General features: G+C 68.2%; 53 protein-coding genes and 1 pseudogene (1 of these 54 running past the window's edge). 23 read left to right on the top strand and 31 right to left on the bottom strand.

Annotated features, from left to right (window positions below; all coding sequences use genetic code 11):
* The 3 genes in view from ispF to EVU97_RS10280 are tightly spaced (each overlapping or abutting the next) and all read right to left on the bottom strand, a layout consistent with a single transcriptional unit that may run on beyond the window.
* Positions 1–479: the 5' portion of a 2-C-methyl-D-erythritol 2,4-cyclodiphosphate synthase gene (gene ispF / locus EVU97_RS10290; RefSeq protein ID WP_129665568.1), read on the bottom strand. It extends 22 nt beyond the left edge of the window; the window shows 479 of its 501 coding nt (coding positions 1–479); it begins with the start codon at positions 477–479; its stop codon lies beyond the left edge, outside the window.
* Positions 476–1,243: a 2-C-methyl-D-erythritol 4-phosphate cytidylyltransferase gene (locus EVU97_RS10285; RefSeq protein ID WP_129665768.1), complete on the bottom strand. Its 768-nt coding sequence runs from the start codon at positions 1,241–1,243 to the stop codon at positions 476–478. Before EVU97_RS10285 ends, ispF begins: the two co-directional genes overlap by 4 nt.
* Complete coding sequence (locus tag EVU97_RS10280; protein ID WP_047312327.1) at positions 1,240–1,722, bottom strand: CarD family transcriptional regulator; 483 nt, start codon at positions 1,720–1,722, stop codon at positions 1,240–1,242. The genes EVU97_RS10285 and EVU97_RS10280 overlap by 4 nt, the downstream gene beginning before the upstream one ends.
* A gap of 223 nt (positions 1,723–1,945) precedes the next feature.
* Here EVU97_RS10280 and EVU97_RS10275 point away from each other — a divergent pair, with 223 nt between their 5' ends.
* Positions 1,946–2,500, top strand: a complete 555-nt coding sequence (locus EVU97_RS10275) for a hypothetical protein (protein WP_129665566.1) — start codon at positions 1,946–1,948, stop codon at positions 2,498–2,500.
* 89 nt (positions 2,501–2,589) lie between these two features.
* Here EVU97_RS10275 and EVU97_RS10270 read toward each other — a convergent pair whose 3' ends face one another.
* On the bottom strand, positions 2,590–3,270 hold the full coding sequence (locus EVU97_RS10270; protein WP_047312328.1) for a response regulator transcription factor: 681 nt from the start codon (positions 3,268–3,270) through the stop codon (positions 2,590–2,592).
* Positions 3,267–4,526, bottom strand: a complete 1,260-nt coding sequence (locus tag EVU97_RS10265) for a cell wall metabolism sensor histidine kinase WalK (protein WP_047312329.1) — start codon at positions 4,524–4,526, stop codon at positions 3,267–3,269. Before EVU97_RS10265 ends, EVU97_RS10270 begins: the two co-directional genes overlap by 4 nt.
* A 191-nt stretch (positions 4,527–4,717) precedes the next feature.
* On the opposite strand from EVU97_RS10265, the gene phoU reads away from it, so the two are divergent.
* Positions 4,718–5,380: a phosphate signaling complex protein PhoU gene (gene phoU, locus EVU97_RS10260; RefSeq protein ID WP_129665564.1), complete on the top strand. Its 663-nt coding sequence runs from the start codon at positions 4,718–4,720 to the stop codon at positions 5,378–5,380.
* A gap of 220 nt (positions 5,381–5,600) precedes the next feature.
* On the opposite strand, the gene EVU97_RS10255 is transcribed toward phoU, so the two are convergent.
* Genes EVU97_RS10255 through mshA form a run of 3 tightly spaced genes read right to left on the bottom strand, consistent with a single transcriptional unit; the run spans position 5,601 to position 8,204 of the window.
* The gene (locus tag EVU97_RS10255) at positions 5,601–6,347 is read right to left on the bottom strand and encodes a phosphoglyceromutase (RefSeq protein ID WP_129665562.1); all 747 of its coding nucleotides are present in this window, start codon (positions 6,345–6,347) and stop codon (positions 5,601–5,603) included.
* 38 nt (positions 6,348–6,385) lie between these two features.
* Positions 6,386–6,892 carry a YbjN domain-containing protein gene (locus EVU97_RS10250; protein ID WP_047312332.1) on the bottom strand — a complete coding sequence of 169 codons (507 nt, stop codon included), beginning with the start codon at positions 6,890–6,892 and terminating at the stop codon, positions 6,386–6,388.
* 28 nt (positions 6,893–6,920) lie between these two features.
* The gene (gene mshA / locus EVU97_RS10245) at positions 6,921–8,204 is read right to left on the bottom strand and encodes a D-inositol-3-phosphate glycosyltransferase (protein ID WP_129665766.1); all 1,284 of its coding nucleotides are present in this window, start codon (positions 8,202–8,204) and stop codon (positions 6,921–6,923) included.
* 104 nt (positions 8,205–8,308) lie between these two features.
* Here mshA and EVU97_RS10240 point away from each other — a divergent pair, with 104 nt between their 5' ends.
* The gene (locus EVU97_RS10240) at positions 8,309–9,118 is read left to right on the top strand and encodes a class I SAM-dependent methyltransferase (protein WP_129665560.1); all 810 of its coding nucleotides are present in this window, start codon (positions 8,309–8,311) and stop codon (positions 9,116–9,118) included.
* 12 nt (positions 9,119–9,130) lie between these two features.
* Here EVU97_RS10240 and manA read toward each other — a convergent pair whose 3' ends face one another.
* The 8 genes from manA to EVU97_RS10200 form a co-directional block, all read right to left on the bottom strand.
* On the bottom strand, positions 9,131–10,309 hold the full coding sequence (gene manA / locus EVU97_RS10235; protein ID WP_129665558.1) for a mannose-6-phosphate isomerase, class I: 1,179 nt from the start codon (positions 10,307–10,309) through the stop codon (positions 9,131–9,133).
* Positions 10,310–10,363: 54 nt separating this feature from the next.
* Positions 10,364–11,086 carry an alpha/beta fold hydrolase gene (locus EVU97_RS10230; RefSeq protein WP_240730202.1) on the bottom strand — a complete coding sequence of 241 codons (723 nt, stop codon included), beginning with the start codon at positions 11,084–11,086 and terminating at the stop codon, positions 10,364–10,366.
* Positions 11,087–11,167: 81 nt separating this feature from the next.
* On the bottom strand, positions 11,168–11,482 hold the full coding sequence (locus tag EVU97_RS10225) for a DUF2516 family protein (RefSeq protein WP_047312337.1): 315 nt from the start codon (positions 11,480–11,482) through the stop codon (positions 11,168–11,170).
* A 54-nt stretch (positions 11,483–11,536) separates the two neighbouring features.
* Positions 11,537–13,054 carry a DHA2 family efflux MFS transporter permease subunit gene (locus EVU97_RS10220; protein ID WP_129665556.1) on the bottom strand — a complete coding sequence of 506 codons (1,518 nt, stop codon included), beginning with the start codon at positions 13,052–13,054 and terminating at the stop codon, positions 11,537–11,539.
* A complete protein-coding gene (gene dtd / locus EVU97_RS10215) occupies positions 13,020–13,460 on the bottom strand; it encodes a D-aminoacyl-tRNA deacylase (protein ID WP_129665554.1) in 441 nt (146 codons plus the stop codon). Before dtd ends, EVU97_RS10220 begins: the two co-directional genes overlap by 35 nt.
* The gene (locus EVU97_RS10210; protein ID WP_129665552.1) at positions 13,457–14,485 is read right to left on the bottom strand and encodes an asparaginase; all 1,029 of its coding nucleotides are present in this window, start codon (positions 14,483–14,485) and stop codon (positions 13,457–13,459) included. Before EVU97_RS10210 ends, dtd begins: the two co-directional genes overlap by 4 nt.
* A gap of 140 nt (positions 14,486–14,625) precedes the next feature.
* Positions 14,626–15,636 carry a DUF2382 domain-containing protein gene (locus EVU97_RS10205; RefSeq protein WP_129665550.1) on the bottom strand — a complete coding sequence of 337 codons (1,011 nt, stop codon included), beginning with the start codon at positions 15,634–15,636 and terminating at the stop codon, positions 14,626–14,628.
* A gap of 341 nt (positions 15,637–15,977) precedes the next feature.
* Positions 15,978–17,057 carry a folate-binding protein YgfZ gene (locus EVU97_RS10200; protein WP_047312592.1) on the bottom strand — a complete coding sequence of 360 codons (1,080 nt, stop codon included), beginning with the start codon at positions 17,055–17,057 and terminating at the stop codon, positions 15,978–15,980.
* A gap of 58 nt (positions 17,058–17,115) precedes the next feature.
* On the opposite strand from EVU97_RS10200, the gene EVU97_RS10195 reads away from it, so the two are divergent.
* Positions 17,116–18,210, top strand: a complete 1,095-nt coding sequence (locus EVU97_RS10195) for an LCP family protein (RefSeq protein WP_129665548.1) — start codon at positions 17,116–17,118, stop codon at positions 18,208–18,210.
* A gap of 51 nt (positions 18,211–18,261) precedes the next feature.
* Positions 18,262–18,759, top strand: coding sequence for an FABP family protein (locus EVU97_RS10190; protein ID WP_129665546.1), 498 nt, complete (start codon positions 18,262–18,264; stop codon positions 18,757–18,759).
* Between the two features lie 60 nt (positions 18,760–18,819).
* Here EVU97_RS10190 and EVU97_RS10185 read toward each other — a convergent pair whose 3' ends face one another.
* Positions 18,820–19,578, bottom strand: coding sequence for a hypothetical protein (locus EVU97_RS10185; RefSeq protein ID WP_129665544.1), 759 nt, complete (start codon positions 19,576–19,578; stop codon positions 18,820–18,822).
* Between the two features lie 22 nt (positions 19,579–19,600).
* Positions 19,601–19,861 carry a MoaD/ThiS family protein gene (locus EVU97_RS10180; protein ID WP_047312344.1) on the bottom strand — a complete coding sequence of 87 codons (261 nt, stop codon included), beginning with the start codon at positions 19,859–19,861 and terminating at the stop codon, positions 19,601–19,603.
* 52 nt (positions 19,862–19,913) lie between these two features.
* Between EVU97_RS10180 and EVU97_RS10175 the strand changes: the two genes are divergently transcribed.
* The 9 genes from EVU97_RS10175 (at position 19,914) to EVU97_RS10135 (ending at position 30,095) form a co-directional block, all read left to right on the top strand.
* Positions 19,914–20,603 (top strand): response regulator transcription factor, encoded by a 690-nt coding sequence (locus EVU97_RS10175; RefSeq protein ID WP_129665542.1) that lies wholly within the window; start codon positions 19,914–19,916, stop codon positions 20,601–20,603.
* 9 nt (positions 20,604–20,612) lie between these two features.
* The gene (mshD, locus tag EVU97_RS10170) at positions 20,613–21,515 is read left to right on the top strand and encodes a mycothiol synthase (protein WP_129665540.1); all 903 of its coding nucleotides are present in this window, start codon (positions 20,613–20,615) and stop codon (positions 21,513–21,515) included.
* A 10-nt stretch (positions 21,516–21,525) separates the two neighbouring features.
* A complete protein-coding gene (locus tag EVU97_RS10165) occupies positions 21,526–23,919 on the top strand; it encodes an RNA degradosome polyphosphate kinase (RefSeq protein ID WP_129665538.1) in 2,394 nt (797 codons plus the stop codon).
* Positions 23,916–24,899, top strand: coding sequence for an NUDIX hydrolase (locus EVU97_RS10160; protein ID WP_240730201.1), 984 nt, complete (start codon positions 23,916–23,918; stop codon positions 24,897–24,899). The genes EVU97_RS10165 and EVU97_RS10160 overlap by 4 nt, the downstream gene beginning before the upstream one ends.
* A gap of 180 nt (positions 24,900–25,079) precedes the next feature.
* The gene (gene pstS / locus EVU97_RS10155; RefSeq protein ID WP_129665536.1) at positions 25,080–26,198 is read left to right on the top strand and encodes a phosphate ABC transporter substrate-binding protein PstS; all 1,119 of its coding nucleotides are present in this window, start codon (positions 25,080–25,082) and stop codon (positions 26,196–26,198) included.
* 137 nt (positions 26,199–26,335) lie between these two features.
* On the top strand, positions 26,336–27,367 hold the full coding sequence (gene pstC / locus EVU97_RS10150) for a phosphate ABC transporter permease subunit PstC (protein ID WP_129665534.1): 1,032 nt from the start codon (positions 26,336–26,338) through the stop codon (positions 27,365–27,367).
* The gene (pstA, locus tag EVU97_RS10145; protein WP_129665532.1) at positions 27,364–28,269 is read left to right on the top strand and encodes a phosphate ABC transporter permease PstA; all 906 of its coding nucleotides are present in this window, start codon (positions 27,364–27,366) and stop codon (positions 28,267–28,269) included. Before pstC ends, pstA begins: the two co-directional genes overlap by 4 nt.
* A 42-nt stretch (positions 28,270–28,311) precedes the next feature.
* Entirely contained in the window at positions 28,312–29,088 is a 777-nt protein-coding gene (pstB, locus tag EVU97_RS10140) for a phosphate ABC transporter ATP-binding protein PstB (RefSeq protein ID WP_129665530.1), read from the top strand.
* 755 nt (positions 29,089–29,843) lie between these two features.
* Positions 29,844–30,095: a hypothetical protein gene (locus EVU97_RS10135; protein WP_047312352.1), complete on the top strand. Its 252-nt coding sequence runs from the start codon at positions 29,844–29,846 to the stop codon at positions 30,093–30,095.
* Between the two features lie 332 nt (positions 30,096–30,427).
* Here the strand turns inward: EVU97_RS10135 and EVU97_RS10130 are convergent, their stop codons facing one another.
* The 6 genes from EVU97_RS10130 to EVU97_RS10105 all read right to left on the bottom strand — a co-directional run bounded on the left by EVU97_RS10130 (position 30,428) and on the right by EVU97_RS10105 (position 40,409).
* The gene (locus EVU97_RS10130) at positions 30,428–31,054 is read right to left on the bottom strand and encodes a hypothetical protein (RefSeq protein WP_129665528.1); all 627 of its coding nucleotides are present in this window, start codon (positions 31,052–31,054) and stop codon (positions 30,428–30,430) included.
* A gap of 30 nt (positions 31,055–31,084) precedes the next feature.
* A complete protein-coding gene (gene treZ / locus EVU97_RS10125) occupies positions 31,085–32,932 on the bottom strand; it encodes a malto-oligosyltrehalose trehalohydrolase (protein WP_240730200.1) in 1,848 nt (615 codons plus the stop codon).
* A complete protein-coding gene (treY, locus tag EVU97_RS10120) occupies positions 32,932–35,595 on the bottom strand; it encodes a malto-oligosyltrehalose synthase (RefSeq protein ID WP_240730199.1) in 2,664 nt (887 codons plus the stop codon). The genes treZ and treY overlap by 1 nt, the downstream gene beginning before the upstream one ends.
* Before the next feature lie 54 nt (positions 35,596–35,649).
* Positions 35,650–37,020 carry an amino acid permease gene (locus EVU97_RS10115; protein WP_129665526.1) on the bottom strand — a complete coding sequence of 457 codons (1,371 nt, stop codon included), beginning with the start codon at positions 37,018–37,020 and terminating at the stop codon, positions 35,650–35,652.
* A gap of 148 nt (positions 37,021–37,168) precedes the next feature.
* On the bottom strand, positions 37,169–39,889 hold the full coding sequence (locus tag EVU97_RS10110) for an RNA helicase (protein WP_129665524.1): 2,721 nt from the start codon (positions 39,887–39,889) through the stop codon (positions 37,169–37,171).
* Positions 39,890–39,893: 4 nt separating this feature from the next.
* Entirely contained in the window at positions 39,894–40,409 is a 516-nt protein-coding gene (locus tag EVU97_RS10105) for a hypothetical protein (protein ID WP_129665522.1), read from the bottom strand.
* Between the two features lie 92 nt (positions 40,410–40,501).
* On the opposite strand from EVU97_RS10105, the gene EVU97_RS15230 reads away from it, so the two are divergent.
* The 3 genes from EVU97_RS15230 (at position 40,502) to EVU97_RS10095 (ending at position 42,185) form a co-directional block, all read left to right on the top strand.
* Positions 40,502–40,690 carry a hypothetical protein gene (locus tag EVU97_RS15230; protein ID WP_240730198.1) on the top strand — a complete coding sequence of 63 codons (189 nt, stop codon included), beginning with the start codon at positions 40,502–40,504 and terminating at the stop codon, positions 40,688–40,690.
* On the top strand, positions 40,651–41,430 hold the full coding sequence (locus tag EVU97_RS10100) for an ornithine cyclodeaminase family protein (RefSeq protein WP_240730197.1): 780 nt from the start codon (positions 40,651–40,653) through the stop codon (positions 41,428–41,430). Before EVU97_RS15230 ends, EVU97_RS10100 begins: the two co-directional genes overlap by 40 nt.
* A 92-nt stretch (positions 41,431–41,522) precedes the next feature.
* A complete protein-coding gene (locus EVU97_RS10095; protein WP_129665520.1) occupies positions 41,523–42,185 on the top strand; it encodes a lytic transglycosylase domain-containing protein in 663 nt (220 codons plus the stop codon).
* A gap of 22 nt (positions 42,186–42,207) precedes the next feature.
* On the opposite strand, the gene EVU97_RS10090 is transcribed toward EVU97_RS10095, so the two are convergent.
* Together EVU97_RS10090 and EVU97_RS10085 are read right to left on the bottom strand one after the other, a co-directional pair.
* Positions 42,208–42,375 carry a helix-turn-helix domain-containing protein gene (locus EVU97_RS10090; protein WP_165357938.1) on the bottom strand — a complete coding sequence of 56 codons (168 nt, stop codon included), beginning with the start codon at positions 42,373–42,375 and terminating at the stop codon, positions 42,208–42,210.
* Positions 42,372–43,547: a PucR family transcriptional regulator ligand-binding domain-containing protein gene (locus tag EVU97_RS10085; RefSeq protein ID WP_129665516.1), complete on the bottom strand. Its 1,176-nt coding sequence runs from the start codon at positions 43,545–43,547 to the stop codon at positions 42,372–42,374. The genes EVU97_RS10090 and EVU97_RS10085 overlap by 4 nt, the downstream gene beginning before the upstream one ends.
* A 217-nt stretch (positions 43,548–43,764) precedes the next feature.
* On the opposite strand from EVU97_RS10085, the gene EVU97_RS10080 reads away from it, so the two are divergent.
* From EVU97_RS10080 to EVU97_RS10060, 5 genes and pseudogenes are all read left to right on the top strand, one after another.
* On the top strand, positions 43,765–45,321 hold the full coding sequence (locus EVU97_RS10080; protein ID WP_129665514.1) for an aldehyde dehydrogenase family protein: 1,557 nt from the start codon (positions 43,765–43,767) through the stop codon (positions 45,319–45,321).
* A complete protein-coding gene (locus EVU97_RS10075; protein WP_129665512.1) occupies positions 45,321–46,487 on the top strand; it encodes a CaiB/BaiF CoA-transferase family protein in 1,167 nt (388 codons plus the stop codon). Before EVU97_RS10080 ends, EVU97_RS10075 begins: the two co-directional genes overlap by 1 nt.
* A pseudogene (locus EVU97_RS10070) lies at positions 46,487–47,677 on the top strand (acyl-CoA dehydrogenase family protein). The gene EVU97_RS10075 and the pseudogene EVU97_RS10070 overlap by 1 nt, the downstream one beginning before the upstream one ends.
* Positions 47,678–47,829: 152 nt before the next feature.
* Positions 47,830–49,191, top strand: coding sequence for an NAD-dependent succinate-semialdehyde dehydrogenase (locus EVU97_RS10065; protein ID WP_129665510.1), 1,362 nt, complete (start codon positions 47,830–47,832; stop codon positions 49,189–49,191).
* 173 nt (positions 49,192–49,364) lie between these two features.
* The gene (locus EVU97_RS10060; protein WP_129665508.1) at positions 49,365–51,425 is read left to right on the top strand and encodes a heavy metal translocating P-type ATPase; all 2,061 of its coding nucleotides are present in this window, start codon (positions 49,365–49,367) and stop codon (positions 51,423–51,425) included.
* Positions 51,426–51,464: 39 nt separating this feature from the next.
* Here the strand turns inward: EVU97_RS10060 and EVU97_RS10055 are convergent, their stop codons facing one another.
* Positions 51,465–52,766, bottom strand: a complete 1,302-nt coding sequence (locus tag EVU97_RS10055) for a M1 family metallopeptidase (protein ID WP_165357937.1) — start codon at positions 52,764–52,766, stop codon at positions 51,465–51,467.
* A 433-nt stretch (positions 52,767–53,199) separates the two neighbouring features.
* Here EVU97_RS10055 and EVU97_RS10050 point away from each other — a divergent pair, with 433 nt between their 5' ends.
* On the top strand, positions 53,200–53,406 hold the full coding sequence (locus tag EVU97_RS10050; protein WP_240730196.1) for a helix-turn-helix domain-containing protein: 207 nt from the start codon (positions 53,200–53,202) through the stop codon (positions 53,404–53,406).
* 317 nt (positions 53,407–53,723) lie between these two features.
* On the opposite strand, the gene EVU97_RS10045 is transcribed toward EVU97_RS10050, so the two are convergent.
* From EVU97_RS10045 to EVU97_RS14980, 4 genes are all read right to left on the bottom strand, one after another.
* Positions 53,724–55,595, bottom strand: a complete 1,872-nt coding sequence (locus EVU97_RS10045) for a DEAD/DEAH box helicase (protein ID WP_129665504.1) — start codon at positions 55,593–55,595, stop codon at positions 53,724–53,726.
* Entirely contained in the window at positions 55,589–55,837 is a 249-nt protein-coding gene (locus tag EVU97_RS15440) for a DUF2188 domain-containing protein (protein ID WP_083669149.1), read from the bottom strand. The genes EVU97_RS10045 and EVU97_RS15440 overlap by 7 nt, the downstream gene beginning before the upstream one ends.
* 12 nt (positions 55,838–55,849) lie before the next feature.
* Positions 55,850–57,052, bottom strand: coding sequence for an XRE family transcriptional regulator (locus EVU97_RS10035; protein ID WP_165357936.1), 1,203 nt, complete (start codon positions 57,050–57,052; stop codon positions 55,850–55,852).
* Between the two features lie 2 nt (positions 57,053–57,054).
* Positions 57,055–57,671, bottom strand: a 617-nt coding sequence (locus EVU97_RS14980) for a hypothetical protein (RefSeq protein ID WP_165357935.1), incomplete at its 5' end; no start/stop codon positions are given.

Genomic DNA, 57,671 nt, shown 5'->3' with positions numbered 1-57,671 from the left:
GCCGTGGCGACGGCGGCGATGCCCTCGCCGCGGCCGGTGAGGCCGAGGCCGTCACTCGTCGTGCCGCTCACCGACACCGGGGCGCCGCCGATCGCGGCCGACAGAGCGACCTGCGCCTCGTCACGGCGCTTGCCGATCTTCGGACGGTTGCCGATGACCTGAACGGCCGCGTTGCCGATCTCGAAACCGGCCTCCCGCACGAGCCGAGCAGCCTCCTCGAGCAGCGTGACGCCCTTGGCGCCCGCCAGCTCGGGGCGGTCGACGCCGAAGTGCTGCCCGAGATCGCCGATGCCGGCTGCGCTGAAGAGCGCGTCGCACAGGGCGTGAGCGGCTACGTCACCGTCCGAATGACCCTCGATGCCACGCTCACCCGGCCAGCTGAGGCCCGCGAGCGAGAGCTCCCGCTCGTCGTCGGCCAACGGGTGGACGTCGACACCGATTCCGGTGCGCGGCAGGACGACGTGGGGCTGGCTGGTCATACGGGTTCGGCCTCCGAGCGGTCGGCGAGCAGGTGTTCGGCGACGACGATGTCGAGCGGTGTCGTCACTTTGAGGGCGAAGAGATCACCGTCGACGACGAGCACCTCTCCCCCGGCGCGTTCGATGAGGGCGGCGTCGTCGGTGGCGTCGAGCCCCGATTCGTGCGCGGCCACGAGCACCGAACGACGAAACCCCTGCGGGGTCTGGACGGCACGCAGATCGGCGCGCACCGGCGTCGAGACGACGCGTTCGAGCGCAGGAGCGTCCGCTGCTCCGCCTTCTGCGCTCCTGCCGTCGTCTTCACCGTCGTCCCCGGCGGTCTGCGTGGCCTCGACGACCTTGATCGTGTCGACGACCGGCACCACCGGAATGACGGCGTCAGCCCCGGCCGCCAGGGCCGCGAGCACGCGCTCGGTGAGCTCCACAGGGGCAAGGCAGCGCGCGGCGTCGTGGACGAGGACGATGTCGCACTCGCGATCGAGCGCCCGCAGGCCACAACGGACGGAGTCACTGCGTTCCGCGCCGCCGGCCACGATCTCAACGGGAACGTCGCCGTCCGCGAACTCGCTGAGGACGTCGGCGAATTCGTCTTCGTGCGAGGCCGGAACGACGACCACGACATGCGACACGCCGCCCGTCGCCACGAGGCGACGAACGGCGTGCGTCACGAGGGGTGTACCCCCCAAGGTCACGAGCGCTTTGGGCTTTCCGGCTCCCAGACGGGTGCCGAGGCCCGCAGCGACGAGAACTGCTCCGGCGTTCAGGACGCGAGCACCTCGTCGAGGGTGGCTTCCGCCTTGTCCTCGTTCGTGTGCTCGGCGAGGGCCAGCTCGGAGACGAGGATCTGACGGGCCTTGGCGAGCATGCGCTTCTCGCCGGCCGAAAGACCACGATCCTGGTCGCGGCGCCACAGGTCACGCACGACCTCGGCCACCTTGATGACATCGCCGGAAGCGAGCTTCTCGAGGTTGGCCTTGTACCGACGCGACCAGTTGGTGGGCTCTTCGGTGTGCTCTGCGCGCAGCACCTCGAACACCTTCTCGAGCCCCTCCTTGTCGACGACGTCCCGGACGCCGACGAGGTCGCAGTTCTCGGCGGGGACCTCGATGGTCAGGTCTCCCTGGGCTACGTTCAGCACGAGGTACTGCTTGTCCTCGCCCTTGATCTTGCGCACCTTGATCTCTTCGATCGTTGCTGCGCCATGGTGCGGGTAAACGACGGTCGCGCCGACTTTGAATTCCATGTGGTATTAGCCCCTTTCGCGGCCTCCAGGATACCACGCAGCCGCGCCATTCCGGGGCCTGCGAGGCGGCCGAACCGCACATAGCACACCGAAGCAAGCCCCCCGATCGACCGCCCGAACGGGCGAGGCGCGCGACACGCCGAACATTCGGAAAAGTTTCGTTTTGATCACCGGCACGAGGCCCGGCTCACCACGTCGCTCACGAGGCGATAGTCTTGCGTGCGTGACGCGACGAATTGTGACCTCCAAGCGCCGTAGCGCCGGCGTGATGCTCGCGGCCGTGACGGCCGGTGCCACGCTCACCGGCTGCGGTCAGCTCATCAACCCGTACACCACCGAGCTGCAGTACGACGCCGCCGACGGCGTCTCGGCACGCGTCGGCGACCTTCAGGCAGCTGACCTGCTCATCGTCAACGACGGCGAGGGTTCCGAGGGCAAGCTCTCCGGTCTCGTGTACAACGCGGGTTCGTCCGACAGCCAGCTCACCATCACGGTGAACGGCGCCGACACCCAGGTCACCATCCCGGCGAACTCCAGCGTCCGTCTCGACGGCAAGGCCGACGGCAACGACGACAAGAAGGTCTCGCCCGTCACCATCTCCTCCCTCGGCGACGCGAAGGTGGGTGACCAGATCTCGGCCACGCTCAAGACGTCCCCCGGTGGTTCCACGCAGGTCGCCATCCCGGTGCTGCTCGACCAGTACCCCTACGGTGACGCCAAGGTGGAGCACCCCGAGGCCGAAACGTCCGGCAACGAGTCGCACGGCTCCGGCCACTGACCCCCGCGTCACACCACGTTCAACGGCTTCGGCCCCATCCCTCCTGTCGAGGGGTGGGCCGAAGCCGTTCGTCGTGAGGGAGCGGCCGCTCACGCCTCCAGCTTGTAGCCGAGACCTCGGACGGTGAGGATGTGACGCGGCGCACCGGGATCGGGCTCGATCTTCGCGCGCAGACGCTTGATGTGGACGTCGAGCGTCTTCGTGTCGCCGACGTAGTCGCTACCCCACACGCGGTCGATCAGCTGCATGCGCGTGAGCACGCGGCCCTCGTTGCGCAGGAGCAGTTCGAGCAGTTCGAACTCCTTGAGCGGCATCGAGATCTGCTCACCACCCACCGTCACGACATGGCGCTCGACGTCCATGACGACGGGACCGGCCTCCAGGCGGTCGGGCTCGAACTCCTCGGGCTCGCTCTGACGGCGCAGCACAGCCTTGATGCGGGCGAGCAGTTCACGCCCCGAGTACGGCTTCGTCACGTAGTCGTCCGCGCCCAGTTCGAGGCCGAGGACCTTGTCGATTTCACTGTCCTTGGCCGTCAACATGATGATCGGCACGCTCGAGCGAGTACGCAGCTGCCGACACACGTCGACGCCGGACATGCCGGGCAGCATGACGTCGAGCAGCACGAGGTCGGCGCCGGAGCGTTCGAACTCCTCGAGCCCGTCCGTTCCCGTCGCCGCGACGACGGCGTCGTAGCCTTCCTTCTTCAGCATGTAGGCGAGGGGCTCGGAGTAGGACTCCTCGTCCTCGACGACCAGGATTCGGGTCACAGCTTGTCCTTCGTCTCGGCAGTGCGGCCGGCGGCCGCGCTCACGGGTTCACGGGGCGTGTCGGCGAGTTCGGACGTCTCACGCCCGGCCCTCTCGCCGTTGCACGCGGGGATCTGCATCTCGAACGTCGAGCCGACGCCGGGTTCGCTCCACACGCGGATCTGCCCGCCGTGGTTCGCGCACACGTGCTTGACGATGGCCAGGCCGAGGCCGGTTCCGCCGGTCTGGCGCGACCGGGCCGGGTCGACGCGGTAGAAGCGCTCGAAGATGCGCTCGATCTCGGCGGCCGACAGCCCGACGCCCTGGTCGGTGACCTCAACGGCCACCGCGTCGTCCTCGCTCGACACGGCGACGACGATGCGGGTCTCGTCGCCGGAGTAGTTGACGGCGTTGTTGACGAGGTTGCGGCAGGCCGTCGTCAGGAGGCTTTCGTCGCCGAGCACCAGGTGCGGGCCTTCGTCGGTGCGTACCGACAGGCTGATGCCCCGCCCCTCGGCGAGCAGACGCGTCTCCTCGACTGCGCGATGCGCGCACTCGGCGAGGTCGACGGGCTTGGCCGTGGCGATGGTGTCGGCGCCCTGCAGGCGCGACAGGTCGACGATCTCCTGCACGAGATTCGACAGCCGTACGGTCTCGGTCTTCATGCGGGCCGCGAACCGGGCCACTGCCTCGGAGTCGTCGGCGGCGTCCTCGACGGCTTCCGCCAGCAGACGCAGGCCTCCCACCGGAGTCTTGAGCTCGTGGGAGACGTTGACGACGAAGTCGCGGCGGGTCTCCTCGATGCGACGCGCCTGCGTGCGGTCCTCGACGAGCACGACGACGATGTCGGCGTTGAGTGGCGCCACCCGAACCCGCAGGTCGAGTTCGGCACCCTCGATGGGGCCCCGCGCCAGATTGAGGTCGGTCTCGATGACGCGATTCTCGCGCCGGGAGCGTCGCACGACGTCACGCACCGCGTCGTGGCGCAGATCGACGTCACGCACGAGACCGAGCGCGTCGACGTCGTCGCTGTGCGCGGCAACGCGATCCGAGCGGTCCACGAGCATCCAGCCCGAACGCAGGGTGCGCAACAACGCCTCGGCTTCTCCCGACACGGCAGCCGGCTGCGCGGTGGACGTCGGCGTGGCCGCCGGCGTCGCAGACGGCATGCGTTCGCGCACGGAGGAACTCGACGAGCGTCGACCGAACGCGTATCCACCGACGGCCAGGGGGACGCCGACGGCCGCACCGGTGATGAGGTCGAGAATGGCTGGCACACCGTTAGATTACGCACAGGGGCCCCGGGGAGCAGAACCCTCGGCGCCTCCCTCCGGGCACGTCGCCCAGAGTTCACCTCGGGGCTTGTCTTCGTTCACCGAATCGTGCGACTCTCGCCCGGAAACACCCCCATGCTGGGCATTGCCATGCCCTGAATCCGCCCCGCCCGGGCCCAGTCCAAGGAGGACGAGTGCGCGACGCATTCCACGAGGACCTCGACAAGATCTCCGATCAGCTCGTCGACATGACGAAGCTGGTCGGCACCGCCCTCGAGCGCGCCACCGCCGCTCTTCTCGAAGGTGACCGCACGATCGCCGAGAGCGTCATCGCGGCCGACGACGACATCGACGCCCTGCGTCGTGAGGTCGACGACCTCGCCGTCGACCTGCTGGCACGCCAGCAGCCGGTGGCCACCGACCTGCGCATGGTCGTCACGGCCATGCACATGAGCTCCGACATCGAGCGCATGGGCGACCTCGCCCGTCACATCGCGAAGGTCGCGCGCATGTCGGCGCCCAACGTCGCCGTGCCCGAGAACCTGCGCCCGATCATCGCCGAGATGGCTCGCGTGGGCGAGAGGCTCGTCCAGGCGACGGGTGACGCGATCGGTTCGAAGGACGTCTACGCCGCGGTCGAGATCGGCCGCATCGACGACGAGATGGACGAGCTGCACAAGAAGGTCTTCACGACGCTGCTCGGCGACTGGGAGCACGGCATGGAGGCCGGCGTGAACGCCACCCTCCTGTCGCGCTACTACGAGCGTTACGGCGACCACGCCGTGGCCGTGGCCGACCGCATCGTCTACCTCGTGACCGGCCGCTACGGCAACCCGGACGAGGGCCTCACCCGCTGACGCCTCGCCGCACCGCTGACGGCCCGCTTCCCCGGAGGGAGGCGGGCCGTCAGCGCGTCAGGCGGCTGTTCGCATCTGGTGCATTTCTGGCCATCTGGCGGCGATATGTCGCGGCCGGATCAACAGAAGCGCACCAGCTACGACCAGCGGGGTGTGACGACGGCGCCCGCCCCTTCACGTGAAGGGGCGGGCGCCGTCAGGTGATGAAGCGCTCGGGCGATCAGGCCTTGCCCTGATTCGCCACGGCGGCTGCGGCGGCCTCGGCGGCTGCCGGGTCGAGGTAACGACCACCTTTGGTGACGGGCGTGAGGTTCTCGTCGAGCTCGTAGTACAGCGGCATGCCTGTGGGGATGTTGACGCCCACGATGTCGTCGTCACTGATGTCGTCGAGGTGCTTGACCATGGCGCGCAGCGAGTTGCCGTGTGCGGCCACGAGCACCGTCTTGCCGTCCTTGAGGTCGGGCACGATGGCGCTCTCCCAGTAGGGCAGGAAGCGCTCGATGACGTCCTTGAGGCACTCGGTCAGCGGCGCGGCGTCACCGAGGTCGGCGTAGCGCGGGTCGGCGTCCTGGCTCCACTCGCTGCCCTTCTCGATGGGCGGCGGCGGGGTGTCGAACGAACGACGCCACGTCATGAACTGCTCTTCGCCGTAGGCCTCGAGGGTTTCCTTCTTGTTCTTGCCCTGGAGGGCGCCGTAGTGACGCTCGTTGAGGCGCCAGTCTCGCTTGACCGGGATCCAGTGGCGGTCGGCGGCGTCGAGCGAGAGGTTCGCCGTCATGATGGCGCGGCGCAGCAGCGAGGTGTGCACGACGTCGGGCAGGAGGTCGGCTTCCTTGAGCAGTTCGCCGCCGCGCACGGCCTCGGCGCGGCCCTTGTCGGTGAGCGGCACGTCCACCCAGCCGGTGAAGAGGTTCTTCGCGTTCCAGTCGGACTCGCCGTGGCGGAGCAGAATCAGCTTGTACGTCATGGCGTCAGCCTAACGTCCGAGCCGTCGGCGTCCGGGGTTCAGTCGTTCTCCAGAAGGTGGCGGAAGGCCTCGAGGTTGCGCGTCGACTCGCCGTGCGTCGTGCGCCAGTGCCATTCCTTCTTCATCGACGCGAGGAAGCCGCGCGAGAGCACCTCGTTGAAGATGCCGTCGCTCGCTTCGAGCATGACGCCGAGCAGCCGGTCGAGCGCCTCACCGTCGAGGCCCGCGAGCGGCAGGCGGCCGGTGAGGTAGACGTCGCCCGCACCGTCGATGCCGTAGGCGACCCCCGGGATTCGCAGGTTGCGCTGCAGCAGGAGGCGGTAGACCTCCTCGTGGTTCTCGTCGGGGTTGCGCACGACGAACGCCATCGCCTTGAGCGTGCGATCCCCCACGACGAGCGACGTCACCGTCTTGAGCTTCTTCTCCCCCGGCAGCGTGACGACGAACTCGCCGTTCGACGCTCCGAGTTCCCATTCCAGCTCGGAGGCCTCCAGCCACTCCCGAACCGTCACTTCCGCTGCCTGAACGAGGTCGTCGGTGCTCATGACTCCAACCTACGCGGGCGGGCGGGGGTCAGGGAACGATGGCGCTGGGGACGCCCGCGAGCGCGAGCGAGGCGTCAATGTCCGTACTCGCGTCGTCGTGGCAGGCGTTCGCGTAGATGTCGAGCAGACGGTCGACGCTGACGTCCCAGCCGTACTGGCGAGCGTGGGCGACGGCGCGCTCGCCGAGTTCGGCGCGGCGGGCGTCGTCGTCGAGCAACGACCCGAGGGCCTTCGCCCAGTCGAGCGGATCGTGGCCCTCGACGAGCACTCCCCCGTCACCGACGGCTGTGGGCAACCCGCCCACAGCGGCGGCGACGACGGGCGTGCCCGAAGCCGACGCCTCGATCGCGACGAGCCCGAAGGACTCGTTGTGCGACGGCACCGCAACGACGTCGGCCGCGTGGAACCACCGAACGAGCGCGCTGCGGTCGACGGGCGGCACGAAGTCGACGACGTCCTTGACGCCGAGGTCGCGGGCCAAGGTCTGCAGCGCGAGCGGCTTGTCGAGGCCGGAACCTGACGGGCCACCGACGACGACGAGTCGGAGCCGCGAGCGCCGCTCCGGCTGCTCGGCCACGAGTTCGGCCACCGCACGCACGAGCACGTCAGGGGCCTTGAGCGGCTGGATGCGCCCGACGAACAGCACGACCTGCGCGTCCGGCTCGACGCCGAGATGTACGCGTGCCTCGCGGCGACCGGCGCCGTCGGTCGGTTTGAAGGCGTCGAGGTCGACGCCGGGCGTGACGACCTCGACCTTCGACGAGTCGGCGCCGTAGAGCTCGATGAGTTCGCGCGCTTCACCCGGCGTGTTGGCGACGAGCTTCGTCGCCGCGGTGACGACCTGCTCCTCGCCGATCTCGCGCCCGGCGGGCTCGGGGGTGTCGCCGTCGGCGAGCTGGGCGTTCTTGACGCGCGCCATCGTGTGCATCGTGTGGATGAGCGGCACCCGCCAGCGGTCGGCGGCGAGCCAACCCACCTGGCCCGAGAGCCAGTAGTGCGAGTGCACGAGGTCGTAGTGCCCCTCCGGCTTCGACGCCCCGACGCGCATCATGCCTGCGGCGAACGCACAGAGCTGGCCCGGCAGGTCCTCCTTGCCGAGGCCCTCGTACGGCCCGGCCGCGATGTGGTGGACGGTGACGCCCGGCACGAGTTGCACCTGCTCGCCGAGGGCTGCGCTCGTGCGGCGCGTGAAGATGTCGACTTCGACGCCGCGCTCGGCCAACCGCTTCGCCGTCTCGACGACGTAGACGTTGAGACCGCCGGCGTCGCCCGTTCCGGGCTGCGACAACGGGGAGGTGTGGACGCTCACCATGGCCACGTGCCGCACGGGACCGCTGCAGTCGCGGGCCGCGGGAGCGCTACCGAAGGGCTTGGTGCGAGATTCGTCCACGAACGGTCGAACGATACGTTGGGGCCGTGCATTCCCGACCTGTTGGCGCCGTGACGCGGGGGACGACGAACCCCAACCGTCTGCGCCGCCAGGACCGCTGGTTGACCGGCCCGCAGGCCTGGCGACTGCGCCGGAGTGACGATCTGCCGATCGTCGTCGACCTCGGATACGGCGCCTCCCCCGTGACGGCCGTCGAACTGCACGACCGACTGCGGCGGGTACGTCCCGACGTGCGGACGGTCGGCATCGAGATCGAGCCCTCACGCGTCGCGCAGGGGCGTGAGCTGCTCGCGCACAACCCCGGTCTCGCAGGCCTGTCGTTCCGTCGCGGCGGTTTCGAGATACCCCTCGACGCCGGCCGCAGCGCGACGATCGTGCGCGCCGCGAACGTCCTGCGTCAGTACGACGAGTCCGAGGTGGCGGGCGCGTGGGAGCGGATCTGCTCGCGCCTGGCCCCGCACGGCCTCCTCCTCGACGGCACCTGCGACGAGCTCGGGCGGCTCTCCACGTGGGTGGCCGTCACCCCCGACGGCCCGGTGAGTTTCACGATTTCGCTGCGTTTGGCAGGCCTCGGCGACCCCATGGACGTCGCACCGCGGCTCGTGAAGTCGCTCATCCACCGCAACGTGCCGGGCGAACCGGTGCATGCCTACCTCGCAGCGCTCTCTCGCGCGTGGGCGATCAATGCACCGCTCGCTCCTCACGGCGCGCGCCAGCGCTTCGTGGCGAGCGCCCGGGCTCTCAAGGACGACGGCTGGCCACTGCTCGACGGCCCGACGCGATGGCGTCTGGGTGAGATCACGGTCGACTGGTCTGCTGTCGCGCCCCGCGCCTGACGTGGACGTGCGTCAGATGTCGACGCTCGCGACGAACAGCCGCGAGCCGGGTACGCCGGTGACGACGGCGTCGGGGTCCGAGGCCGACGACCACACACATTCGAGACGCTCCAGACGGATGGCTTCGTCACCGCAGCGCACCGTGACCGGTGCGTCGAGCGCGAGCATGACGGCGGGAGCGCCGCCGATCGGCAGCGCCGTCGGTGTTTCGTTCGGCCGTACCTCGAACAGCTCGAAATGGGGCGCTGCTGTGGGGTGATGCAGCGTCGACCCATCTCCGTCTCCCAGGCGCCGCGGCTCCTGGGCTTCGACCGGCGTCCTGACATCGACGATCGTGAGCAGTTCCTCGACGTTCGTCTCCTTGGGCGTGAGCCCACCGCGCACGACGTTGTCGGAGTTGGCCAGCACCTCGATCGTCGTACCGTGCACGAACGAGTGGAGAACCCCCGCTCCGATGAAGTAACTGCGCCCGGGCGTCATGACGAGGTGGCGCATCGTGAGCAGAACAACGACGCCCACGTCACCTGGGAACTGCTCGTGCACGTCGAGCACGGTGCTCAGTGCCCGCGCGGTCGCTTCGTCGGCCGAACCTGCGTCGACGAGCGCCCGGACGGCGGCCACGACAGCAGCCACGAACTCGGCCCGGTCATCGGCAGGAACGTGGAGCAGGGCCGCCAACAACGCGTGCGCCGGATCAGCCGCGCCCCTCGCCTGATCCACGAGAGCGGTGAGCGCGGGCACGTCGAGGCCGACAAGGAGCGCGCTCGCTTCGTCGAACGGCAACGAGCCGGCGAAGGCTTCGCACTCGGTGAGCGGTACCCACGCCTCCGGTTTGGCCCAGGAGTCACCGTAGACACCCTCGGGGGCCGACGCCGCCCGCGCTGCGTCGGGATGTGCCTGGATGGAAAGCGCTCTGTCGGCGGCGAGGATCTTGAGCAGGAACGGCAGACGCCGACCGAAGGCGTCGAGCGACCCTGTGCCGAGGTGGCGTTCGTCGTCTCCGGCGATGTGTTCGTCGAGACCGCAGAAGTGCCCGTCGCCGAGGTCGACACGGGCCGGGCCGGCTTCGTGGGCGCCGACCCAGAGCTCAGCCTCGGGCGTGGCACTCGGCTGTTCGCGCCCGGCAAGCTGCGCCAGGGCGACGTGCGAGCCCCAGGCGTAGTCCTTGATCACGGGTTGGATGCGGTGCAACGCTCTTCCTCGACCTTCTTCCCGGCCACCCGGTCGGGCAACTCGGAACCGAGTCTAGTTCTGATGGTCGTCAGAGAGGAATGCGCCGACGACCTGGCGCACGCGACTGCGGTGGCCCCACAGCAGCCCGTTCTCGTCGAACACCTCGAGCCGGGCGTTCGGCAGATACTCCACGAGGCGCTCCGCCGACGAGACGGGATGCACGGTGTCGCCCTCCTGCGCGAGCACGAGTACGGGGAGCGTGAGATCGCGCAAGCGCTCGACATCGGGTACCGGCACGGCGTGGGGCAGGTCGCGCAGCGCCTCAGCCATCCCGGGGCCGAGGAAGACCTCGGTCTGCTGCTCGACCCATGCCCGCGCCGCGTCGTCGCCGCGCACGGCCTCGGGTAGCTCGGCTTCGAGTTGAGCGCGAATCGGGCCGGCGTCACCGCGCGCCGACGCCTCGGCCATGGCGCTGTACCGTTCGAGCCCCTCGCTGTTGCGAGGTGAGTCGATGACGGCCGGAATGACGAGGACGACGCGCTCGAACCGGCTCGGGTCACGTTGCAGGATGCGCAGGATCGACCCGGCACCCATCGAGACGCCCAGCGCGCGCGTGGCTCCGTAGGCGTCGGCGACGGCGAGCAGCTCGTCAGCCGTGTGGTCGTAGTCCCAGCCGTCGAACGCGGGCGCCGAGCGACCGTGCGAGCGAAAGTGGAAGAAGACGCGCGTGCCGTCGACGCCCGACGCGTAGGGCCGCGTCGAGGGAATCGAGGCTCCCATACCGTGCGCGAACACGGTGACAGGTTCGCCTCGCCCTGCCCTGACGACCTCGAGAGCCCCCGACGGGCCGTCTATGAACTCAGCTGCCACAGCTGGTCACCACGGCCCGTAGGGGCCGCTCGAGTTGCCCTTGCCGGGCCGCACGAGCGGGCGGACGTCGGCCAGGAAAACGCCCGCGGCGACGACGCCGATGATGCCGAGCAGACTGACCGGACGCCCGAGTGAGATGAAGCCGAGCAGCGCGGCGACACCGGTGATGGCGACCCACGCGGGCTTCGTCAGCTTGCCGTGCGCCTGGAAGAGGTCGGCTCGCCCGCGCAACGCCTCGACGAAGGCCCAGACCTCGACGCCCAACAGGATGACGCTGAGGATGAGCATCGCGCCCATCTGGAGCTCGAACAGGAAATCCATGCCCTCACTGTAGAGGCGCTGCCCGACAACCCGCTGAGGGCGCCCACCGCGAGGTCAGCGGCGCTCTGCCTGGTGCGGGTTGACGAAGAACAGGACGGCCACGACACCGACCGCGACGACGGCCGCGGGAAGGTAGAGCGACTCGCCCATCGCACGGGAGAAGGACTCCGCTGCCACGGCGGGGACGCGAGCGCCGGCCCCCGCTTCACCCGCGGGCATCGAGTAGCCCCCGAGGTGGGACGCCAGTCGCGATTCCATGAGGGCTGCAATGGCGGCCGAACCGAGCACCGCACCGAGCTGGCGCGTCGCGTTGAAGACTCCGGAGCCCGCACCCGCTCGCGCGGGCGGGAGGGTCCGCGTGGCCGTCACGGAGATCGGCGCCCACATGAAGGCGTTGGCCAGACCGAGCACGAGGGCGGGGGCAACGAGCTGCCACCACGGGGTGTCGGAGTGGAGAGCGAGGCCGTACCAGACGATGCCCACCGCGAAGCACGTGAGCCCGAAGCCCGCGATGAGGCGCGGGTGCATCCGGTTGACGAGGCGACCAGCAACAGGCGCCAGCCCGAGCGTCAGCACCGCCGTCGGAGCCATGAGGAGGGCCGCCTGAGTCGGCGTCCAGCCGCGTACGCTCTGGGCCCACACCATGATCGGGAAGTTCATCGCCGTGATGGCGAGGCCCACGCCGAAGATCGCGACGTTGGCGAGCGAGAAGTTGCGGAACGTGAAGAGTACGAGCGGAATGAGCGGCTCCGCACGCGTGAGGCGCTGCCACACGACGAAGGCGACGAGGACGGCGATACCCGCCACGATGAGCAGCGGCACCGAGATGACACCCGTGATCGTGCCCCAGTCGTAGCGGTTGCCCTCCTGCAGGCCGAAAACGAGCAGGAACATGCCGATGCCGGAAAGCAGCACGCCGATCCAGTCGAACGTGTGCGTGTGGACCGGCAAGCTCGGCACGAGCTTGAGTGCCATCACGAAGGCGATGATGCCGACCGGAATGTTGATGAAGAAGATCCACTCCCAGCCGACGTGGTCGATGAGCACACCGCCGAGGATGGGGCCGACGAGCGTCGCGACACCGGCCACCGAGCCCCACAGACCCATCGCCGTACCGCGGGTCTCACCGGGGAAGATGCGCGTGATGACGGCCATCGTCTGAGGGGACATGGCCGCAGCGCCGAGGCCCTGCAGAACGCGGGCCGCGATGAGCCCCTCGATGGACCCGGTGAGGCCACACCACAACGAGGCGAGCGTGAACACCGCGAGGCCCACGAGATAGACGTTCTTCGGCCCGTACCGGTCACCGAGACGCCCCGAGACGAGCAGTGGCACCGCGTAGGCGAGCAGGTACGCGCTCGTCACCCAGACCACCGCACCGAGATCGGCGTGCAGACCGTTCATGATGGCCGGCGTACCCACGGCGACGATCGTCGTGTCGAGCAGGATCATGAAGAACCCCAGGCACAGGGCCCACAGGGCCGGCCAGGGGTTGTCGAGGGTCGTGTTCTCGCGTCGCGGGGCCGCGGGCGTCGTCTCAGACGTCGATGATGACCGTGAAAGGTCCGTCATTGGTCAGTGCCACCTTCATATCGGCGCCGAAACGCCCGGTTTCCACCGCGATTCCCGAAGCGACGAGAGCGTCGGCGAGAGCATCAACGAGTGGTTCGGCGACGTCACCCGGGGCCGCCTGGCCCCACGACGGTCGTCGCCCTTTGCGCACGTCACCGTACAGCGTGAACTGGCTGACGACGAGCACGCCGGTGCTCGCGCCGCGCTCTGTGAGGTCGCTCACGGAGACCTCGCCCGGCATGATGCGCAGCCCGGCGATCTTGCGCGCCATGGCCTCGACCTGAGCGTCACCGTCGTCGTGGGTGACTCCGACGAGGGCGACGAGACCCGGCCCGGGCAGTGCTCCCACGACCTCACCGTCGACCGTCACCGACGCCTCGAGGGCGCGCTGAACCACGGCCCTCATTCGGCGCGCGCTCCGGGCACCAAGAGGCGACCGGTCGTCGGCTCGCCCAAGGCTTCGGTGACCCCGCCGACGCGCTTGCCGTGACCGAGGATGTCGGCCTTGGCCAACTCGTCGAGCGCAGGCGAATCGATGCCCATGCGACGAAGAACCGCCGCCGCCACGACGGGCCGGGCGCGCTGAGCGCCGTCGGCGATCTTCACTGCGACCCCACGACCGTCGGGCAGGCCGATGGCATAGCAGGCCTCCGCGCCGTCCTTGGCGATGAGCCCGGGCACGCCGGCGACGAGGGTGGACACGTCACGTCGCGAGCCGCCGAGGAAGGCCGGAGCGTTGCGGATGGCTCGAGCAACCCGCCACTCGTGCGTGCCCTCGGGAGCTGCTGCGAGACGACCGAAGGCCCGCGCCAGGCCCGCCATCGACAGCGACATCACCGGGGCGCCGCACCCGTCGACACCCATGGCTGCCACCTCGTCATCGGCGATCTCGGCGAGGGTCTCGGCCATGAGCTGCTGAACCGGGTGGTTGGGATCGCGGTACGTCGTCGTGTCCCAGCCGTTGATCGTGCACGTCGCGAGCATGCCCGCGTGCTTGCCCGAACAGTTCTGGGCGATCGGGACGGGCTCCTGCCCCTCTCGGGTCCACCGCTTGCGGTCGACGTCGTCGTAGGGCAGGTCGGGGGTGTTCTGCAGGTCGGCCTCGCTCAGGCCGTGACGCTCCAGGATCGCGCGCACACCGTCGATGTGGAACTGCTCACCGGAGTGGCTCGAACACACGAGGGCGAGAAATTCGTCGGGTAGGTCGAGCCCGGCGCGCACCATCGCGAGCGCCTGCAACGGCTTGTTCGAGGAGCGCGGAAAAATCACCGCGTCGCTCGGTCCCCACGCCGCTTCGACGCCCCCGTCAGAACCCGTGACGGTGACGAGGCCGTGGTGCACGGATTCGACGAAGCCCGACCGGTCGACCCGTGCGAGCACGGGCGCCGAGGCGAGGGCGGCGGAGACGGTCTGCGCATCAAGAGGGTTCACACCTCCAGCCTAGGGGCGGACACCGACAACCGGCAGCCCGGCGGAGACGACGCAGGCCCCGCACCGCCGAAGCGGTACGGGGCCTGCGGCCTCACGGCATCAATGCTGCGTCACGATGCCGCCCGAGACGTTCGTGAACGTCAGTGCTTGTTCTTGAAGTCACGAGCCTTGTCGTCGATCGTGTGGCCGTCACCGTCACGGTCAGCGGTGCGACCGCGCGCGTCGTCGACGTCACGGTCGCCCGTGCGACCACGCGTGCCGTCGGTGTCGACCTCGACCTCCTCGTGGGCAACCTCGGTCTGCACACGCTCGGTGTCACGAACCTCGTCGACATCGAGGCCGACGCGCTCGACTGCGACGGTCTCCTTGTCGACGACCGGGCGCTCCTCGTGGAGCGTGACCGTCTCGGTCTGCTCGCCAAGGGTGACGTTCGACGCACGCTCGTTCATCGGCTCGCGCGTGACGTTGACCTCTTCGCGGCTGACCGGCACGTCGACCTGCTGCTGGTCGGTGACGACGTACTTGCGCAGGCGGGCCTTGCCGCTCTCGCGACGCTCGGTGCCGACGTTGACACGCTCCTCGTGGCGCACGACGCCTTCGCCGTCACCGTTGTCCGCGATGTCGCGCGCCTTGTCGTCGACCGTGTGGCCGTCGCGGTCACGGTCCGCGGTGACGTCACGGCGGTCGCCGTCGAAGTCACGGTCGCGGCCGGCAGCGCCTGCCACGCCTGCGGCACCAGCGGTACCCGCAGCGCCACCGACGGCGGTGTCGCGGTCACGGTCACCGTCGAAGTCACGACGGTCGCGGTCGCCCTCGAAGTCGCGGCGGTCACCGGCGCCGTTGCCGAGGCCGTAGTAGTGGTAAAGCGCCTCTTCCTGCTCGACGTCGAGGTGCTTGTCGGCGTCCTGACGCGGAGCGTCCTTGATCTTGGCCTTCGAGTACGGCAGGTGGAGGTCGTCGCCCTCAACCCGGGCGCCCTCGAGCGGCACGAAGGATTCGGAGGTGCCGAACAGACCGGTGTTGACCGTCACCCAGGCCGGCTGACCGGTCTGGTCGTCGAGGTAGACCTCGCCCACGGAGCCGACCTTGTCGCCGTCGTTGTCGTAGGCCTTGCCGGAACGGGCTGCCAGAACATCGTCAACGGAAAGCATGTGCAATCTCCTATCGATGAAGGTGTGCACGCGCCGGATCGTCCTGGAACGAACCGGAGTTGACCGGCCGTGCGTCTTGCTCACCACGCAACCACTTTTGGTGGCCCCTGTCACCAGGCTCCGTCGCTAGGGGTGCGAGAACGCATGCAACCTCAGCTTGAGCGGGGCGTCGAAGACCACCCGCCGATTCACCCTCGGGAACGGACGCGGCCAGGTTTAGGGGTGGCGCAACTCATCCCCAAAGGTGGTCAGGCCATCCGACGGAGTCCAAGCGGGCCGCACCGCGACAACAAATGTGATTTATGTCACATTATGCGTCTCGGACGGACAGCCCGGGCGTGTCACGGCTGGACGATCGGCGTCTGAGCCGCAGCCACCCCTCCGACGTACAGTTCCGCATCGACCGGCGTCGATCGCTTGAGCACGACGAGACCGATGGGGCCGTCGACGTGGTGACGAGCCACCGACGTCAGGCGCCCGACGGGCCGTTCCGTTCCGGCCACCGTGACGTCGGCCCCCACGTCGGGCAGAGTGTGCCCACTTCCGTCGAGGTGGACGAAGGCCAGTCGACGCGGCGGACGGCCGAGGTTGTGGACGCGCGCGATGGTCTCCTGACCTCGGTAGCACCCCTTGTGCAGATGAACCGCCGTGCGCAGGAGATCGAGTTCGTGCGGGATGGTGCGGTGGTCGACCTCCGCCAAGCCGTCCGGGTGCCACGCATTGACGCGCAGCGCCTCGAGCGCCCACAGGCCCACCGGGGCGCGGTCGCCGAACTCCTCGACAAAGCGTTCCCGCGGGACGACGAGCTCCCGCCAGGCCCAGTCGGCGCCCGGGTGCTCGACACCGCCCGAGTAGTCGGCAGAGTCCTCCCCCATCCGCGGCCACGGGTCGACCCAGGCGATGACACCGCGCTCACGCAACTCCTCGGGGGTGGACGGCGCTGCGGTCGGTTCACCGATGACGGCGTAGGAATCCGTGAGGTCCTCGACCTCGACCCGCAACATGAACCGCATCCGCTCGAGGAACTCGGCGAGACCGGCGGCCTTGCCGGGGTCGGTCGTGAGCCACGTGCGTTCTCCGTCGTCGACGACGTGCAGGTCGTACTCGACGTGCCCCTTGGGCCCGAGCACGAGAGCCTGCGTCGAGGTGAACGGCGCGAGGTTCGCCAGGTGCTGCGTCGTCATGGAGTGCAACCAGTTGAGGCGGTCTGGTCCGCTCACCCGAACGACACCCCGCGACGAGAGGTCGACGGCACCGACACCGTCCTCGAGCATCTTCTGCTCGCGCAGTGGGTCGCCGTAGTGGGCTGCCACGTTCGACCAGACGCCGTCCGCCGCGACCGCTCCCGGCCAGGTGAGAGCGGGCGACGCCGGCCCTGAGGTCGACTCGTTCGGGGTCTCGTTGCGTACGTCCTCGTTCACACCCGCCACGGTACGCCAGCACACGAAATCCCCCGGGCGCCCCGCCTATGCTTGAACCATGTCCGAGCAGCCGCCACATACGCCCCGTCACGCCATGGACGACGAGCCCGCCGAGGAGCGAAGCACTCGCTCCTCGGATGCTGCCTCCTCCGACCACACCGAAAGGCGCGCGGGCGCGCAGGCTGCCGGTCGCAAGAAGCGCGGCAAGCTACGCACGCTGCTCTACATCCTGCTCGCCATGCTGCTCGTCGTCATCCTTGCCGTGGGCGGCTTCCTGCTGTACCTCAAGTACATCCTCGACAAGGACATCTCACGCGAGGACCTACTCCCCTCGAGCACCGTGAAGCGCGACGACGCGGCAGGCGACTCACAGAACATCCTCCTGCTCGGCTCGGACAGCCGCGACACGAACCTTCGCGACGGCAGCCGAAGCGACGTCATCCAGCTCGTGCACATCAGCAACGACCGCAAGAAGGTCGAGGTCGTGCACTTCCCGCGTGACATGTACGTCGACATCCCGGGGCACGGCAAGAACAAGATCAACGCCGCCTACGCCTACGGTGGCCCGACGCTGCTCGTGCAGACGATCGAGAAGGCCACGAACGTGCGCATCGACCACGTCGCACAGATCGGGTTCTCCGGCTTCGAGAAGCTCACGGACCACATGGGCGGCGTCGACATGTACGTCCAGCAGCCGGTCGACCTCGGCAAGGACGGCAAGTGGGAGCAGGGCATGAACCACTTCACGGGCCTCCAGGCGCGCCGCTACGTCCAGGAGCGCAAGCAGCTCGCGCAGGGCGACATCGACCGCGGCAAGAACCAGCAGGCGTGGATCTTCGCGATTTTCCAGAAGGCGAAGTCACGCGGCGTCCTGTCCAACCCGATGACGATCACGAACATCACCAAGGACATCTCGAACAACCTCGCGGTCGACAAGGACTTCACGACGAACTACATGACGTCGTTGGCCTACAGCCTGCGGGGCCTCAAGCAGGAGAACATCACCTTCTACACCGCGCCCATCACCGGCTTCGGCAACGAGCCGGGCGCCGGCTCCGTCGACTACGTCGACGAACCCGCTCTGAAGAAGCTGAGCGACGGTCTGCGCAAGGACGACATGACGGGCGTCCCGAACGGCCGCAAGGGCGGCTGACGATCCCCGAGCACCTTCGAGAAAGGGCACGCGACCGGCTAGCCTGGTCGCGTGCCCTTCGAACTTGATGTGAACATGCCCAAGGAGCTCGCACCCCTCGCCTGGCTCATCGGCCGCTGGGAAGGTGCCGGAGTCATCGGTTACCCCGGCCTGGAGTCGGCCAACTTCGGCCAGGAGGTCGTCGTCAGCCACGACGACCGCCCCTTCCTCGAGTGGCACTCGAAGATGTGGAAGCTCGACGACGAGGGCAACAAGGTCGAACCGATCGACACCGAGTTCGGCTACTGGCGGCCGCTGGCGAACAACGAGGTGGAGTTCATGGTGACCCATCCCTCCGGCATCGTCGAGATGTACTACGGCACCACGTCGCCCGCGAAGATCGAACTGCGCACCGACGGCGTCATCCGCTCGCCGCAGGCGCCGGAGTACAGCGCCGGCGCTCGTCTGCTCGGCTACGTCAACAGCAACCTCATGTGGGCCTACGACATCGCCCAGGGGGGTAACCCGCTACAGAGCTACGCCTCGGCGGAGCTCAAGCGCGTCGAGTGAGCGTCTGATCCCAAGCTGTGCGCGGCAGATTTCGCCGCGCTGCGGTTCTGGCGCGAGCCGTCAGACGAGTTGGGCGAGAGCCACCGGCAGGAATCCGCACACGAGCACGCAGGCACTGCCTGCGGCCAGCTGTGCGCGCCGATGCGCCGACGTCGCGATCGTGACGGTCGTGCGAAGGCAGGCCCACGACAGAAGACCCGTGAGGGCACCCGCCGCGATCGCGACCACCGGGTCGAGGCCCGCAACCGCACCCACGCCACCCACGAGGCCACCGAGAATCGTCTGGCCCATCCCCATCTCCAGGCGTCGGGACGTCGCCCCGGCAATGCCGTCGATGAGGCAACCGAGCGCCGCCGCGACGCCGACGCTCACGAGCAGGCGGTGCGAGGTCACGTCGTCAGCGGCCGGCACGAGGTAGGAACCGGCGCCGAGTACACCGAGCCCGAGGGCGGTGCCGGCGAGTGACATCACGAGGCGCGGACGCCCGTCCTGGCGCATGAGCTGGTGCAGGAAACTCGCGATGAGTCCGAGCGAGACGACCGCGCCGGCCCAGCGGGTTCGATCACCTGCGTCGCCGGCCACCATCGTCGCCGTGAGGGCCACGGCTGTGAGGGCGAGGACGGTACTCGTACCGCGAGGGCTCGGCAGATTGACCAACCGGGGCCAGCCCCAAGCGAGCACGAGACCGAGCGCGAGGCTGACGAAGGCGACCCCTCCGACGGGCAGGGCGCTCGAGACCGCAACCGCGCCGCCGGCGAGGACACCGGCCAGGGCGCCCGAGGCGCGCAGCGACGGCGTGGGGGCTGTCAGTACGCTCACGCGCCCATCCTTCCACCCTCGCTCATCCCCCGGCGAACGGCGGGAGAAGTTCCACCGTGACGCCCTCGGCCACCACGGCGTCGTCGTCGAGACGCCGACCGTCGGCCAGGGCGCTGCAGCGCGCCAGGACGTCACCCATCGTCGGGTGCGCTGCGAGCGCCGCGCGGCGCACGTGTCCCACGGTGACAGGGTTCGCACCCGAGACGTCGAGGTCTTCGGTCTGCACACCGGCGGCCGCTTCGGCGCCGGCCCAGTAGCGAACTCGGACGCTCGTCGTGTCCATTCTTCGGCCCTTCCTTTCGGTGGCTTACCTGCACCAACCGTAGTCTTGACGCGTGGCGCACCTCCTCCTGCTGACGAACGCACGCGGTGCGAGCGTCGAGGTTCTGCCCGCGTTGGGGGCGCTCGCCCACCGGGTTCGCGTCATCGCCCCGGAGGCTTCGGCGGTTGCCACCCGCACCGACACCGACCTCGTCCTGCTCGACGCGCGCTCCGATCTGGTCGCCATGCGGGGCGTCTCCACGTCGCTCGAGAAGCTGCTGCCCGATCTGCCCGTCATCGGCGTGTTCACCGAGGGCGGCCTCGTGGCGCTGACCACGCAGTGGGCCGTCAGCGACGTTCTCGTCGACACCGCCGGGCCGGCCGAGGTGGACGCTCGCATCCGGCTCGCCCTCGCGCGCTCGGGCGCCGACGAGGAGCGCACGGCGCGCATCACCGCGGGTGAACTCGTCATCGACGAGGACGCCTACTGGGCACGCATCCGCGGCACTGCGCTCGATCTCACGTACAAGGAGTTCGAGTTGCTCAAACACCTCGCCGGCCACCCCGGCCGTGTGTTCACGCGCGATCAGCTCCTGCAGGAGGTGTGGGGCTACGACTACTTCGGTGGCACCCGCACCGTCGATGTCCACGTGCGGCGCCTGCGCGCGAAGCTCGGCCCCGAACACGACGCCCTCATCGGCACCGTGCGTAACGTCGGCTACCGCTTCGTCGAGCAACCGAGGCGCCCCGATGCCGCTCGTTAGGGTGGTTGCATGACCTTTCGCGTACGCCCCGCCGATCTTCCAGACGACTCCGCCGCGATCCTCGCCCTCGCCGCGAGCGCCGAGGCGGTCGACGGTGTCGGCGCGCTCAACGAGGAGTCGCGCCTGGCGATCCAGCGTGGCGCCGGCGACAGCGTGGTGCGCGTTGCCGAGGGCGACAGCGACGAAACGATCGTGGGCGTCCTCGTCGACGCCGAGGGCGACGGCGCCGCGTGCGATCTCGTGACGCACCCCGAGCATCGCCGCCGGGGCGTCGCCACGGCGCTGCTCGCTGCCGAAGGGGAGAACGTCGAGCGTTACGGCGTGTGGGCCCACGGCGACTTCGAGAGTGCGCGCGCCCTAGCCGAGGCGCTTGGTCTGGAACGCGTGCGCGACCTGTGGCAGATGAGCCGCGAGGTCAGCCCCGAGGAGACGTTCGACGTCGAGCTCCCCGGGGGGTTCGTCGCCCGTCCCTTCGACGGCAGTGACGACCAGGCCCGGGCCTGGCTCGACGTGAACGCGGCGGCCTTCGTCCACCACCCCGAGCAGGGCCGGATGACGATGGACGACCTGCGCGCGCGTATGGCAGAGGAGTGGTTCGAGCGCGAAGGGCTCATTCTCGTGTGGCACGAGCCGAGCGGCGAACTGGCCGCGTCGCACTGGACGAAGCGTGAGCCCGGCAGCGACACGGGCGAGGTGTACGTCGTCGCCGTCGCACCGGCCTACCAGGGCCGCGGGCTCGCCGGACCGCTGACGAACCTCGGGCTGGCCCACCTCGCCGGGCTCGGCGTCCACGAGGTCGAGCTCTACGTCGAGGGCGACAACGAGCCCGCCAAGGCCACCTACACACGTCGCGGATTCCACAAATCGGCTCAGGACGTCCTCTACGTTCACACCGGCGCCGAGAGCCTGTAACGATAGGGGCATGACTGCCTCGACCTCCGGTTCGAAGAACACCCCGAAGGCCTCCGCGAGCAAGCGCACGCCGGCCAAGAGCGGCTCCGGCAAGCAGACGCCGGCAAGTGCACGTACCGCCACTCCGGCCGGCGCCGACGCCACGCTGGATGCAGCAACGGGCACCGGCGAGGTGGCGCCACCCGCGCCGAACACCACGTCGTCGGCTGCCGTCGCCCGGTTCAAGCCCCGCGCCGCCGCACGCCCGCGGGCCGCCGAGAACGCTCCCCGCCCTGACGCCGAACGCGACAAGGCTCCGAACGACCTGCCGGGCGATCGCTTCCTCGACCGTGAGATGTCGTGGCTGCAGTTCAACGAGCGCGTCCTGCAGCTCTCCACCGACCCGAACGTGCCGCTGCTCGAGCGCGCCCGCTTCCTGTCGATCTTCTCGAGCAACCTCGACGAGTTCTTCATGGTGCGAGTCGCCGGCCTCAAGCGCCGCATCGCTGCTGGTCTCGCCGTGCGTTCGGCCTCCGGCCTCGAACCGCGCGAGCTCCTCGACGACCTCACCCGCGCCTCGCACGACCTCATGGATCTCCACGCGGGCGTCTTTCAGCGCCAGGTGCGCCCGGCGCTCGAGGACGAGGGCATCCAGCTGCTCAAGCCGACACAGCTGACGGAAGCCGACCGCGAGTACCTGCGCCGCTACTTCGAGTCGCAGGTCTTCCCCGTCCTCACGCCGCTCGCCGTCGACCCGGCGCACCCGTTCCCCTACATCTCGGGCCTGTCGGTCAACCTGGCCGTCCTGCTCATCGATCCGAAGACGGAGCGCGAGCACTTCGCCCGCGTCAAGGTGCCGCCGCTGCTGCCCCGCATGGTGAAGCTGCCTGCAGGGCCGGACGAGGACGCGCTCTACCACGCCCGCTTCGTCACGCTCGAGGACGTCATCGCCGAGCACCTCGACGTGCTCTTCCCCGGCATGGAGGTGCGAGAGCACTTCACCTTCCGCGTCACCCGCAACGAGGACCTCGAGGTGGAGGAGGACGACGCGGAGAACCTCCTCACGGCTCTCGAGAAGGAACTGACGCGTCGTCGTTTCGGTGCGGCTGTGCGCCTCGAGGTGGCCGACGACATGGACGCCCACGTCCTCGAACTGCTCACCCGCGAACTCGGCGTGAGCGACGACGAGGTCTTCCGCCTGCCCGAACCGCTCGACCTGCGTGGCCTCGGCGACATCGCCGATCTCGACCGCAGCGAGCTGCAGTGGCCGCGCTTCCTGCCGAAGACGCACCCGCTGCTCGCACCCGTCGAGCGCTCCGAAGCCCCCGACATCCTCGGCGCGATGCGCAGTAGCGACATCCTGCTGCACCACCCGTACGACTCGTTCTCGACGTCGGTGCAGGCGTTCGTCGAGCAGGCCGCCGCCGACCCGGACGTCCTCGCGATCAAGCAGACGCTCTACCGCACGAGCGGAAACTCCCCCATCATCACGGCGCTCATCGACGCCGCGCAGGCCGGCAAGCAGGTGCTCGCCGTCGTCGAGATCAAGGCCCGCTTCGACGAGGAGAACAACATCTCCTGGGCCCGCAAGCTCGAGCGCGCGGGCGTCCACGTCGTCTACGGCATGGTGGGGCTCAAGACGCACGCCAAGCTGTGCCTCGTCGTGCGTCACGAGGGCGACGGCATCCGCCGCTACTGCCACGTCGGCACCGGCAACTACAACCCGAAGACGGCGCGCCTGTACGAAGACCTGGGCCTGCTCACCACCGACCCGGACGTGGGCGAGGACATCGGACGCCTGTTCAACCAGCTCTCGGGCATGGCCCCGCGTGCCAAGTTCAAGCGCCTGCTCGTCGCCCCGCGCTCGGTTCGCAGCGGGCTGCTCGAACGCCTCGACGCTTGCATCGAGGCCGCCAAGTCCGGCAAGAAGGCCACCGTCTCGATCAAGGTGAACTCGATCGTGGACGAGCAGATCATCGACGCCTGTTACCGCGCCTCGCAGGCCGGCGTGAAGGTGAACGTGCTCGTACGCGGCATCTGCGCCCTGCGCCCCGGTGTGCCGGGTCTCAGCGAGAACATCGAGGTCCGCTCGATTCTCGGTCGCTTCCTCGAGCACAGCCGCGTCTTCATCTTCGAGATCGAGGGCAAGGAGCCGACGGTCTACATCGGCAGCGCCGACATGATGCACCGCAACCTCGACCGGCGCGTGGAGGCTCTCGTCGGGCTCACGGACGAGCGCCAGGTCTCAACGCTCGTGGACCTCGTCGCCGCCGGCATGAGCGACGAGACGTCGTCGTGGCGTCTCGACGCCGAGGGCCGCTGGCACCGTGAGAATCTCCTCGCCGACGGCGAGCCGAAGCACGACTACCAAGCCGACCTCATCGAGGCCTACTCCAAGCGTCGCCGCAAGGGCCGCCGCCGGTGAGCCCGGCGAACCGGGTGAACCACGCCCGGCGCGGCAACCCCCAGGTCGTTCCTGCCGCCGGCGCGCTCGTGTGGCGCCGCCGTCAGGGACGCCTCGAGGTGGCGCTCGTCCACCGCGCCCGCTACGACGACTGGTCCTGGCCCAAGGGCAAACTCGACCCCGGCGAGACGTTCGCCGAGGCGGCTGTGCGCGAGGTGCTCGAGGAGACGGGTCTGGCCGTCCGTCTCGGCATTCCGCTGCCCGAACTCGTCTACGGCCTCGCCAACGGCAGCACCAAGGTGGTGCGCTACTGGGCGGCCGAGGTCGTCGGCGGCAGTGGCGCGCTCGACCACGAGGTCGACGAGGTCCGCTGGCTCACCGTTGAGAATGCCCGGCGCAAGCTGAGCTACTCGCGGGATCACCTGCCCCTCGACGCGCTCGTCGAAGCGGAGCTCACCGGGCGCCTCGAGACGTGGCCGTTGCTGCTCGTACGTCACTCTCACGCTCAAGCCCGCTCTGCCTACCGCGGTTCCGACGACGCTCGACGCCCCCTGAGTGATCGCGGCAAGCAGCGCGCGAAGGCCCTCGTGCCGGTCCTCGGTGCGTGGACGCCCGAGCGCGTCGTCTCGTCGTCGTCGGCCCGCTGCGTCCAGACGGTCAAGCCGTTCACGAACGCCACGGGCACGCCGCTTCGCACGAAGGCCGCGTTGTCCGAGGAGACCTTCGAGGTCTCCCCCGCCAAGGCCGGGCGACAGCTCGTCAAGGCGTTCGAACGCGGTCTACCGGTCGCGTTGTGCACCCACCGCCCACTCCTGCCGGCGCTCGTCGCAACGCTGTCCGAGCACGCTCCGAAGGGATCTCCGGCCCGTCGCCTGCTCGGTCGCATCAAGGCCAACGGCATGGACAAGGGCGAGGTTCTCGTGTGTCAGATGCTGGGCTCGGGAGCGAACGCTCAGGTGATCTCGGTCGAGCGGTTGCGCACGCCTGTGCTCGAACGCTGACGCGCCCTCACCGACGCGGCCAACCGCCGGTCGGAAACGGATGTGATGCACATCTCATTCGGGCGGCGTCACGTTCACGCTCCGTTCACCGAAGCAGGGCCATCCGGTCACTCTCGACGCCTATGTTCCATCACGTCCAGGCGCATGCCCGGAATCCAGTTTTCGAGAGGTACACCCACCGTGAAGATCACGAGCATTGCCCGCATCTCCAGTGTCGCGCTCGCGAGCGCCCTCGCCCTGAGCGCCTGTGGCAGCGAGACGTCCGGTTCCGACAACTCGTCCTCCAAGTCCGGCGGCGGCTCCTCGAGCGAGTGCGGAACGAAGGCCCTCAAGGCCGAGGGTTCCACCGCCCAGGACAACGCCATTCAGGAAGCCATCAACTCCTACGGTGAGAACTGCTCCGACGCCACCGTCACTTACAACGGCACCGGTTCCGGTAACGGCATCAAGCAGTTCATCGCCAAGCAGGTCGACTTCGCCGGCTCCGACTCCGCGCTCAAGACGAAGCCGAAGGACGGCAAGATCGAGGTCGACGAGGCCAAGAAGGCTTGCGCTTCCGATGCCTGGAACATCCCGATGGTGACGGGCCCGATCGCGGTGTCCTATAACCTCAAGGACGTCAAGGACCCGATCACCCTGACGCCCGCCGTCCTCGCCGACATCTTCAACGGCAAGATCACGAAGTGGAACGACCCGGCGATCGCCAAGATCAACTCCGGCGTCAAGCTCCCGGCCAAGGACATCAAGGTCTTCTTCCGCTCGGACGAGTCGGGCACGACGGAGAACTTCACGAAGTACCTGAACGGCGCCGCGAAGGACAAGTGGACGGCCGAGCCGGCCAAGAAGTGGACCGGCAAGGGTGAGGGCAAGGCCAAGACGGCCGGCGTCGCCTCCGCCGTGAAGTCCACCGACGGTGGCATCACCTACGCCGAGTGGTCGGCTGCGCAGGACAACGGCCTCCAGGTCGCCAAGATCGACAACGGCGCCGGCGCCGTCGAGCTCGCGGGTGAGTCGGCCGGCAAGGCCGTCGAGGCAGCCAAGATCGACGGCAAGGGCAACGACCTGCGCCTCAAGCTCGACTACACGACGAAGGAGAAGGGCACCTACCCGATCGTCCTCGTCACGTACGAAATCGTCTGCTCGAAGTACTCGGACGCCGAGAAGGGCAAGTCGGTCAAGGCGTTCCTCAACCACTTCGCGAGCGAGGACGTGCAGAAGGGCCTCGAGGAGCAGGGTTACGCCCCGCTGCCGACCTCCGTCCAGGAGAAGGTCAAGACGGCCGTCAACGCCATCAAGTGATGCTCGACGCCTGACGGGGTGCTCGGGGCGAACTCGCCCCGAGCACCCTGCGGCACGTCCGGGGAAACGGATCGACTGCCGATGTGGGTGTCCTCTTCGATCCATCGACCAGAACGAGCAAAGGGGCAGGAAAGCTCATGAGTTCAATCACCGGCGTCTCGGCGGCCGACACGCCCGTCCCTGACGACGACCCGCACGAGGGCGGGCCCGAAGACCGCACGCCCGCCGGCGACGGCGCCTCGACGGGGCGCCTCGGCGACAAGATCTTCTCCGCCCTCGCCTCCGGCGCGGGAATCCTCGTCGTCGCACTCGTCACCCTCGTCGGCGCCTTCCTCGTCATCCAGGCGATTCCGGCGCTGGCGGACAACGACTCGAACTTCCTGCTCTCGCAGGACTGGGACGTCGACTCCTCGCCGCTGCACTTCGGTATCGCACGTCTGCTGTGGGTCACCGTCGCGACCTCGCTGGTGGCCATGGCCATCGCCGTGCCGTTCGCGGTGTGCATCGCGCTGTTCCTCACGCAGTACGCCCCCTCCTGGCTCGCCAAGCCCGGCGCGGCCTTGATCGACCTGCTCGCCGCCGTCCCCTCGATCGTGTACGGCCTCTGGGGTCTGTTCACGGTCGGCCCGCTCTTCCAGCTGGTCCAGGACGTGATCACCTCCGTTCTCGGCTGGTTCCCGCTCTTCAGCGAGACGCAGACCAGCGCGGGCAGCACGATCTTCTTCGTCAGCGTGATCCTCGCCATCATGATCCTGCCGATCATCACGGCCCTCTCGCGCGAGGTCTTCGCGCAGACGCCGCAGGCGCACAAGGACGCCGCGACGGCTCTGGGCGCCACGAAGTGGGAGGTCATCCGCACCGCGGTGCTCCCCTTCGGCAAGCCCGGCATCATCTCCGCGTCGATGCTCGGTCTCGGCCGCGCGCTCGGCGAGACCGTGGCCGTCATGATGATCGTGTCGGCTCTGGCTCCGAATGCGGACTGGAACTGGTCGCTGTTCACCGGCGGTGAGACCTTCGCCTCGAAGATCGCCAACAACGCCGGCGAGTTCGACAACCCGACGAAGACCGGCGCCTACATCGCCGCCGGTCTCGTGCTGTTCATCCTGACGTTCGTCGTCAACTCGCTCGCCCGCATCGTCATCGAACGCAGGAAGGCCTTCTCCGAATGAGCACGGCAGTTGTGGACCAGGCCTCCGGGAGCCTGGGCAAGAAGGGTCAGTCCGGTGGCCGCGCAACGAAGAACGCCATCGCCAGGGTCGTGATGTGGGCGGCGTTCCTCATCGCGCTCGTCCCGCTCGTGTGGATCATGTGGACCGTCATCTCCAAGGGCGGCCGCCTGCTGCTCGACGCGGGCTGGTGGACCGAGAGCCAGCGCGGCGTCGGCCGACGCGAACAGGCCGGCGGAGCGGCTCACGCCATCCAGGGCACGCTCATCCAGGCCTTCGTCACGGCCCTCATCGCCGTTCCGATCGGTGTTCTCACGGCCGTCTACCTCGTCGAGTACGGCCGCGGCCGCCTCGCGAAGGCCGTCAGTTTCATGGTGGACATCCTCACCGGTATCCCCTCGATCGTGGCCGCGCTGTTCATCTACGCGCTGTGGGTGACGACGTTCGGGTTCACCCGCATTCCGTTCGCGGTGTGTCTCGCGCTCGTCCTGCTCATGATCCCCGTGGTCGTGCGCTCGACGGAGGAGATGCTCAAGCTCGTGCCGAACGAGCTGCGCGAGGCGTCGTACGCGCTCGGTGTGCCGAAGTGGAAGACGATCATGAAGGTCGTTCTTCCGACGGCTTTCTCCGGCATCGTCACCGGTGTCCTGCTGGGCCTTGCCCGCGTCATGGGTGAGACCGCGCCACTCCTCGTCCTCGGCCCCTACTTCCGCGGTCTGTCGCCGAATCTCTTCGACGGTCTCATGGCAACGCTGCCGACGATGATCAACGAGGGTCGCGACAACATGTCCGTTCCGGCAACCAACGAGCGCGTCTGGGCTGCCGCGTGCACCCTCATCCTCCTCGTTCTCATCCTCAACCTGCTGGGCCGCCTCGTGGGCCGCCTGAGCAAGGTCAAGAACTGACATCCGCATCGACGGATACGACTTCGAAGGAAACTGAGTCACATGAGCAAGCGGATCGACGTTCAGAATCTCAACGTCTTCTATGGCGACTTCCTCGCCGTCAAGGACGCGTCCATGACCATCGAGCCCCGTTCGGTCACGGCTTTCATCGGCCCGTCCGGCTGCGGCAAGTCGACCTTCCTGCGCACCCTCAACCGCATGCACGAGGTCATCCCGGGCGGGCGCGTGGAGGGCAAGGTGCTCCTCGACAACGAGGACCTCTACGGCCCCGGTGTCGACCCGGTGAGCGTGCGCCGTACCGTCGGCATGGTCTTCCAGCGCCCCAACCCGTTCCCGACGATGTCCATCGGTGACAACGTCGTCGCGGGGCTGCGCCTCAACGGCGTGAAGGACAAGAAGGTGCTCGCCGAGAAGATGGAGGAGTCGCTGCGCGGAGCCAACCTCTGGAACGAGGTCAAGGACCGTCTCGACAAGCCGGGTGCCGGCCTCTCCGGTGGTCAGCAGCAGCGTCTGTGCATTGCCCGCGCGATCGCCGTCTCCCCCGACGTTCTCCTCATGGACGAGCCGTGCTCGGCGCTCGACCCCATCTCGACCCTCGCCATCGAGGATCTGATGAACGAGCTCAAGAGCGAGTACACGATCGTCATCGTCACGCACAACATGCAGCAGGCCGCTCGTGTGGCCGACCGCACCGCGTTCTTCAACCTCGAGGCGACCGGCAAGCCGGGCATGCTCGTCGAGATGAACGACACGCAGAAGATGTTCTCGAACCCGGATCAGCGGGCGACGGAGGACTACATCTCGGGCCGCTTCGGCTGAGCGAAGGTCGTGTCGACGAAGAACGGAGCCCGGGGTACCACCGCAGCGAAGCGAGGATGGTGCCCCGGGCTCCGGGCGTACGGAGACGCGCATCGAAGCGGCGTGAGGATCGGAGCGCAGCGTAGCGAGCACCGGACCGGAGCGCCGCACCGAGCTCAGCCAAGAAGGAATCGGCTGAGCGAAGGTCGTGTCGACGAAGAACGGAGCCCGGGGTACCACCGCAGCGAAGCGAGGATGGTGCCCCGGGCTCCGGGCGTACGGAGACGCGCATCGAAGCGGCGTGAGGATCGGAGCGCAGCGTAGCGAGCACCGGACCGGAGCGCCGCACCGAGCTCAGCCAAGAAGGAATCGGCTGAGCGAAGGTCGTGTCGACGAAGAACGGAGCCCGGGGTACCACCGCAGCGAAGCGAGGATGGTGCCCCGGGCTCCGGGCGTACGGAGACGCGCATCGAAGCGGCGTGAGGATCGGAGCGCAGCGTAGCGAGCACCGGACCGGAGCGCCGCACCGAGCTCAGCCAAGAAAGAATCGCTGAGCGAGGTTCACTACCTCTGGCTTCGGCAAGGCACTCCGACACTGCGCGTGTCGGAGGCCTTCGTCCTTCTCGAACAGCGTCCGCCTGCAGCCGTACCCGCGTCTGACCCCAACCGGTGAAGCAACCTAGCTGGACAAACGTCCACAAGCGTGATGATCATTACACGGATATCCGGGGCCTCTTCGCCTGTCGTTCACCACGACGTCATGCACACTTGGGGGCGTGGCGAATGAAGCAATCGCGCTCGGGGGAACGTCGCGCAAGAAGATCCTGAAGCGACGCAAGAAGCAGGTCATCGAGCGAGGGGCCGAGCCGACCCCCGACGAGATCGTGTTCTCCGACACCCCCGGCATCATCGACGACGGCAACTTCAGCTTCGGCGTGTGTCACGTCTGCGAGTGGCGCGGCAAGGGACGACGGGCCCGCGAGAAGGCGCGTCGGGACGCCGCCGAGCACTACCTGCTCGAGCACTGAGGCCCATGGTTCCGTCCCCATGAAAACGCTCACCCCGCAGCAGCGAGGTGAGCGTTCCGACGTGAAGCGCGCTGGGCCGGGAGCGCCTCTCGGCACGTGGCCGCTCGTGGCGGCTGAATTTGGGACCCGGGGCTACCGCGGCCCAGCGCACGTTCAAGCCTAACGACTGAGTGCGGCGATTTCATTCCCCGAACGGGTGGCATGTGCCACGACCTTGGGACCGCCCCTACCGCCGGCGTCATCGCTGGGCAGGGTTTCCTGCATTCGGGCCGAGGGAGACACTGCCCGAGCGCAGGAAAGTCTGCCCAACGTCGTCGAGCAGGCGCTCCACATCAGTCGAGCGATCCGATGCGCCAAGCGGCGGCGCACTTCGTCAGGTCACGAGCCGTGTCACCGAGGAGCGCAGCGCTACGCGCCTCACCGTCGGCTCGAGCGTCGTCGTGTCCGTCGTGACGCTCCGCGCGCTCGGCCCGTCCGCTCGCGACGACGCGGCAGAACGCGGCAGCCCGCTCGAGCGCGACGGCGAAGTCACCCGTGAACGCGCCCTCGAGAATGCGGTCGACGAGGTGCTCGATCTCCTTCGGGCCGTACGGGTCGGCCGAACCGGCGACCGCGTGCGAAACCTGCGCGTGCCGGATTCCGGCCGTGTAGTCCGCCGACGCCTCGACCGACGCCCGCCGCACCCACTCGCGCAGCGTGTAGAGGCGCCACATCGCGCCCGGGAGGGACACTGCGGGACGCCCCGACCACAGCTGCGCGAGCGTCGACAGGCCGATCTCGTCGGTGAGCGCGATGAGTCGACGCGTCACCTCGGGGTCGGAGTTGGTGCGCCCCGCGCCCACGAGCACGGCCGCGCTCTCGTGCGCCACCGCCGTCACGTCCGCCGGGTCGGGTGCGCCGGCGAACGACTGGAAGTCACGATCGGTGAAGAACAGCGGCTTGTGGTGGGCGCGAGCCAAGAGCGGGTTTCCCTTCGTCAGGTCGGCGTCTCAGCGCAGGAGCACGACCGAGTCCGTCGGGATGACGACGCTCGAGCCGCTGCCGTCGCGGCCTTCACGCACGTCGACCGTGTGCCAGGCCGCGACGACCTCGCCCGCTTCGGTGACGGGCTCGTCGCTGAGGTTGACGACCACACGAAGGTCGCCTCGGTGGACAACGACGACGCTGCTCGAACCCTTCCCGCGGCGCTCCACCCGCGTCGTGCCGAGATCGTCGGCGGCGAGCGCCTGCTCGTCACGGCGCAGGCGGATGAGGGTGCGGTACCAGTCGAGCAGGAGCGCAGACTCCCCCTCGGTGTCGTCGAGTTCGCTCCAGTCGAGGGTCGAGTTGGTGAACGTCGACTCCTCCTGCGGGTCGGGCACCTCGTCGCCCCATCCGTGCGCGGCGAACTCCTCGGCGCGACCGCGCGACGTCGCCGCGGCGATCTCGGGGTCGTCGTGGTCGGTGAAGAACTGCCACGGCGTGCGAGCGCCGTACTCCTCCCCCATGAACAGCATGGGGGTGTAGGGCGAAGACAGCAGAAGCGCTGCACCACAAGCCAACCGACCGACGGAGAGCAGGTGCGACAAACGATCGCCGGAGGCGCGGTTACCGACCTGATCGTGCGTCTGCAGCGATGCGACGTAGCGCCAGCCGGGCGTCTGCGCGGGGTCCACGGGGCGCCCGTGACGGCGCCCGCGGAAGCTGGAGTACGTGCCGTCGTGGAAGAACGGCGTCGTGAAGACCTTTGCGAGCGCCTCCGGATCGGCGAAGTCCTCGTAGTAGCCCTGGGTCTCGCCCGTGAGCAGCACGTGCAGGGCGTGGTGGATGTCGTCGGCCCACTGGCCCGTGAGGCCCAGGCCGGAGGAGCCACCGTCGGCCACGGCGATTTCGCCGGTCACCGGCTCGCGCCGGCGCGGCGTCACAGTGGCGGGGTCGTTGCGGTCGGACTCGGCCACGACGACGACGCGGCGTCCGAGGCGCTCGGCTGCGGCTTCGAGGTTGGCGACGATCTCCTCGAGGATGTGCACGGCCGAGTCGTCGACGAGCGCGTGCACGGCGTCGAGGCGGAAGGCGTCGACGTGGAAGCGCTCGAACCACATGAGCGCGTTCTCGATGATGAAGCGACGCACCTCGTCGCTGTTCGGGCCGTCGAGGTTGATGGCCGTGCCCCACGGGGACTGGCGGGCCTCGTTGTAGATCGGCATGAAGACCGGCAGGTAGTTGCCGTTCGGCCCGAGGTGGTTGTAGACGACGTCGAGGCACACGGCGAGGCCCTTGGCGTGGCACGCGTCGACGAACGCCTGGAACGCCTGCGGGCCGCCGTAGGCCCTGCTCGTGGCGTACCAGTTGACGCCGTCGTAACCCCAGTTCCAGCGGCCCGGAACGGCATTCACCGGCAGGATCTCGACGTGCGTCACGCCGAGGTCGACGAGGTGGTCGAGGCGAGCAGCCGCCGCCTCGAACGTGCCCTCCTCGGTGAACGTGCCGATGTGCAGTTCGTAGAAGACAGCGCCCTCGAGACCGTTGCCGCCGGCGCGCGTGTGGTGGCCCTGCCACTCGGCGTCGCTCCACTCGTACTCACCGAGGTCGACGACCTGGCTCGGGCCGTGCACGCCCTCGGGCTGCAGCAGGCTGCGCGGATCGGGACGCAGGTCGCCGCCGTCCACGCTGAACGCGTACTCGCTGCCGACGGCGAGCGGCTCGCGCGAGTGCCACCAGCCGTCGTCACCGGAGCGCATGAGGGAACGTACGCCGTCGGCCACGAGGTGGACGCTGCGCTCGGCGTTGGGCGCCCAGACCGAGATGGTCTGCACCGACCCGGTGAAGTCGGGCGATGCGTAGGTGGTCATCGTCATCACTTCTCCTGCACGAGCACGTGCACGTGCCCGAACTCGTGGGGTTCGAGGTCGCCCAGACGCAGCGCTTGGCCGTCCGTGACGACGACGCGCTGACCGCTGAAGGCGTGACGCCACGTGCCCGCCGAGAGGGGCACGTCCGCGTCGGCGAGCGTGTTGTCGCGCAAGGCGCGCGAGGCCGCGCGCACCCCGACCACCGCAACGGCGAACGGGGCGCCGTGCTCGGCATGTTCGAAGGCGTGGTCCGTCGCGTCCGCCTTGGCTCCCTTGTCGCGGTTCACCAGACGCTGGACGCTGCGTCCGGCGTCGGACACGCGTCGACCCGCGTCCGCGAGGTGACGGCGCGCGACCGAGCCGGCCGGCAGCGCACGCTCGAAGGCAACGACGAACTCGTTGTCGGATTCGAGCGGCCTGTAGGTCGAGCCGGGGTTCGCAGGGTCGTGTACATCGGCCGCGAGGCACTGCGCCACGAGGCGCGGACGCGAACCCGGCGCGTCGAGGCGGCGCTCGAGCTCGGCGTAGTCGACGCTGCGACGGTTGTCGGGGTCGACGAGGCTGAGCGTCGGGCGTTCGCTGCCCTGATAGGTGTCGGGCACGCCCGGCAGGAACAGTTCGAGCACCTTCTGCGAGTCACCGGTGAGGCGGATGGACTCGGCGTTGTCGCGACGCGCGGCGAGGATGCGCTCGCGCAGATCGGCGGCGAGGGTCGACTTCGCATCCGCTGACGCCGCAGCTTCGCCCTGCTTGTCGTTCGCCGGCGCGGCGAGCACGAGGCGGGCGAGGCCGAGCACCTGCTCCTCGTACGTCTCGTCACCGTCGATCCAGGCGGTGAACACCTTGGCCTCGCGCAGCGCCTTCGTCAGGTAGTCGTCGAGGCGCTGGGCGTCGATGCCGAGGTCGTGCGAGCCGTCGTCGTCGACACCGAAGGCCGTGGAGAACCCGGCGATCGTCTGCCACACGAGGTGAACCGCCCCCCTGTCGACGCCCGCGGCGTCGGCGAGCGCGAAGGCGGCCTCGGAGCACTCGCGCCACGCGTCGGTGTCGCCGGCGAGGGCGAGCAGTGCGGCTCGGACGTCCTCGCTGCGCTTCGTGTCGTGCGTCGAGAGCGTCGTCATCGTGCGCGGCCACTGCTTGGCGTTGTGCTGCGCCCACGCGTGGAGGCGGTGCGGGCCCGCGTCGGTGAGCACCGCAGGGTCGCCACCCACCTCGTTGAGCGCGGTGAGCGTGTGCCAGCGGTAGAAGAGCGTGTCCTCGATCGACTTCGCCATGACCGGGCCCCACGTCTGCTGGAGACGGACGGCGAAGTCGGCCGACGAGCTCTCGGTGTCGACGAACTCGTCGGCTCCGGCCGTCGGGCGCACGAGCGCGATGGGTTTGAGGGCGTCGATCTCCGTCACGAGATCGGGACGGCTCTCGCGCGCTGCCGCGAGGGCGTCGTCGAGGTGGGCCTTCGCCCGTGCGTCCATACGCTCACCCGGCACGAGGTAGGCGCGGTACACCGGCGCGGCGACGAGCAGTTCGACGATGGCGGCGCGCAGACGAGCGCGCTTGAGGTCGGGGCGCACCTCGCTCGCGCGGCGGGTGAGCCGCTCGACCTCCGCCACCAGGCCGTTCTCGACGACGAAGCGCTTCGCGTCGGCCGCTGCCTCGTGGACGTCGTGGGCGTCGCCCTCGGCGAGGGCTCGCTGCCACACCTCGTCGAGAACGGGCGCCGCCGCGTCGTCCACGAGCGCTGCCGTGATCGCCGCCATCGCGTCGTAACCGGTCGTGCCCGCGCACGCCCAGTCCTTCGGCAGGTCCTCCCCCGGCTCGAGGATCTTCTCGACCCAGATCGGGGTGTCCTTGCGGCACTCCTTCGCGAGGCGCGCGAGGTAACCGCGCGGGTCGGCGAGGCCGTCGGGGTGGTCGATGCGGAAACCGTCGATGTGGCCGGCGTGGTGGAGCTCGAGCAGCAACGCGTGGGTGGCGTCGAAGACCTCGGCCACCTCGACACGCACGGCGATGAGCTCGTTCACCTCGAAGAAGCGGCGGTAGTTGAGCACCGTGTCGCGCTCGCGCCAGAAGGCCAGGCGGTAGTGCTGGGCGTCGAGGAGGGAGCGCAGTTCGTCGCCCGTCGGTTCCTCAGAGACGCCGTCGAGGGTGCCGTCCGCGACGGGGAAGTCGTGCTCGTAGTAGCGAATGACGGGCTCGTCGCCGCTGCGGTCGAGCGTGATGGCGCCGTCGGCGATCTCCTGCTCGAGCGAGTTACCGAGGATCGGGACGCCGAGCTTGCCGTCACCGGCCGCCCAGTCGACATCGAACCAGTGCGCCGTCGGGGCGTCCTGGCCGCCCTTGAGCAGCGCCCACAGCGGGCGGTTGCCCGACTCGGGCGCGACGAAGGCCATGTGGTTGGGCACGACGTCGACGATGACGCCCAGGCCCATCTCGTGTGCGGCGTCGGCGAAGGCGACGAAGGCCTCCCGCCCACCGATCTCGGGGTTGACGCGCGTGTGGTCGAGGACGTCGTAGCCGTGCACCGAGCCGGGCACCGCCGCGAGGATCGGCGAGCAGTAGGCGTGCGAGATGCCCAGCTTCTTGAGGTAGGGCAGCTGGGCCCGAGCGTCGTCGAGGGTGAAGTCGGCGTGCAGTTGGAACCGGTAGGTGGACGTCACAGGCACACTCATGCCCTTAGCCCACCACCAAACGGGGCGAAAATCGAATTCGCCCACCCTCCGGCGTCAGCTGATCGTGACCTTGGTGCGCCGCACCCCACGCGTCAGGGCGTAGCCCACGAGCAACACGACGAGCCAGAGGCCTCCGACGAGGGCGGCGTCACGCATGTCGGGCACCTTGAACGCAGTGGCCATGACGGCCAGGATCCCGGCGATGCCGACCCCCGCGACAGCCGCGCCGCCAGGCAGGTGGACGCTGCCGTGCACGTCGCCCGTCCGACGGAACACGATGTAGCTCGCGAGGGCGAGCAGCCACGTGAGGAGCACGGAGAACGTGGCGATGGAGACGAGCTTCGTGAACGCGTCGGCCACACCCGTCTCGGCGAGCCACACGGCGAGGAGCAGCCCCAGCGCCGAGACGAGCGTCGCCACGATGGGTGCGCCCTTGATGTTTGTGCGAGCGAGGAAGGCCGGCGCGAGGCGGTCGACGGCGAGCGAGTGGACGAGGCGGCCCGCGCCGTAGAGCTGCGCGTTGCCGGTCGACAGAGCTGCGACGAGGATGACGAAGTTCATCACGCCCGCGGCCGCCGGGATGCCGACGGCGTCGAAAGCGCGCACGAACGGGCTGGCCTCGAGACCCTTGGCCGAGGCGGTCGCCGTCCAGGCGTTGAGCGTGACGATGAGCAGCACGGCGACGACGTAGAACAGGCCGAGGCGCGCGACGAGGGCACGCATCGCGGTGCGGACGCTGCGGCGCGGGTTCTCGGCCTCGGCGGCGGCGATCGGGATGACCTCGACGCCGACGAAGGCGAACATCACGATGGCCATCGACAGCCAGATCGACTCGAGCCCGTTGGGCAGGAAGCCGCCGTGCTCGGTGAGGTTGCCCCAGCCCGTGGCCGCGCGGCCCGGCGCGCCGAAGAGGACGAGCACGAGACCGATGAGGATGAAGGCGATGAGCGCCGTCACCTTGAGCGTGGAGAACGCCGCTTCGGCGCGGCCGAAGGAGCCGACCGACAGGAGGTTGATGACGACGATCGTCAGCCCGACGAGCGCGACGAAGACGACGAGCGGCACGCCGGGCCACCAGTACGTGAGGTAGGCGCCCGCGGCGACCACCTCACCGCCGAGGGCGATGACGCTGGCCGCCCAGTAGCACCAGCGCGAGACGAAGCCGGCCCATTCGCCGAGGTAGCGACCGGCAGCCGCGCCGAAGCTGCCCGGTTCGGGCCGCGCCGTCGCCATTTCGGCCATGGCGAGGCCGATGACGGCGATGAGCAGGGCGCCGAGGGCGTAACTGACGACGGCCGCAGGACCCGCGACACCGATGGCCGCGCCGGATCCGAAGAACAACCCCGTGCCCAGCGCCGACCCGAGGCCGATCATGAGCATCGTGCGGTGGCTCAACGTGCGGGCCAAGCCGCCGGGCTGCGTCATCGAATCTCCTCGTCGCGTCTGGGCGCGAGCGGGCCTATGGCAGCCGCTCGTCGCCAAAGTTCGAGGATACGCCCGGGTTTCGAGGCAGCTGGTCACGTGTCCGGGTGTGCCGCGTCACCCCCGGTGAGAGCCAGCGCGGGTCGAGACCTCAGCCGTCGAGGCGGTTGAGGCCCACCACGACGACGAGGGGCACGCCGGCCTCGTTCGAGGCCTCCAGATCGACCTCCGCGTCGATGCCCCAGTCGTTGTCGCCGTCGGGGTCGACGATGACCTGGCGCACCTCCCACTTGTCGGGGTGCTCGGTGATGCGCAGCATCTTGGGCCCGCGGGCGTCGGCGTCGAGAACGATCTCGTCGTGCTCGTCGTAGTAGGCGCCGAGGTCGGCGTCCCACGCGTCGGCGTCCATGACGATGTCCGTGGCGGGATCAGTGCTCGCCGCGACCGCCTTGTCGAGGGCGGCAAGTCCGTCGACGTCGTCCTTGGCGGCGAGCTCGACGCGCCGGAACATCGCCTTGCGGATGGCCACCTTCATGGCGCGCGGGTTCGCCGTGAGCGGGCGCGGCTTGAGCGCCTTCTCCGCCGTGACGGGCCCGTCGCTCGGGTGCGTGAGCGCCTCCCACTCGTCGAGCAGGCTCGAGTCGGTCTGGCGGATGACTTCGCCGAGCCACTCGATGAGGTCGGCCAGTTCCTCGGTCTTCTTCGACTCCGGCACGGTCTGACGCAGCGTGCGGTAGGCGTCGGTGAGGTAGCGCAGCACGACGCCCTCGCTGCGCGCGAGGTCGTAGTAGCGGATGAGATCGCCGAAGCTCCAAGCGTTCTCGTACATCTCACGCACGACGGACTTGGGCGACAGCTCGTACATCGAGACCATCGGCTGCGTCTGCGCGTACGTCTCGAACGCGGCTTCGAGGAAGTCGGCCAGCGGCTTCGGCCACGTGACGTTCTCGAGGCGCTCCATGCGCTCCTCGTACTCGATGCCTTCGGCCTTCATCTCGGCCACGGCAGCGCCGCGCGCCTTGAACTGCTGCTGCATGAGCACCGGGCGCGGGTCGTCGAGGATCGACTCGATGACACTCACGACGTCGACGGCGTAGTCCTGCGCGAGCGTCGTGCGCGCCGGAGCGTCGGACGGCTCGGCGTCACCGCGAGCAGGCGCTGCCTCGTCGGGGTCGAGCATGTCGAGCACCGCGAGCGCGAACGGTGCGAGCGGCTGGTTGAGCGCGAAGTTGTCCTGCAGGTCCACCGTGAGATCGACCTGGCGTCCGTCGGCCTGCGGCTCGTCGAGGCGACGCACGACGCCCGCAGCGAGCATCTCCCGGTAGAGGCCGATGGCCTGCTTGGCCAGGCGGGTCTGCTTCTTCGAGTCCTCGTGGTTGTCGCGCACGAGGTCGCGCACGGCAACGAACGGGTCGCCTTCGCGCGCAATGAGATTGAGCAGGATCGAGTGCGTGACGCGCATGCGCGACACGAGCGGCTCGGGCTCGCTGGCGACGATCTTGTCGAACGTCTCCTCGCTCCAGTTGACGAAGCCCTCGGGCGGCTTCTTGCGCTGCACCTTCTTGAGCTTCTTCGGGTCGTCGCCGGCCTTCGCGAGGTTGCGCGTGTTCTCGATGACGTGCTCGGGCGCCTGGACGACGACCGAACCGCTCGTGTCGAAGCCCGCCCGCCCGGCGCGCCCCGCGATCTGGTGGAACTCGCGCGACTTGAGCACACGCTGACGGGTGCCGTCGAACTTCGTCAGGCCCGAAAGGACGACGGTGCGGATGGGCACGTTGATGCCGACACCGAGCGTGTCGGTGCCGCAGATCACCTTGAGGAGGCCCGCCTGCGCGAGCGTCTCGACGAGACGGCGGTACTTGGGCAGCATGCCGGCGTGATGCACGCCGATGCCGTGGCGCACGAGACGGCTGAGGGTCTTGCCGAACCCCGAGGAGAAACGGAAGTCGCCGATCATCTCGGCGATCTTGTCGCGATCCTCGCGGCTCGCGACCTTGAGCGACATGAGCGCCTGCGCGTTCTCCAGAGCCTGGGCCTGCGTGAAGAACACAACGTAGACGGGCGCCTGACGCGTTTCGAGCAGTTCCTCGATGGTCTCGTTGAGCGGAGTCGTCGACCAGGAGTAGCTGAGCGGAACGGGACGTTCGGCGCCCGCGACGGTGACCGACTCGCGGCTCGTGCGACGCGTCATGTCCGTCTCGAACCGCGTGACGTCGCCGAGGGTTGCCGACATGAGAAGGAACTGCGCCTGCGGCAACTCGAGCAGCGGCACCTGCCACGCCCAGCCGCGGTCGCCCTCGGAGTAGAAGTGGAACTCGTCCATGATGACGAGCCCGACGTCGGCGGTCTTGCCCTCGCGCAGCGCGATGTTGGCGAGGATCTCGGCGGTGCAGCAGATGATCGGAGCGTCCGGGTTCACGGACGCATCACCGGTGAGCATGCCGACGTGCTCGGCGCCGAAGATCTCACACAACGCGAAGAACTTCTCACTCACGAGCGCCTTGATGGGCGCGGTGTAGAAGCTGACGCGGTCGTCGGCGAGCGCCGCGAAGTGCGCAGCCGTGGCCACCATCGACTTACCCGAGCCTGTGGGGGTGGCGAGGATGACGTTCTTGCCGTCGAGCACCTCGATGATGGCCTCTTCCTGGTGGGGGTAGAGGCTCAGGCCGCGATCGCCCACCCAGGCGCCGAACGCCTCGTAGACGCGGTCGGCGTCCGGTGTCTTGGGTAGACGCTGGGTGAGGGTCTTGACCTTCGGGTTCGCTTCGCGGGCGGCCGCGTCGGCCTGGGCCGCGAAGTCTCCGGCGAAATCCTCGTGGCCGGGTGTGACCGCCTCGCCGGCGGTGCCGGAGGCGTCGGAAGAATCGTTCACCGGATCACCAGATGTGACGCTGGCCGGGCAACAGGCGCAGCTCGCCGAAGTCGAAGGTGCGCTTGCGGGCCTTGCCCTTCGAGAGCACGGGCGCGAGCACCATGAGCTGGATCTGCTCGGCGTGCTCGAGGTCGACGCGCACCGCGTCACCGAACTGCGGCACGACGACCTGCAGGACGATGGCCGTGGCGCGCTGCGCCACCGTGCGGTTCTCGTTCTCCGCGCGCACCTTGAGCAGGCGGCGCAGTTCGGCGAGCACCGCCTCTGGCTCTGGCTGCTCGCCGAGCGCAGCCGGGTCGGCGAAGACGATGTCGACGTCGGGCGCCTTCACACCGCTGCTCGCGGCGGTGGGCTCGCCGTCGGCGTCGACCGTGGGTTCGCCGTCGACCGACATGGCAAAGGGGTAGAACTCGCCGTTCTTCTCGAGGTGTTCCATAGCCGCGCCAAGGGCTGCGGAGAGCAGCTCGTCGAGGTCGGCCTGAGCCTGCGGGGAGGCCTCGTCACGCCATGTCGTCGTCATGTTTCCAGCCAATCACAAGGCACCGACAAGGCCGAATCCGCGCGGATCTCGCGTTCGGCGCGACGTCAGCGGGTCGTGGTGGAATAGCGCCCATGCTCTTCCTCGACGCAGACCGCATCTTCTCCGTCATGTCGCCGGCCGACGCCGTGAACGCGCTCAGCTCGGCGCTCGTCGCGGGCTTCGACCCGGCCGACGACCTCTCGCGCGTCGTCAACCCGATCGACAAGGGCAGCTGCTCCTCATGCCGTCGGAGGTGGGCACCGGCATCGGCATCAAGGTGATGACGCTCGGGCGCGACAACCCCGAACGCGGCCTGCCCGTCATCCAGGGCAGCTACCTCATGTTCGACGGCGACACCCTCGCGCCGACCGCCGTCCTCGACGGCGCCGCCCTCACGACGCTGCGCACCCCGGCCGTCTCCGTCGCCGGCATCCGCCCGGCGCTCGAGCGCTTCGACGGCCCGCTGCGTCTCGTCGTGTTCGGCACCGGCCCGCAGGGCACGTCGCACGTCGACACCCTCGCCGATGTCGTCTCCGAGCCGTTCGCCGACGTCACCTTCGTCAGCCGCGCCCCCGAGAACGTGGGCGACGACGTCATCTCACGTGGCTCGGTCGTCGCCGCCGGCAGCCCCGAGTTGGACGCCGTTCTCACCCGAGCCGACGTCGTCGTGTGCGCCACTCCTGCCGAGGAACCGCTCTTCTCCGCAGACGCCGTGTGCCGCGACGTCGTCGTGATCGCCATGGGCTCGCACTCCCCCGACGCCCGCGAGGTGCCGGGCGCTCTCATGGACCGCGCGCAGGTCGTCGTCGAGGACGTGGAGACCGCCCTGCGCGAAGCGGGCGACGTCGTGCTCGCCATCGCCGACGGCGATCTCTCGCGCGACGACCTGCTCCTCATGAAGGACGTCGTGCGCGGCGACGCGGAACTCGACCCGAGCCGGCCGCTCGTCTTCAAGACGGTCGGGATGCCGTGGCAGGATCTCGCGGTCGCCCAGGTCGTTCTGGAGCGCGCCACGCGCTGAGCCCGCTTTCTGACGTGCAGCGAAACGTCAGGTCGATCCGCCACCATGGGGAGCGAGCGGGCCCGTCCCGCGCACCGAGCCGAGGAGGAAACGTGCCGGCGACTCGCGCATCACGGACCCGCTGGGTGACGGTCGTCGCCGTCACGCTTCTCGTGCTCTCGCTGCCGTTCATCGCAGCGAAGGCGTACGTCGCGCTCAAGCCGGAGCCGCGTCCTCCGTCGTCCTTCGACAACCCGATCGGCCCGCTCGACGCCCGCATGGTGCCGAACGGCTGGGCGCCCTACATCGAGGCGGCGTCTCGTGAATCCGGCGTTCCCGCACCGGTTCTCGCGGCTCAGTTGGAAGCGGAGTCCAAGTGGGACCCGCAGGCTCGCTCGTCCGTCGGCGCGCAGGGTCTGGCGCAGTTCATGCCCGACACGTGGGAGACCTACGGCCGTGGCGGTGACGTCTACGACCCGAAGGACGCCATCGCCGCGCAGGGGCGGTTCATGAAACATCTGCTCGAGCAGTCGCGACACTCCGGTTACGACCGCCACCCGTACGAGCTCGCGCTCGCCGGCTACAACGCCGGCTTCGGAGCCGTGCAGAAATTCAAGGACATCCCTCCGTACCCGGAGACGGAGGACTACGTCGTCAGAATCCGGGATCGCACCGCGCACTACGCGCAACGGCTGGCAACGCCGTCGGGTGGGTCGTCCGCCGGAACGTCCTCCGGGAGCGCTCAGGCGTTGCCCGTTCGGCGCGAGGGTTCCTGAGGACCGACGGATGTCGCTGCGCTCACCTCGCCAGGGCGAGCCAGAGCAGGGCGCGCACGTCAGGATCTGCGAGGTCGAGCCCCATCGCCTCCTGAGCCCGCCGCACCCGCGAGGACACCGTGTGCCGGTGGACCTTCAGCTCCCGCGCCGTCGCATCGAACGACCCACCGTGACGCAGGAAGGCCGTCACCGTGACGCGTAGAGACTCCGATCCGTCGTCGCTGAGCCGCTGGAGCACCGGCCCGCCCACGCGTCGACGGCGCGCTCTATCGCGGGTTGGGCCAGAACGACGTCAAGGGCTGCCTCGCCGTCGACAACAGGCACTCCGCGGCGCCGCGCGGCTCGCGCGGCAAAACGCGCGCGCTCGAGCGCCCCCGCGGCGTCACCGCCCAACCCCGCATGCCCAAGGTGACTCCCGGGCACTGTGATCGGCTTCGGAGCGACGGCAACGAGTTCGTCGCCGTCAATGCGGAAGATGGCGTTGGCCTCGGCCGACGCCCGTTCGGCCTGTGCTCGCCACACGTCGGACCGCGCCGTCGCGGTGGGGTACGCGACGAGGGCGACAGCCGTGTCCGGAGACAGGCCGAAGTGGGTCAACTCCCCGGGGGAGTCGCGGCCCTCCTCGAGCTGGTGGAGCAACGCCCTGCCCAGGTCGTCACGGAGCTGCGTCAGCCGTTGCGGCGTTTCCATGAGCAGCGACAGGCACGAGACGACGTGTTGGAGCGCGAAGCGCTCCGAGGGCCCGAGCGGCGGCGTCGACGCTGTGGCCAACCATCCGTGCTCGTGGGCCTGACCGATGAGGGGGTGCACCTCCACGTCGTCGGCGCTGAGCACACGACGACCACGCGGGAGGCGCCCCGCAGCCTGCAGGTGGAAAAGTTCGTCGACAACTGGCCCCTCGCCGACGGCCGCGCCGTCCGCGGTGAGCACCACGACGGGGCGCTCGAGGAACGTTCGGGCCGCACTGACCACCGCCTCGGCGCCGTCACGCAGTGCGACGCGTGTCAGACGACGCTGGAACTCCACCGTGTGACGCAGCGCGCGCCGTTCCGCTTCGGCCACGTGATCCGCGCCGACGCGCACGATGCTGACGAAGGGGGTGGGCTCGGGCACGACGAGCAGCGGAAGTCCGAACTCGACACAGGCTAGGGCCACCGCGTCCGGCACGGTGTCGTGCCCGACACCCACGCCGAAGCCGAGCGCACCGACGTCGTGAGCTGCAAGGCGCTGGACGTACGCGCGGCACTCGTCGTGCTCCGCAGGAAGCCGTTGCCCCGTGGTGAGGACGAGTTCACCGCCGTTGAGGTACGGCGTGGGGTCCAGGAGCTCGATGCCGTGCACCCACGTCAACGGTGTCGGCATCGCCGTTCATCAGCCGCAGACGCAGCTCGTCCCGCCCGAGCAGGGCGCGCAGCGTGAGTTTCATCGGGCTCCTCCCCTCGGGCGCCATCGCGAGTATCCATTGTGTCGAACAAGAACGTCCGGACACGCCAACTCGTCCAGTTACATGCGCAGCCGGCCCTGCATACCGTGGCAGGCAAGGCCGTTGCGGCTCACTCAGGCAACGAAGGACGTCAGCATGACTCAGTTCGACCTTCCCGGATCGCCGGGCGGGGCGCGTCACACCGCCCGTCTCGAAGCAGGAGCATCCGCCGCGAGCGACGCGAGCTTCGACCCGCGCACCGGGGGTACCAACGGCGCGATCGCCCACACCTCGGCCGCGCAGGTGGAGCAGGTCGTCACCGCTGCCGGGGCTGTCGCGGAGCGCTTCGCGCAAACCTCCCCCGCCGAGCGGCGTGAGATGTTGCGAGCCGTGGCCGACGCCGTCGACGCCTCCGCAGCCGAGCTCGTGTGGCTCGCCGACCGCGAGACCGGGCTCGGCGAGACCCGCCTCAAGAGCGAGGTCGCGCGCCTCGCGTCCCAGCTGCGCTTCTACGCCGACGTGTGCGCCGAAGGTTCGTGGCTGCGCGCCACCCTCGACGAGGCCGGCGACGGCTCGTCCAGCCTCGCCCGCGTTCAAGTGCCCCTCGGGCCCGTCGCGGTCTTCGGCGCGAGCAACTTCCCGTTCGCTTTCGGCGTCCTGGGCAACGACACCGCATCGGCCCTCGCAGCAGGTTGCCCTGTCGTCGCGAAGGCGCACCCCGCCCACCCCATGCTCAGTGTGCGACTCGGTGAGATCGCCACGTCCGCCCTTGCGTCAGCCGGCGCGGCCGCAGGCGTGTTCGACGTCGTCGTCGGCTTCGAGGCCGGCAAGCAGCTCGTGCTCGATCCCCACGTTCGTGCCGTCGGGTTCACCGGTTCGCAGAACGGCGGCCTCGCCCTGTGGCGACTGGCCAACGAGCGTCGCGAGGTCATTCCCGTCTTCGCCGAGATGGGCACCGTCAACCCCGTCGTCGTGACGACGGATGCCGCAGCGGAACCCGGGCGCGTGGCCACAGGCTTCGTCTCGTCGATGACGCTCGGGGCCGGCCAGTTCTGCACCAAGCCTGGCCTCCTCCTCGCACCGGAGGGCGCCGGCCTGGCGGACGCGCTCGGCGCTGCGGTGTCCGCCACGCAGGTTCACCCCATGCTCACGGCAGCGATGGCCGCTGGGGTCTCGCGTGGTGTCGAGGCCTACGAGGCCGCCGGCGGCCAGGTCATCGGGACGGGCTCCGGCGCGAGCGCCGGGTGGTCCGCCGCGCCCACCGTCGTGCACGTTCCCGCCGAGCTGTTCACCCGCGAGAGCGTCTTCGCCGAGGAGTGCTTCGGCCCCGTTGGCCTCGTCGTCGAGTACACCGACCGCGCCCACCTCGAAAGCCTGCTCGCGCAGCTGCAGGGCAGCCTCGTCGCCACCGTGGCGAGCAGCGGCCCGCACGACCCGGAGACGGCGGACCTCGTAGCGCTCCTCGCCCGATCCGTGGGCCGCGTGACGGTCGACGACTGGCCCACCGGCGTCGCGTGGACGTGGGCACAGCAGCACGGCGGACCTTGGCCCGCGACGAGCGCCCCGGCATCGACGTCCGTGGGCGCCGCTGCCCTCGACCGCTTCACACGGCCGGTCACCTTCCAGAACCTGCCCGACAGCGCGCTTCCTCCGGCCCTGCGCCACGACAACCCCTGGGGCCTGCCGCGACGGATCAACGGACGGATGAACTGATGAACGAACACTTCCCCGCCACCCCGAGCTCGAGCGGCACGCCGCTCGACGGCATAAAGGTCGCCGACTTCAGCCGCGTTCTCGCCGGCCCCTTGACGACGATGACGCTGGCCGACCTCGGCGCCCAGGTGCTCAAGATCGAACGCCCCGGTGTCGGCGACGACACCCGCCACTGGGGTCCGCCGTGGACGACGCACAGCTCCTCCTACTTCGAGAGCGTCAATCGCACCAAGCGCTCCATCGGCCTGGATCTCAAGGACCCCGAGGACCTCGCCGTCGCTCGCGAGATCGCCGCGGAGGCGGACGTCGTCGTCGAGAACCTCAAGTCCGGCACGATGGCGCGCCTCGGCCTCGGCTACGAGGATCTTGCCGAAGCCAACCCGGGGCTCGTCTACTGCTCCATCACCGGCTTCGGCTCGGGCGAAGGCGCCTCGATGGCCGGGTACGACTTCCTCGTCCAGGCCGTCGGCGGCCTCATGAGCATCACGGGCGACGCCGAGGGCGAGCCCATGAAGGTCGGCGTGGCCCTCGTCGACGTGCTCACCGGCAAGGACGCCGTCATCGGCATCCTCGCGGCGCTCAACGAGCGCAGCCGCAGCGGTCGCGGCCAGCACCTGGAGGTGACGCTGCTCACGAGCCTGCTCGGCTCGCTCGTCAACCAGTCGTCGTCCTACCTCGCGACGGGCCGCAGCCCGGCGCGCATGGGCAACGCGCACCCCTCCATCGCGCCGTACGAACTCCTGCAAACCGGCGACGGCCCGCTCGCTGTCGCCTGCGGCAACGACGGGCAGTTCGCCCGGCTCACCGAGGTGCTCGGCGTGCCGCAGTTGGCAACCGACGAGCGGTTCGCCACGAACCCCGAGCGCGTTGCCCACCGTGACGACCTCGTCCGCGAGTTGGAGGCCGCGCTGGCCGCCGCGTCGGCCGACGAGTGGTCTGCCCGCCTCGGCGAGGTCGGGGTTCCGGCCGGCGTCTTCGGCGACATCGCGTCGGCGATCGACCTGGCCGAGCGCCTCGGCCTCGAGCCGACGCTCGACCTCGGCCCGGAACACCCGCGCCAGATTCGACACCCGATCACCTACTCGCGCAGCAGGACCCAACCTGCGACGCCACCACCCGACCTGCCCCAGCGCACGAACGACGACCACGACGAAAAGGAAGCCTGATGTCCACTGCCACGAAGATGCCCCCGCTCAACCCGCGCGATCTGGCAGGCATCGACGACCTGCTGAGCGACGAGTAGAAGGCGATCCGCGCGACGGTTCGCACCGTCTGCGAAACGACGGTCGACCCGTATGTCGCGGAGTGGTTCGAAGCGGGTGAGCTCACGGACGTGCGCGAACTGGCACGCGAGTTCGGCCGCAACGGCTTCCTCGGCATGCACCTCGAGGGCTACGACTGCCCCGGCATGAGCGCCACCGCCTACGGCCTGGGCTGCCTCGAGCTCGAGGCGTCGGACTCCGGCATCCGTTCGCTCGTCTCCGTCCAGGACTCCCTCGCGATGTTCGCGATCCACCGCTGGGGCAGCGAGGAGCAGAAGCAGCAGTGGCTGCCGAACACGGCCGCCGGCGAGGCCATCGGCTGCTTCGGCCTGACCGAGCCCGACCACGGCTCCGACCCCGCGTCGATGCGCACGCGCGCCCGTCGTGACGGCGACGACTGGGTGCTCGACGGCCGCAAGATGTGGATCACGAACGGCTCTGTCGCCGATGTCGCCGTCGTGTGGGCGCAGACCGACGAGGGCATCCGCGGCTTCGTGGTGCCGACCGACACCCCCGGCTTCTCCGCGAACACGATCAAGCACAAGATGTCGCTGCGCGCGTCCGTGACGAGCGACCTCGTCCTCGACGGTGTGCGTCTGCCCGCGGACGCGTTCTTCCCCGAGGTCATCGGCCTCACGGGCCCCCTCTCCTGCCTCAACGAGGCCCGCTACGGCATCGTCTGGGGCGCCATGGGCGCGGCTCGTTCGTCGCTCGAAGCGGCGATCGACTACTCGAAGGAACGCGAGCAGTTCGGCAAGCCGATCGGCGGCTTCCAGCTGACGCAGGCCAAGCTGGCCGACATGGAGCTCGAGTACGTCAAGGGTGTGCTGCTCGCCCTGCACCTGGGGCGCCGCAAGGACGCGGGCACCGTGCGTCCGGAGCAGATCAGCCTCGGCAAGCTCAACAACGTGCGCGAGGCCATGGAGATCTGCCGCACCGCGCGCACCATCCTCGGCGCGAACGGCATCTCCCTGGAGTACCCGGTCATCCGGCACGCGAACAACCTCGAGTCGGTCCTCACCTACGAGGGCACCGTCGAGATGCACACGCTCGTCGTCGGCCAGGCACTCACCGGTCTGCCCGCGTTCCGCTGACGCACGCCGCCCCGGCCGATCTGCACCTGCCCCGCCGTCGTTTCATCCACCGGCGGCGGGGCAACCCGGTAGAAATGGGTGAGCGCGAGAGCCGATCGAGGCCGCCTCACCCACCAGACTGAGACTGATCACATCCCCCACCGAGGAGAATCATGAGCGCCTCGCAGTACGCCGTCACCGACCCGCATGACGGCAACGTCGTCGAGACCTACCCCACCGCCGACGCGTCCGACGTCTCGCGCGCCCTGGACGCCGTGTCGTCCGCGTACAAGAGCTGGTCGCGCACCACGAGCGTCGCCGACCGCGCTGCGCTCATGAAGCGCGCCTCCGAGCTGTTCTCCGAGCGCACCGACGAGCTCGCCGCCATCATCGAGCGCGAGATGGGCAAGCCGACGGCCGAGTGCGTCGAGGAGGTCGAGTTCTCGGCCGCCATTCTCGGCTACTACGCGGACAACGGCACCGAGTTCCTCAAGGACGAGCCGATCGACCTTCTCGACGGCGAGGGCAGCGCCCTCATCCGCCGCTTCCCCATCGGCCCGCTGCTGGGCATCATGCCGTGGAACTTCCCCTACTACCAGGTGGCCCGTTTCGCGGGCCCGAACCTCGTGGCGGGCAACACGATCATCCTCAAGCACGCTCCGCAGTGCCCCGAGTCGGCAGCCGCGATCGCGGAGATCTTCTCCGAGGCCGGGTTCCCCGAGGGTGCCTACGTCAACCTCAACGCCACGAACGAGCAGTGCGCCGACATCATCGCCGACCCGCGCATCCAGGGCGTCTCGCTCACCGGTTCCGAGCGCGCTGGCTCCGCCGTCGCCGAGATCGCCGGACGCAACCTCAAGAAGGTCGTGCTCGAGCTCGGCGGCTCCGACCCGTTCATCCTCCTCAGCACCGACGACATGGACGCCACGGTCCAGGCCGCCGTCGAGGCGCGCGCCTACAACACCGGCCAGGCGTGCAACGCCGGTAAGCGCTTCATCGTCGCCGACGGCCTCTACGACGAGTTCGTCACCGCCTTCACCGAGAAGATGAAGGAGACCTCGGGCGCCTCCCCGCTGTCGTCCGTCGCGGCGCGCGACAACCTCGCCTCCCAGGTCGACGAGGCCGTCAGTGGCGGCGCCACCTTCGTCGGTTCCGAGAACGACGACGTCGACGCGAACGGCGCCTACTACCCCGCAGGTGTCCTCACGGGCGTCACGAAGGACAACCCGGCCTACTACCAGGAGCTGTTCGGCCCGGTCGCCATGGTCTTCAAGGTCGGCTCCGAGGAGGAGGCCGTCGAACTCGCGAACGACACCCCGTTCGGCCTCGGCTCGTACGTCTTCACCACGGACTCCGAGCAGGCCGAGCGCATCGCCAATCAGCTCGAGGTCGGCATGGTCTTCGTCAACGGCGTCGGTGCCGACGGCGTAGAACTGCCCTTCGGCGGCGTGAAGCGCTCCGGCTTCGGCCGTGAACTCGGCCGCTACGCCATCGAGGAGTTCCTCAACAAGAAGCTCATCCGCGTCATCGAGTGATGTGCATTGCGTGAGATCCCCTGGCTCCGATTCGGCCGGGGGATCTTTCGTTGGTGCGTCGTGGCTTCACCTTCTCGGAATATACCCCCATGGGGTATAAGTTGACGCGAGTGAGGAATGCAGCTCCGCCCGGCGCAGGGGTGCGGGGCGGTGTAGCTCGTGAGGAGGAGTGAATGGAACCCGAGACATCTGGCCACAACGATCACGCAGGACACGGCGACCACTCAGGGCACGGAGGCCACGCGGGCCACGGCGACCACGTCACGATGTTCCGGCGCCTGTTCGCGATCATGAGCGTCGTCGCGATCCCCGTCATCGCGTTCGACCCGATGTTCGCCCACCTCGTGGGTTACTCGCTGCCCGAATCGGGCTGGACGCGCGCGATTGCACCGGTGCTCGGCACCGTCATGTACGTCTGGGGCGGCAAGCCGTTCCTCACCGGCGGCGTGAGCGAGGTGCGTTCGCGCAAGCCCGGCATGATGCTGCTCATCGCGCTCGCGATCACCGTCGCGTTCGTCTCGTCCTGGGGTGCCAGCCTCGGCGTTCTCGACGACGAGCTGTCGTTCTGGTGGGAACTCGCGCTCCTCGTCGTCATCATGCTGCTCGGCCATTGGGTGGAGATGCGCTCGCTGGCGCAGACGTCCTCGGCACTCGACTCCCTCGCCGCACTGCTGCCCGATGAGGCCGAGAAGGTCGACGGCGACCGCGTCGTCACGGTCTCCCCCGACGACCTCGTCGTCGGTGACGTCGTCATCGTCCGCCCCGGCGCTTCGGTGCCTGCGGACGGGCGCATCGTCGACGGCAGCGCGTCGATGGACGAGTCGATGGTCACTGGCGAGTCCCGCGCGGTGCGGCGCGCGAAGGGCGACACCGTCGTCGCGGGCACCGTGGCCACCGATTCCGGTCTGCGCGTGGAGATCACGGCAACGGGCGACGACACGGCCCTCGCCGGCATCAGCAAGCTCGTGAGCGAGGCGCAGAACTCCTCGTCGCGCGCTCAGCTGCTCGCGGACAAGGCCGCCGCGTGGCTGTTTTGGTACGCCCTCGGCGCGGCCGTTCTCACGGCGATCGTGTGGTTCGTCGCCGACCGTCCCAACGAGGCCGTCATCCGCACCATCACGGTGCTCGTCATCGCGTGCCCGCACGCTCTGGGCCTCGCCATCCCGCTCGTCATCTCGATCGCGACGGAGCGCGCGGCGCGCGCCGGCGTGCTCGTCACCGATCGCCGGGCGCTCGAGTCGATGCGCACCGTCGACACCGTGCTGTTCGACAAGACCGGCACGCTGACGAAGGGTGAACCGACCGTCACGGGCGTGGAAGCGGTCGAGGGCCGCAGCGAGGACGACGTGCTGCGGCTGGCCGCCGCGGCCGAGGCGGACAGCGAGCACCCCCTCGCGCGGGCCATCGTCGCAGCGGCCGACGAACGCGGGCTCGACGTTCCGCGCGGCGGCGACTTCACCTCGTCACCGGCCGTCGGAGTGCGCGCGGACATCGACGGCACCGTTGTCGAGGTGGGTGGGCCGCACCTCCTCGAACAGAAGGGCGCCCGCGAGCTGCCCGTCGCCGACGAGTGGCGTACCGAGGGCGCGATCATCCTCCACGTCCTCGCAGACGGCGAGATCATCGGCGCACTGAAGTTGGCCGACGCCGTGCGTCCGGAATCCCGCGACGCGATCGATGCCCTTCACGCTCGAGGCGCGCAGGTCGTCATGATCACCGGAGACGCGGAGGCCGTCGCGCACCACGTGGCGGACGAGCTCGGCATCGACCGCGTCTTCGCCGGCGTGCGCCCCGAGGACAAGGCCGCGAAGGTCACCGAGCTCCAGGGCGAGGGGCGGAAGGTGGCCATGGTCGGCGACGGCGTCAACGACGCACCGGCTCTCGCGCAGGCCGATGTCGGCATCGCGATCGGCGCGGGAACGGACGTGGCGATCGGGTCGGCGGGCGTCGTGCTCGCGAGTTCCGACCCGCGTTCGGTGCTCTCGGTCATCGAGCTGTCGCGCGCGACGTACCGCAAGATGAAGCAGAACCTCTGGTGGGCCGCCGGGTACAACCTCGTGTCGGTGCCACTGGCCGCGGGCGTGCTCGCACCCGTCGGGTTCGTGTTGCCGATGAGCGTCGGCGCCGTCCTCATGTCTGCCTCGACGGTCGTCGTGGCGCTCAACGCACAGCTGCTTCGCCGACTCGACCTGCGACCGCAAACGTGGGCAGAGCGCTCCCCCGCGGACGACTGATCGTGCCTGCGGGTTGAACGAGCGCGCCCCCGACCCGAGCTAACCGCTGATTCCGTAGTCCGCCCACACCGACGCGAGGCTGACGGGCGAGTGCTTCTGCGCCAGCGCCTTGAACTGCCCACGGGTGATGTTCGCGTGGCGATACGTCGTGGCGAGCTCCTTGAGGAACGCCGTGTGACGCGGCGCGTTCTCGCGCAGGTACGAGCGGTCCATGGCGTAGCGGATGGCGCGTTGCGCACCGTAGACGTAGTTGTAGCGGCTCGTCGCGAGGTACTCCGGCCCACTGCTTCCCGCGAGCGTCGACTTCACGGGCGTGTAGGCCCCCGCGATGCCCGCGTGACGTGCGTAGTCGTTCTGCAGCAGGACGGCGAGACCTTCGTGGATGAACATGACGTCACGCCAGTCCTTGGCCGTCACGGAGTTGCCGAACCACATGTGCGCGTTCTCGTGCGCGATGAAGCTCGGAGACCCGTCGACGAGCGAACGCTTGTACTGGACGAGACCGACCTGCTCCTGGCCACCGACGGGGAAATTCGTCAGCGTCAGCCCACCGGACTGCGAGAACGGGTACGGGCCGTACAACCGGGCGAAGTAGTCGAGCGACTTCGCGGTGTGGGTGACGAGGTTGGCCGGGACGCTCGCCATGCCCGCGTACAGGTACGGGACGCTCACGCCTGCCGCGGTGAGCTTGCCGCGCTTCACGGCGAGACCCGGCCCGACGGTGAGCCCGGGGTTGTAGGACGAGACCCGCTCCGGAATGACGATGCGCGTGTTGACCATGCTGCCGTCGCCGAAGGTGTGCGGGGCAGGCGCGCCGTAGGCGATGATCTGGTTGGCCTTCTGCGTCGAGATGCTGATCGCGTACGTGGCCTTGTTGTCGATGCGATCGTTGCTCGGGTACCAGAACACGGCCACCTCGGGCTCACCGGAGAACGTCGTCACGGTGCCGTTCTCGATGACGCCACGGGTGCCTCGGTTGAGGAGAACCCGGTTCCAGGGGATGTCGTCGTACCTGACCTGGAGCGTGAACGACTGCCCCTTCGCCAGAGAAACGCCCGTGATCGACCACTGATACCGCGTTCCGGCCGCCTTGAACGGCTTGCTCACACCGTTCACGGTGACGCTCTTCGGTACGAGCGCGAAGTCGATGAGGAGTGATGTCGTCGCGACCTCGGCACGACACGTCATCGTCGTCGCTCCGTAGACCCGGGCATGTGTGCCGCTGGCGCCGGTGCGAACGGTGTCACCGATGGAGTAGTGACTCACCGAGTACCGGGAGTCGCCCTTGTTCGGCAACTTGGAGTCACCGGTTGTCGCCGAGACAGGTGACGATCCTGCCACCCCCAGCAGCCCCGCCCCGCGCCTGCCGCGAGCAGGGTACGGCGTGAAATGTGCCCACAGCACTCGAGATGAGTCATCGTGCCCCCAATGTGTTCGGCACCCACGACCCCACCGCTGCCGAGGCTCGCGGTCTCGTCGGTGTCGATGAATCTGATCCATCGACTCTGTCAGGTCGGTGGACCTGGCTGGGTGCTTCTCAAACCCCCGCAAGCCTCTGCGGACGCTGATTCACCGCGTTCTTAGGGGGTCGAGGCCGTCGAGACCGGCGCGAGTGCGTGGTCCGATCATAGATGAGCGGGGCCCGGTCACGGAAAATTCGACGCAGAGTCAAACCCGTTTGAACGCCTCGACTCGCGCTGAACTGCTCGATGGCTATGCCTCGGGTGTCCCGGTGAGGCTGCTGGCGGAACGGTTCGGTGTGCATCGTTCAACGGTGCGCGAGATAGCCGCGAAGGCCAAGATCAGCCCGCGTCGACGTTCGCTCTCGGAGCGAGACGCGCAGGAGGCGACTCGCCTCTATACGGATGGGATGACGCTCGTCGAGGTCGCCGCTCGGCTCGGTGTCGGTGATGAGGCTGTGCGTGCCGCGGTGGTCGCCTGCGGCGGAACCATCCGCCCTCGTGGGCGGCGTGCCATGTGAAGCTTAAGGATCCGCTCGGTGTCGCTCATCTATGAGGATGATCTTGAGCTTCAGAACTGGCAATAACGTTGGCACGCTGCCAGTTCTAATCATTTGGTTCAAGCGATCGCAACTCTTCCTGAAGAACAGCAACGTCAGCAGCTGCCTTCCGCAGCATCGCCGCTCCACATTCAGCACAGTACCCCTTCTCCGGCGTTCCTGGGCCCGGCTCCTTCACGACGAATCTCGTATTGCCCTTCATGATTTCGTGGTTCTTGTTTCGAGAACATCGCGATAGCCGCTCAGCAGTCCTCACGGACAACTTCAACAACACTGATCTAGTCGCTGGCATCAGCGAGCTTCCCTTCAAGCTCGTTTTGAACGACATCGGCGATGTCATCCAGCATGGAGATTGCTCGCTCAAGCGCCTGAGTGTTCTGATCGCGACGCTCGTTGTTTTCGATCCCCAATTCAGTGTTCACCGCACGATTCATGAGTACAATCACCGCGGCCAAATTATTCTGTGCGCCGGTTCCTCCAAGGAGTGCGATGCGGCGTCCTGCGGCACGCTGTCCGAGCGCATCACAGATGCGATTGGCCGCCGACCGAGTTTGCTCATTGAGTCGCCGACGCAACATCTGGCGGTGTGCCTGAGGCTGGACTGGGATGCGCTCCGGAGTGTCTGGAACGGGACGGTGACGCGCCTGCCCAAGGCGTCGTTGAAGCTCGCTTCGGTCGAGGCCCAAGCTCTCAAGGTCTAGACCTTGTTCACGGAGGACGTTCATTGCGTTGTCGATCAGCGTGTCGTCAGCCGGGTCCAAGTAGGGGTCTGCGAGAAACCGATCAATGATCTCTTGAGTGACGTCCATGTCGTGAGCAAGGCGACGACGGCGCCCCGTAGAGTCGCTGTCGCCACCGGGTACTATCTCATCAGATTCGAGCCAGTCGTGAATCAGCTCTTGATCACCGCGGTCAATTGACTTGAAGTCATCCCAGAACCGATCAATGTTCAACCCGACATGTGAGACGATGACTCCTTGGTTGTCCGCATGCCCTGGAGCGTTCTGCACGTTTACTCTCATTGCACGCCCGACGAACTGAATATATGGACTAAGCGAACGGAAAGGACGGAACACTGCCGCAACAGACAAGCGCGGGTGATCGAATCCCTCACCGAGCATTTGAACTTGGACGATCGCATCAAGGGTGCCGTTTCGCAGTTCCCGGAGGACTTCTTCGCGTTCATCTGCGTTTTGTCCACTATGAATTTCTCGTGTATTGATGCCTCGCTCCTGGTAGAGGCCACGAATCTGTCTGGCGTGGTCGACCGAGCAGGCGACAGCAATCAGTTGATGCGGTAGGCCACCTTCTTGGAGATGGCGAAGCCACTGTATCGAATGGTCAACGATAGAGATGTTGCTCTGTGGTGCAAGGGCAACACCCTTGGAGTACCAGTCGTTCTCACGCATCTCCATAACTTCCGAGAGGGTGTGCTGGTATTCATCGCCACGATACGTGAAGTACAACTCGCTCGGCGCAACGTTCGACGACGTCATCTCCTTGATATAGCCGCACTGCATCGCATCTCGAAAAGTGTACTGGTAGATCGGCTCACCCTCGACGGGCTGTTCATCAGCGCGGAACGGTGTAGCGGTAAGGCTGAGAACGCGTGCCGACGGGAATCTCGCAAAGACGTTCTGCCAACTTGGCGCAGCATTGTGATGCCCCTCGTCGACGATGATCAGGTCGAAATAATCTTCGGAGAAATGAGGTAGCCATCGATCTGCACGTTCAGCTAGCTGGTGAATATTGGTGACCACGATGTGTGCGTCGTCGCAATCGCTGAGGTTGGCATCGGCGTCCAGAACCGCACGGAAAGGGCCGGCGCTCATGTCGGCCAGCACACCTGCTCTGCGGTAGAAGTTGTCCGAGCTGGAGACGTTGACGGCCTCTGCGATCTGATCGCGGATCGTCAGGTTGGGCGCTATGACAAGCACCCGGCCCCTCGCAATCCCAAATGGTAAGACCGAGATCAGCCCAGTCTTTCCGCATCCCACAGGATTTTGCTCGATAGCACGTTGACCTCCTCCGTTGAAGAACTCCATCGCAGAGGTCCAACCTTCTTGCTGAGGTTCACGGAGCGATTGGTTGCCTCTGATTGCAGCCGGCGTCTCCTGGAAAAGGGCTGCTATTTCGGTATTGGTCAGCATCTCTTATCCCTTAGAAGACCGAGGATCGTTACCTGGAGCGATAGTGTCTTGCTCACGGATCGTCCCTCGCCGCGACCGGACTTGGAGCTCGCCACCCCATCACCACTGAGAATCTCGCGGCCGCGTTTGATCCCATCGGATTGCGTAGGGGTGATAGCACTTGCCCGCTTGGCACCAGGTTTGCGCACCTCCCACTTTCCGTCGTCACGAGCCTGCACGAGGCGCTTGTTCGGCTTGCCCATTTGGGTTCTCCCTTACTGATCACGAGCTTGAGGGCTCGCCTGGTTCAATCGTGGTAGTAGTGAGACGACCTTGCGCCCGTCGCTCGTTTTCTGCGCCGTTTGAGAGTCCAAGGCTTCCTCGGATGGAAGCGGAGTCCTTGCCGTCACCGTTCGGAAGAGCTCGGTCGGCACACGGCACTGTTCGACGAGATCGTGTTCGACAACGCCCTCTTGTCTGAGGAGCTCGATAGAGCGTGGCAGAAGGGAGGGGTGCTCTATTGTCGTGATGAGGCCGGGCTCACTGCGTCGCCATCCTCGTGACGACAGCGTCATCATCGCGTTGCGGTAGGAAACATCGTTCAGTCGACCAAGTCGACGTGCCCTGAAGAGAAGGGCCTGGATGCTCACGCCCCAGTGCTCTTTAAGTTTACCGAGGGCTACCCACGCAGCCCGGTTCATCGCCGACGGTAGTTCGTCTGCAATCTCCGCAGCTGGCATGAGGAGTTCTGATGCGAAGCGGTGTGCCTGTTCCTCGACAATGCGGCCGCCTGGTTCGGCGTCTGCGTGCATGACGAGGTGTCCAAGTTCGTGGGCGACATCGAAGCGCTGCCGATAGTAGTCTCGCTTAACGGGGTTCAACACCACGACCGGCCGCAGCCTGCTGTCGAAGGAATATGCGTCAACTGAAGCAGCTTGCTCAGGACTGAAAACAACGAGCACCCCGTGATTTTCTAGGGCGCGAACAAGGTGTCCAACGGAGCCAGCGTCCATACCCCATGCGCTTCTCAGCTCTCGGGCCGCCTCTTCCGGTGAATCATTGTCAAGTTCGTCAGTGTTTACTGGCGAGCTTGGAATATCTATCCCCGGGAACTCGACGTGGCGCTCAATCGATTCGGAAATGTCGAGAGCCACCTGTCCGTAGGCGAATGCCTGATCTCGTGCAAGTTGGCTAGTTGATCTCAGCGAGCGGAAATGCGGCAGTGCGCTGACTTTCGCGATGTCGTTCGGTCGCGCAGCGAAGAATCCGGGGTTTACAGATAGGCCGAGCGCAAGCTGAGCCACGGTGGCCGCCGTTGGGCGCTTGGCTCCAGTTTCCCATGCGGATACGGCGGTCGGGCTCTTATTGACTAATGATGCAAGCTGGCTCTTACGAAGACCGGCTAGATTACGTGCCAGGGTTAGGCGTGCGCCATCAAAGAAGACGGCGGCCGAGGCCGTGCGATCGGTATCGCTCACTCTCAGGCGTCCTTCCGGAGATCGTGGTGTTCGGCCGCGGGACGGCGCAGACGGACGGGAGCGTCAGGTGCATCCTCAGGACCTGTCGGCGCAGGCTTAGTCGGGCGGAGTCGACCACCGTCATCCGGCGGCAGCTGCAGTAGGTCGTGGCGCCAATACCAGGCCGAACCGCCCCCGGCGTTCAAGCGGGGCTGACCGATCGTCAACTCGCGGTTGCCATGGTCAGCTTCCAGTGAGTGAGCTACAACGAGGGTGCGCAGATCGAGTTGGGGTTCGGACACCGCAGTGGCGAGTCCAGCCTGTTCGTCTGCCGTGAAGTGGTCAAACAGCGTGGGCTGATCGGCGTACGTGCTGGGTTGCTGTGCGACTCGCTGCTTGGTCGGGCTCTTTTGGGGCCACGAAAGCCCGTCAAGCTTGCCGAACGGTGCGGAGGCGAGAAGCCAGCGGACTCCACCGTGCGCCCAGCCAGGGCTACCACTCAAGTTCGCCCGTGACACCAAGGTCGGATCGATGTCGGGAAGCGTCGCGATGTCGCGATCGGACAACTCAGCATGAAGCACATCTAGGCTCAGCTCGCCGTCGATGTTCTCAGGTACGGAATAGTTTCCGCAGGAGAAGA

Origin of the sequence: Dermacoccus sp. 147Ba, assembly GCF_004151355.1 — a bacterium.
In the GTDB taxonomy this organism is placed as follows: Bacteria; Actinomycetota; Actinomycetes; order Actinomycetales; family Dermatophilaceae; genus Dermacoccus; species Dermacoccus abyssi.
This window is presented reverse-complemented; position numbering and strand designations above follow the sequence as displayed.

Excerpts from the sequence above, each read along its gene's own strand:
- treZ (WP_240730200.1), bottom strand. The coding sequence starts at position 32,932 with ATGACGATGACCACCTACGCATCGCCCGACTTCACCGGGTCGGTGCAG.
- EVU97_RS10045 (WP_129665504.1), bottom strand. The coding sequence starts at position 55,595 with ATGCTGACCAATACCGAAATAGCAGCCCTTTTCCAGGAGACGCCGGCT.
- pstA (WP_129665532.1), top strand. The coding sequence starts at position 27,364 with ATGAGCACGGCAGTTGTGGACCAGGCCTCCGGGAGCCTGGGCAAGAAG.
- EVU97_RS10085 (WP_129665516.1), bottom strand. The coding sequence starts at position 43,547 with ATGCCGACACCGTTGACGTGGGTGCACGGCATCGAGCTCCTGGACCCC.
- EVU97_RS10220 (WP_129665556.1), bottom strand. The coding sequence starts at position 13,054 with ATGACGGACCTTTCACGGTCATCATCGACGTCTGAGACGACGCCCGCG.
- EVU97_RS10100 (WP_240730197.1), top strand. The coding sequence starts at position 40,651 with ATGCCGTCGGAGGTGGGCACCGGCATCGGCATCAAGGTGATGACGCTC.
- EVU97_RS10065 (WP_129665510.1), top strand. The coding sequence starts at position 47,830 with ATGAGCGCCTCGCAGTACGCCGTCACCGACCCGCATGACGGCAACGTC.
- pstC (WP_129665534.1), top strand. The coding sequence starts at position 26,336 with ATGAGTTCAATCACCGGCGTCTCGGCGGCCGACACGCCCGTCCCTGAC.
- mshD (WP_129665540.1), top strand. The coding sequence starts at position 20,613 with ATGACCTTTCGCGTACGCCCCGCCGATCTTCCAGACGACTCCGCCGCG.
- EVU97_RS10195 (WP_129665548.1), top strand. The coding sequence starts at position 17,116 with ATGTCCGAGCAGCCGCCACATACGCCCCGTCACGCCATGGACGACGAG.
- dtd (WP_129665554.1), bottom strand. The coding sequence starts at position 13,460 with ATGAGGGCCGTGGTTCAGCGCGCCCTCGAGGCGTCGGTGACGGTCGAC.
- EVU97_RS15230 (WP_240730198.1), top strand. The coding sequence starts at position 40,502 with ATGCTCTTCCTCGACGCAGACCGCATCTTCTCCGTCATGTCGCCGGCC.
- EVU97_RS10075 (WP_129665512.1), top strand. The coding sequence starts at position 45,321 with ATGAACGAACACTTCCCCGCCACCCCGAGCTCGAGCGGCACGCCGCTC.
- EVU97_RS10105 (WP_129665522.1), bottom strand. The coding sequence starts at position 40,409 with ATGACGACGACATGGCGTGACGAGGCCTCCCCGCAGGCTCAGGCCGAC.
- EVU97_RS10225 (WP_047312337.1), bottom strand. The coding sequence starts at position 11,482 with ATGGATTTCCTGTTCGAGCTCCAGATGGGCGCGATGCTCATCCTCAGC.
- EVU97_RS10060 (WP_129665508.1), top strand. The coding sequence starts at position 49,365 with ATGGAACCCGAGACATCTGGCCACAACGATCACGCAGGACACGGCGAC.
- EVU97_RS10180 (WP_047312344.1), bottom strand. The coding sequence starts at position 19,861 with ATGGACACGACGAGCGTCCGAGTTCGCTACTGGGCCGGCGCCGAAGCG.
- EVU97_RS10280 (WP_047312327.1), bottom strand. The coding sequence starts at position 1,722 with ATGGAATTCAAAGTCGGCGCGACCGTCGTTTACCCGCACCATGGCGCA.
- EVU97_RS10165 (WP_129665538.1), top strand. The coding sequence starts at position 21,526 with ATGACTGCCTCGACCTCCGGTTCGAAGAACACCCCGAAGGCCTCCGCG.
- pstB (WP_129665530.1), top strand. The coding sequence starts at position 28,312 with ATGAGCAAGCGGATCGACGTTCAGAATCTCAACGTCTTCTATGGCGAC.
- EVU97_RS10080 (WP_129665514.1), top strand. The coding sequence starts at position 43,765 with ATGACTCAGTTCGACCTTCCCGGATCGCCGGGCGGGGCGCGTCACACC.
- EVU97_RS10250 (WP_047312332.1), bottom strand. The coding sequence starts at position 6,892 with ATGAGCACCGACGACCTCGTTCAGGCAGCGGAAGTGACGGTTCGGGAG.
- EVU97_RS10255 (WP_129665562.1), bottom strand. The coding sequence starts at position 6,347 with ATGACGTACAAGCTGATTCTGCTCCGCCACGGCGAGTCCGACTGGAAC.
- EVU97_RS10115 (WP_129665526.1), bottom strand. The coding sequence starts at position 37,020 with ATGACGCAGCCCGGCGGCTTGGCCCGCACGTTGAGCCACCGCACGATG.
- EVU97_RS10205 (WP_129665550.1), bottom strand. The coding sequence starts at position 15,636 with ATGCTTTCCGTTGACGATGTTCTGGCAGCCCGTTCCGGCAAGGCCTAC.
- mshA (WP_129665766.1), bottom strand. The coding sequence starts at position 8,204 with ATGGTGAGCGTCCACACCTCCCCGTTGTCGCAGCCCGGAACGGGCGAC.
- treY (WP_240730199.1), bottom strand. The coding sequence starts at position 35,595 with ATGAGTGTGCCTGTGACGTCCACCTACCGGTTCCAACTGCACGCCGAC.
- EVU97_RS15440 (WP_083669149.1), bottom strand. The coding sequence starts at position 55,837 with ATGGGCAAGCCGAACAAGCGCCTCGTGCAGGCTCGTGACGACGGAAAG.